We start from the raw sequence: 53895 nt of genomic DNA on the forward strand, positions 1-53895 counted from the left end.
CGGGTCACGCGCAGTGGGGTCGCCTTTCTTTGGTTACTTTCTTTGGCGAAGCAAAGAAAGTGACTCGCCCGCCGGGGCGAACTCCCGGCTCCTGCGCCACTCAACCAGCAAGGGAAAAACAAAGGTCCAAGGGTGTCCGCACCACCCCCCTCCGGAGACGGAGGAAGCACACCCACGGCAAGGCGCTCGCCCCATGAGCAGCATCGAGCCCAACGAGGCCGGCGGTTCCCAGGCCGTCAAGGCCCAACTGCGCCTGCGCGAGATGGTGCTGGCCGGCGAGCTGCCGGGTGGCACGCGCCTGGCGGAGGTCGCGATCTCCGAGCAGCTGGGTATCTCGCGCACGCCGGTGCGCAGCGCGCTGATGCGCCTGGAGCAGGAGGGCCTGCTGGAGTCCCTGCCCAACGGCGGCTATGCGGTGCGCACCTTCTCCGAGCGCGACGTGGCCGATGCCATCGAGCTGCGCGGCACGCTGGAAGGCCTCTCGGCCCGGCTGGCGGCCGAGCGCGGCGCGGCGCCCGTGGTGCTGCGCGAGGCGCGCGCCTGCCTGCGCCGCATCGACGAGCTGCTGAGGCAGCCGGCGCTGGACGACGCGGCCTTCTCGCGCTATGTGGAATTCAACGGCCAGTTCCATCGGCTGCTGTCGGAGATGGCGGGCAGCACGCTGGTCGCGCAGCAGCTGACGCGCGTGCTCAACCTGCCGTTCGCATCGCCCTCGGCGTTCGTGGTGGTGCAGGCCAACTCACCGGCCGCGCGCGACATGCTGGTGATCGCGCAGGACCAGCACGAGCAGGTGCTGGATGCGATCGAGAACCGTGAGGGCGCGCGCGCCGAGGCCCTGATGCGCGAGCACAGCCGGCTCGCGCAGCGCAACCTGCGCGAGGCGCTGCATGGCGCGCACGACCATCCCTTGCCCGGCGTCCAGCTCATCCGGCGGCGCGCCTGACCCACGACGACCCTTCCCATGACAAGCGACATTCACTGGATGCCCGCGCGCATCGCGGCCTGCCGCGACCTGACGCCGACGGTGCGCGAGTTCGAGATCGTGCCCGAGTCGGGTGTGGCGAGCGGCTACGAGCCCGGCTCGCATCTGCAGGTGCAGGTTCTGATCGGTGAACCCGGCGCAGGCCGGGTCCAGACCCGCCACTACTCCCTGATCGGAGAGCCGGACCCGCGCGCCTGGCGCATCGCGGTCAAGCGGATGGACGACGGCCGCGGCGGCTCGCGCGCAATGTGGCGGCTGGCGCCCGGCGAGCGTCTGCTCGTGGCGCAGCCGCAGAACCATTTCGGTCTGGATACCGCAGCGCCCGGCTACCTGCTGGTGGCCGGCGGCATCGGCATCACGCCGCTGGTCTGCATGGCGCAGCGCCTGGGTGCGCTGGCCGCGCGGCGCGGCGTGCCGGTGCGCATGCTCTATGGCGCGCGCAGCGAAGAGGAACTGGCCTACCTGCCGCAGCTGCGACAGGCCTTGGGGGAGGGCGTGGAGGCGTACGTGGGCAGCGCGCCCATCGACTTCGCCGCCGCGATCGCAGCCCTGCCGCCCGGCGGCCAGCTCTACACCTGCGGGCCGGTGCCGATGCTGGAGGCTGTCCGGCGCGCCTGGGTGGCGGCGGGGCGGCCGCCGGCCGACCTGCGTTTCGAGACCTTCGGCAGCAGCGGCCGGCTGCCCGCGCAGGCCTTCGAGGTGCGCATTCCGCGCCACGACCTGCGCATCACCGTGCCGGCCGACGGCAGCCTGCTGGAGGCGCTGGAAGCCGCGGGCGTGCAGGCGCTGTGGGACTGCCGGCGCGGCGAATGCGGCCTGTGCACGATGGACGTGCTGGCCGTCGACGGCGAGATCGACCACCGCGACGTGTTCCTGGCGGAGCACGAGAAGCGCGAGGGCCGGCGCATCTGCGCCTGCGTGTCGCGCGCGGTCGGCACGCTCACCATCGATTCCGCATGGCGTCCAGATGCACCGTGAGCAAGGCCACGGTCGTTGCGCGATGATCGCGCAAGACTTCGGTTTATCGCGCAGAAAACGCGGCCGCCGGGCCAGGCGCTAGGTGTTTGCCTCGGGCGCGGGCCTTGTTTCGCTTGTTCACAATAACCGTCGATCCGCGTCTCGCATCCCAACGAAAAAAGGAGATCTCATGCAACGTCGCCATCTCATTCAGGCTGCAGGCCTCGCGGCCATCGCACTGGCCATGCCCCTGGCGCAGGCCCAGGGCAACACCTTCAAGATCGGCCTCGTGCTGCCGATGACGGGCCAGCAGGCCACCACCGGCCGGCAGATCGAGGCGGCAGCCCGCCTCTACATGGCGCAGAACGGCGACACCGTCGCCGGCAAGAAGGTCGAGCTGATCGTCAAGGACGACACCAGCCTGCCCGACGTGACCAAGCGCCTGGCGCAGGAGCTGGTGGTGAACGACAAGGTCAACGTGCTGGCCGGCTTCGGCATCACGCCCTCGGCCATGGCCACGGCGCCGATCGCCACCCAGTCGAAGACGCCGATGGTGGTGATGGCCGCTGCCACCTCCAGCATCACCGAGGCCTCGCCCTACGTCGTGCGCACCAGCTTCACGCTGCCGCAGGTGTCGGTGGCGATGGGCGACTGGGCGCCGAAGAACGGCATCAAGTCGGTGGTGACGCTGGTCACCGACTACGGGCCGGGCAACGATGCCGAGAAGTTCTTCGCCGAGCGCTTCCAGCTCAACGGCGGCAAGGTGCTCGACAAGCTGCGCGTGCCTCTGCGCAACCCCGACTTCGCACCCTTCCTGCAGAAGGTGCGCGATGCCAAGCCCGATGCGCTGTTCGTTTTCGTGCCCTCGGGCGCCGGCGCGGCGGTGATGAAGCAGTTCCTCGAGCGCGGCATGGACAAGGCCGGCATCCGGCTGATCGCCACCGGTGACGTGACGGATGACGACCAGCTCAACGACATGGGCGACGGCGCGCTGGGCGTGGTCACCACGCACCACTACTCGGCGGCGCATCCGTCGGCGGCCAACAAGAAGTTCGTCGAGGCCTTCGAGAAGGCCAACAAGAACATGCGGCCCAACTTCATGGCGATGGGCGGCTACGACGGCATGCGCGTGATCTACGAGGCGCTCAAGGCCACCAAGGGGCAGGGCGGCGGCGACGCGCTGCTGGCCGCGATGAAGGGCCAGATCTTCGAGAGCCCACGCGGCCAGGTGCTGATCGACGCGCAGACGCGCGACATCGTGCAGGACGTGTACCTGCGCAAGGTGGAGAAGAAGGACGGGCAGCTCTACAACGTCGAATTCGACGTGATCAAGGCCGTCAAGGATCCGGGCAAAGCAAAACAATGACGCTCTCCCCAGGCGATGCTGACTATTCTTTTTGACGGCATCGCCTACGGCATGCTGCTGTTCGTGCTCGCCGTCGGCCTGGCCGTGACGCTGGGGCTGATGAACTTCATCAACCTCGCGCACGGCGCCTTCGCGATGGCGGGCGGCTACCTCACCGTGTTCGCGATGCAGAAGGCCGGGGTGCCCTTCCTCGCCTGCCTGCCGCTGGCCTTCGTGGGCGTGGGGCTGCTGGGCGCGCTGCTGGAGCGCACGCTCTACCGGCCGATGTACGGCAAGCCGCACCTGGACCAAGTGCTGTTCTCCATCGGCCTGGCCTTCATGGCCGTGGCAGCGGTGGACTTCTTCGTCGGCTCCTCGCAGCAGAACATCCACCTGCCCGACTGGCTGCGCGGCCGCACCGAGATCGGCGACGGCCCGCTGCTGCTGGGCATGGGCCACTACCGCATCTTCATCATCGTGCTGTGCGCGCTGCTGACGGTGGTGCTGCAGTTGATCCTGTCGAAGACGCGCTTCGGCAGCCGCCTGCGCGCGGCGGTGGACGACCCGCGCGTGGCGGCGGGGCTGGGCATCAACGTCAACCTGGTGTTCCTGCTGACCTTCGCGGTGGGCTCGGGGCTGGCCGGGCTGGGCGGCGCGCTGGGCGCGGAGATTCTGGGCATGGACCCGACCTTCCCGCTCAAGTACATGATCTATTTCCTGATCGTGGTCTCGGTCGGCGGCACCTCGTCGATCACCGGGCCGCTGCTGGCCGCGCTGCTCCTGGGCATCGCGGACGTGGCGGGCAAGTACTTCATCCCGAAGATGGGGGCCTTCACGGTCTACCTGCTGATGATCCTGATCCTGATGTGGCGGCCGCAAGGGCTCTTCACGCGCCGGGGAGGAGGCTAGGGCATGGATTCGCGTGACACGCTGCTGCGCCACGCGCGCTGGCGGCCCCTGGAGTTCGTGTTCTGGCCGCTGGTCTTCGTGCTGCCGGCGCTGCTGCCCTCGAAGGCGCTGATGATCAACGAGATCGCGATCATCGCGCTGTTCGCGCTGTCGCTGGACCTGATCCTCGGCTACACCGGAATCGTTTCGCTGGGGCACGCGGCCTTCTTCGGCTTCGGTGCCTACACGGCGGCGCTCTTCGCCAAGCATGTGATGCCCGATCCGACGGTGGGCCTGGTGGTCGCGGTGCTGGCCTCGGGCGTGCTCGGCGCCGTGGCCAGCATCACCATCCTGCGCGGCACCGACCTGACGCGGCTGATGGTCACGCTGGGCACCGCGCTGCTGCTGCTGGAGCTGGCCAACAAGCTGGACTGGCTGACCGGCGGCGCCGACGGGCTGCAGGGCGTGGTGATGGGGCCGGTGCTGGGGCTGTTCGAGTTCGACCTCTACGGGCGCACGGCAGCCTGGTATTCGATGGCGGTGCTGTTGCTGGTCTTCATCGTGATGAGGCGCGTGGTGCACTCGTCCTTCGGCGCGACGCTCAAGGCGATCCGCGACAACCGGCTGCGCGCGATGGCGATCGGCATCCCGGTGGTCTCGCGCATCGCGGTGATCTACACGGTGGCTGCTGCCGTGGCCGGCGCGGCGGGTGCGCTGCTGGCGCAGACCACCGGCTTCGCCTCGCTGGACGTGCTGGCCTTCGACCGCTCGGCCGATGTGCTGCTGATGCTGGTGATCGGCGGCGTGGGCTGGCTCTACGGCGGCATCGCCGGCGCGATCGTCTTCAAGCTGCTGCAGGACACGCTCTCCACCGTCACGCCGCAGTACTGGATGTTCTGGATCGGGCTGATCCTGGTGCTGCTGGTGCTGGTCGGGCGCGACCGGCTGCTGAAGCCCTGGACCTGGTTCGGTGGCAGGGGGAGAAGCGGCGCATGAACGACGTCGTGCTTTCGGCCACGGGCCTGGTGAAGCGCTTCGGCGGCATCATCGCCACCGACAACGTGACGCTGAACCTGCGCCGCGGCGCGCGCCATGCGCTGATCGGGCCCAACGGCGCGGGCAAGACCACACTGGTCAACCTGCTGACCGGCGTGCTCGCGCCCACGGCCGGGCGCATTGCGCTGGAGGGCGAGGACATCACCGGCCTGCCACCCCATGCGCGGGTGGCGCGCGGCATGGTGCGGACCTTCCAGATCAACCAGCTCTTCGATTCGATGACGCCGCTGGAGACGCTGGCATTGGTGGTCTCGCAGCAGTCCGGGCTGGGCGCGCAATGGTGGCGGCCGCTGGGTTCGTCGGCGCGCGTGTCGGAGCGGGCCGCGCAGTTGCTGGAGCAGTTCCACCTGGCCGACGTGGCCCGGCAGCCCACGCGGCAGCTGGCCTACGGCAAGCGCCGCCTGCTGGAGATCGCGATCGCGCTGGCCTGCGAGCCGCGCGTGCTGCTGCTGGACGAGCCGGTGGCCGGCGTGCCGGCGGGCGAGCGCGAGGAGCTGCTGCAGACGGTGGCGGCACTGCCGGCGGATGTGTCGGTGTTGCTGATCGAGCACGACATGGACCTGGTGTTCAGCTTTGCCGACCGGATGACGGTGCTGGTCAACGGTGCTTTGCTGATGGAGGGCGACCCGGATTCGATCGCCAACGATCCCAAGGTCAAGGAGGTCTACCTGGGCCATGGAGCCGAGCATGTCTGAGCTCCTGCGCATCGAGAAGCTCAGCGCCGGCTACGGTGAGGCAGTGGTGCTGCACGATGTGTCGCTGGCACTGGGCGAGGGCCAGACGCTGGCCCTGCTGGGCCGCAACGGCACCGGCAAGACCACGCTGATCAACACCCTGGCCGGGGCGACGCGCCAGCACGGCGGCAGCATCGCGCTGGGCGGCGCGGCGCTGCACAGGTTGTCCGCGCACCAGCGCGCGGCGGCCGGCATCGGCTGGGTGCCGCAGGAGCGCAACATCTTCAAATCGCTCAGCGTGCACGAGAACCTGACGGCGGTGGAGCGGCCCGGCCGGTGGACTCCGCAGCGCGTCTACGAGATGTTCCCGCGCCTGGCCGAGCGCAAGCGCAACCTCGGCACGCAGCTGTCGGGTGGCGAGCAGCAGATGCTGGCGGTGGGCCGGGCGCTGGTGCTCAACCCGCGGCTGCTGCTGCTCGACGAGCCGCTGGAAGGGCTGGCGCCCATCATCGTGGAGGAACTGCTGCGCGCGATCCGCCGCATCACGCAGGACGAGGGGCTGGCGGCGATCATCGTGGAGCAGCACCCGCAGGCCATCCTCGCGATCTCGGACGAGGCGGTCGTGCTGGACCACGGCACGGTGGTGCACGCGGATCGGGCGGCCGCGCTGCGGGCGCAGCCCGAGGTGCTGGAGCGGTTGCTGGGCGTCTCGCGCTGAGGCACGGCCGGGCCTACACTGGCTGGGCCATGATGCGATCCACCGCGCTGCACGAAGGCCCGGTCGCGGTCTACGACTACCGCTGCGATGCGGGCCCGTCCGACCCGGCCCTTCCCGAGGTCCACCTCGCGGATTCGCTGTCCTATGTGCGCCGCGGCAGCTTCGGCTACCGCTGTGGCGGGCGGCTGTTCGACATGGTCGCGGGCTCGGTGCTGGTGGGCCGCGCGGGCGACGAGTTCGTCTGCACGCACGAACACCATGGCTGCGGCGACGAGTGCCTGTCCTTTCGCCTGTCGGCGGAACTGCTGGACGAGATCGGCCCGGCTGCCGCCCGCTGGCGCAGCACGGGCCTGCCGCCGCTGCCCGAGCTGATGGTGCTGGGCGAACTCGCCCAGGCGGCGGCCGAAGGGGAGAGCGATCTGGGCCTCGACGAACTCGGACTGCTCTTCGGTGCGCGCTTTGCCACGCTGGCCGGCGGGCGCGAGGCGGGGGGCTTCCGCGTCACGCAGCGCGACCGGCGCCGCGCCGTCGAGTCGGCGCTGTGGCTGGAGGCGAACGCGCAGCAGCCGGTCGATCTGGCCGCGGGTGCGCAGCGGGCCGGCCTCAGCGCCTTCCACTTTCTGCGCCTCTTCGCGCGCGTCGTCGGCGTCACGCCCCACCAGTACCTGGTGCGCACGCGGCTGCGGCACGCGGCGCGGCTGCTGGCGGCCGGCGAGCAGCCGGTCACGGAGGTGGCGCTGGACGCGGGCTTTGCCGACCTCTCGAATTTCGTTCGCAGCTTCCACCGCGCGGCCGGCGTGTCGCCGCGGCGCTTCCGGCAGGCGGCGCGTGGTGACCGCAAGATTCTCCAAGACCGCCTGGCTGGGCTTGCCTAGGATCAGGCCGTTGCTTCAGCAGGAGAACAGCACATGGCCACCATTCGACGCGAAATGCAGGTTGACGCCGCCGCGGACAGGATCTGGGAGGTGGTGCGCGACATCGGCGCCATTCATCGCCGCTTGGTGCCCGGCTTCGTGACCGACTGCCGCCTGGAGGGCGAGGCACGCATCGTCACCTTCGGCAACGGCGTCGTGGCGCGGGAGGTGATCGTCGATCTCGACGATGCCGCGCGCCGCCTCGTGTGGTCGGCCAGCGGCGGGCGGCTGACGCATCACAACGCCTCGCTGCAGGTTTTCGACGAAGGCGAGGGGTGCAGCCGGCTGGTGTGGATCGCCGACCTGCTGCCGCACGAGATGGCGGGGCCCATCGCCGGGATGATCGACGAGGGCATGCGCGCGATGAAGAAGACGCTCGAGGCGTCTTCCGCGGCCGTTCAATAGCCCACGGTGAAGCGCTGGCGCGGGTGCTCGGGGCGCTCGATCTCGTCGGCCATCGCGATCGCGTAGTCCTCCATGGAGATCCAGCTCTTGCCCTGGGCATCGGCCAACAACTGATTGCCGCCGAGGCGGTAGCTCCCGGTGCGGGGGCCGGGCTCGAACAGGGCGGAGGGCGAGATGAACGTCCAGTCCAGTTCCTTCTCGGCGCGCAACGCCTCGAGGAAGGCGCGGCCGGCCAGGGCTTCGGCCTTGTAGGCCTCGGGGAACTCGGGCGTGTCGACCAGCGCGCGGCCCGGCGCGATCTCGAGGCTGCCGGCGCCACCCACCACCAGCAGGCGCGGCACGTCGGCCCGCTTCGCGGCGGCGATGGCGGTGGCGGCGTCGATGCCGCCGGCGAAGTGGGTGGCGCTGATCACGGCGTCGTGGCCGCGCAGCAGCGGCACCAGCGCATCGAGCTGCGTGGCGTCGGCCTGCTTCAGGCTCAGGCCCGGCCGGGCTCCCGCCTTGGCGGTGTTGCGCGCGATGCCGGTGAGGGTGTGGCCGCGCTGCAGCAATTCGGTCGCGATGCGGGAGCCGGCGCGGCCGGTGATGCCGAGGATGGCGATGTGGCTCATGAGGTGATGACTCCTGGTTGAAAAAAGAAGGATGGAAGGCGCTCAGGCGGTTTGCCGAATCTGTTGCCCCAACTGCTGCTGCCACGCCTCGGGCCGGCCCAGCCAGGCGCTGGCATCGAGCCGTTCGAGGCGGCCGTCGCCACGGTCCAGTGCGAAGGTGGGAAAGCCGCTGCCCCCGGCGCGTGCCAGCAGCGTGCGGCTTGCCGCGATGTGTTGCCAGGTGGTTTCGGCGGTCTGCCGTGCATATTCGGCGTCGAAGCGGTCACCGTCGAGCCCGATGCCGGTCGCCAACTCGCGCAGCACCACCGCGTCCGCGATGCGGCGGCCTTCGACGTAGTGGGCGCGCTGCAGGCGGTGAAGCAGGTCGAGCCCGCGGCTGGCCAGCGCCTCGGCCGTCAGGATGGCGGTGGTCGGGGGCTCGGAATCCATCACAGCGGCCGAGTCGCGCAACAGGCCGTCGAAGTAGGCCTCGCCGAAGGGCTGGCCGGTGAGCTGCGCGATCCGGCGGTCATGCGGGATCACGTAGTTGCGCCACTGGGCCGTGATGGGCCGCCGGTTCGGGCCGGTCATCATCCCGCCGCCATGCAGCGCGATGGCGAGGCCGGGCACCCTGCGCGCCGCTTCGACCAGCGGGGCGGCCGCGTAGCACCAGCCGCACAGCGGATCGAACACGTAGTGGATGGTGGTGGATGGCATGGCACGGATCTTATGTTTCTCTATCCGAGCAAAAAACCGCATACCATGCAATGGTTTGTTGCTTCAATCGATCAGATTGCCATGGACCGCATCACCGCCTCGCAGGTCTTCGTCAACGTCGCCGAGCGCGGCAGCATGACGGCCACGGCCGAGGCGCTGGACATGTCCCGCGCCATGGTCACGCGCTACCTGACGCACATGGAAGCCTGGGCCGGCGCCCGGCTGCTGCACCGGACCACCCGGCGCATCAGCCTCACGCCGGCGGGCGAGGAGACGCTGGCGCGCTGCCGCCAGATGCTGGAGATCGCAGGGCATATGCCAGTCGCCGCCGATGCGGCGGAAGACCTGCCGCGCGGCCTGCTGCGCCTGAGCTGCGCGCAATCGCTGGCCCACGACATCCTGGCCCCGGCCGTGGCGGCCTTCCTGCGCCTGCATCCGCAGACAGCGGTGGACCTGCAGATCAGCGACCGCATGGTCAACCTGGTGGAGGAGCGCATCGACCTCGCGATCCGCATCACCAACGACCTGGATCCGAATCTCATCGCGCGGCCGCTGGGCAGCTGCGGCTCGCTGGTGTGCGCCACGCCGGCCTACCTGGCGGCGCACGGCACGCCGCGCCTGCCGGAGGAGCTCGCGCTGCACAACTGCCTGACGCATTCCTACTTCGGCAAGAGCCTCTGGCAGTTCGAGCGGCAGGGCCACCAGGTCGCGGTGCCGGTGGGGGGCAATTTCAGCGCCAACGAATCGCAGGTGGTGCTGGCGGCCGCGCTCGAAGGCGCCGGCATCGCGATGCAGCCGGTGTACTCGGCCGCACCGCTGGTGGCGAGCGGGCGGCTGGTGGCGCTGCTGCCCGAGTGGCAGCCGCAGGCGCTGGGGGTCTATGGCGTCTACAGCTCGCGGCGCCAGATGCCGGCCGCGCTGCGCGCGATGCTCGATTTCCTGGTGGAACGCTTCAGCGACCCGCGCCACTGGCCGCCGTCGGGGCCTCCGGCCCGACGGCCCGGTACAGCGCGCGCACGAAGTCGGACTGCGTGATCATGCCGATCAGGCGCCGTTCGGCGTCGATGATGGGGATGTGGTGGTGGCCGCCCTCGGAGAACAGCGGCACCAGCTCGACGATGGGCCGGTCCTCGCTGGCCACGCGCACCTGCCGCGTCATGATCTGGCCCACCACCTCGGGCTTGCTGGACATCACGGTGCGCGTGGCGCGGATGAAGTCGCGCAGCCGCCCGCCCAGGCCCTCGTGGTGCTCCAGGTCGATCTGGCGAAAGAAGTCGGCCTGCGTCACGATGCCCACCACGCGGCGGGTGCGGTCGGTCACCGGCAGCGCCTTGATGCGGCGCGCGTGCATCAGGGTCCAGGCCTCCTGCAGCGGCGTGCCGAACTCGGCCACCACCGGCTCGCGCGTCATGACGTCGGCGCAGCGCACGGTGCCGAGCCGGCGGCGGTAGGACTCCAGCTCGGTCTCGCGGATCAGGGCCTCCAGGTCGTCGCGGCTGATGTCCAGCACCTGGTTGTAGCGGGCCAGCACGGCATCGACGTCGGCCGAGCTGAAGCGCGCATCGGCGGCCGGCGTGCGCGGGGCCAGCTGCACGTGGGGGTAGCGGCGCCCCGTCAGGCTGTTGTAGAGCACGCCGGCCAGCACGAGCAGGACGGAATCTGCCAGCACCGGCTGGAGCGCGAAGGGGAAGTGGGTCGTGTGGTTCAGCGCCACCAGCAGCGCCACCGCGCCGCCGGGCGGATGCAGGCAGCGCAGCGCGAACATGAGCGCGATCGCGAGGGCCGTCGCGACGGGGCCGACCCAGAACGCGTCGGGCATCCACCGCGCGCAGGCCACGCCGACCAGCGCCGAGAACATGTTGCCCGCGACCACCGGCCAGGGCTGCGCGAGCGGGCTCGCCGGCAGGGCGAAGACAAGCACGGCGCTGGCACCCAGGGGGGCGATCAGCCAGTGGCCATCGATGCCTGAGCCGGAGAGCTGCACCATCAGGGCGGTGATCAGCAGACCCAGCCCGGCGCCCGTCACGGCGCGCAGGCGTTCGCGTGCGTTGACGGCGGTGCGCGCAGGCAGCCAGGAGCGGGCAAAGGTCCGCAACGCCTCTCGACGACTGCTCATGCAAGCTCGCCGGCGACCCTGCGCCCTATTTCGGGCCAGCGGCCGTGCAGCCAGACCCAGGCCACGAGGCCCACGCTCATCATCCCGATGGAGGTCAGCGCCAGGGCCAGCGTGGAGTGCATCACCAGCGGCGCCACCACCCCGGCCACGATGCCGTTGGCGGTGGAGCCGATCACGGCCTGCAGCGAGGAGGCCATTCCGCGGCGCTCGGGGTGCAGGTCGAGCACCAGCAGCGTGACCACGGGCACCATCAGCGCCCAGCCGAAGGCGAAGACCGCCAGCGGCCACAGCGCCCAGGCCGGGTGCGGCGTGAAGAGGGCGTTGGCGATCACGTTGACGACGGAGGTCAAGAGCATGATCAGGAAGCCGTCGCGGATCTGCCGCTTGGGCGCCACCTTGCCTGCCATGCGGCCGCTGGCCCATGCGCCGGCCATGATGCCGCCGATGGTCAGCAGGAAGAACCAGAAGAACTGGGTGGGCGCGAGTGCGAGGTGGTCGCCGAGGAAGGCGGGCGCGGCCAGCACGTAGAGGAACATGCCATTGAAGGGCACGCCGCTGGCGAGCGCGAGCAGCAGGAATCGTGGATCGGAGCACAGATTCCAGTAGCCGCGCATCAGGTGCCGAACTTCGAAGGGCTGGCGCTGGCTCTGGTGCAGCGTCTCCGGCAGCAGCTTGTAGTTGGCGGCGAACAGCACGACGCCCACCGCCACCAGGAACCAGAACACGCTGTGCCAGCCCAGGTGCACGAACAGGAAGCCGCCGATGATGGGCGCGATCGCCGGCGCGACGCCGAAGTAGATCGTGACCTGGCTCATCACCCGCTGCGCCTCGGCCGGCGGAAACATGTCGCGGATCACGGCACGCGAGACCACGATGCCGGCGCCGGTCGACAGGCCCTGCAGCGCGCGGAAGAACACCAGCTGGCCGATGCTCTGCGACAGCGCGCAGCCCAGCGAGGCGAGGGTGAACACGGCCAGTCCCCACAGCACCACCGGCCGGCGGCCGAAGCTGTCGGACAGCGCGCCGTGGAACAGGTTCATGAACGCGAAGCCGAACAGGTAGGCCGAGAGCGTCTGCTGCATCTGGGCCGGTGTCGCGCCGATGGAGGCGGCGATGCCCGAGAAGGCCGGGATGTAGGTGTCGATGGAGAAGGGGCCGAGCATGCCCAGCACCGCCAACAGCACGGCCAGCGCCCAGCGTGGGGCGTGCCAGAGTTTGTCGGCATCGGGGTTCATGCGGTGTGTCTCCGTTCTTCGAGGATGCGCGAGGCAAAAGAGAACGCCCGCTGCCGTGAGGCCAAGCGGGCGTTCCGGGGATCCGCTAGGGATCAGAGCGTATCAATAAAGCTGCGCAGCTTGTCGGAACGCGAAGGATGCTTGAGCTTGCGCAAGGCCTTTGCCTCGATCTGGCGGATGCGCTCGCGCGTCACGTCGAACTGCTTGCCCACCTCTTCCAGCGTGTGGTCGGTCGACATCTCGATACCGAAGCGCATGCGCAGCACCTTGGCCTCGCGCGGTGTCAGGCTGTCGAGGATGTCCTTGACCACGTCGCGCAGGCCGGCCTGCATCGCAGCCTCGATCGGGGCTGTGTTGCTGCTGTCCTCGATGAAGTCACCCAGGTGCGAATCGTCGTCGTCGCCGATGGGGGTTTCCATCGAGATCGGCTCCTTGGCAATCTTCATGATCTTGCGGATCTTGTCCTCCGGGATCTCCATCTTCGCGGCCAGGATGCCGGCATCGGGCTCGAAGCCGAACTCCTGCAGATGCTGGCGGCTGATGCGGTTCATCTTGTTGATGGTCTCGATCATGTGCACCGGGATGCGGATGGTGCGCGCCTGGTCGGCGATCGAACGCGTGATCGCCTGGCGGATCCACCACGTCGCGTAGGTCGAGAACTTGTAGCCGCGGCGGTATTCGAACTTGTCGACCGCCTTCATCAGGCCGATGTTGCCTTCCTGGATCAGGTCCAGGAACTGCAGGCCGCGGTTGGTGTACTTCTTGGCGATGGAGATCACGAGGCGCAGGTTGGCCTCGATCATTTCCTTCTTGGCATCGCGCGAGGAGGACTCGCCCTCGTTCATGCGCTTGTTGATGTCCTTGAGCTCGGCCAGCGGCACGACCACGCGTGACTGGATGTCGGCCAGCTTCTGCTGCAGTTCCTGCACCGGCGGGATGTTGCGCGCGAGCACGGCGCTCCAGGGCTTGCCGGCGGCGGCCTGCTTCTCGACCCACTTGAGGTTGAGCAGGTTGGAGGGCACGCGGTGGCCGTTCCTGTCGTAGCCGCTGAAGTCGCGGATGAACTCGTCCTGTGGGAAGCCGCACTTGTCCACGATGATGCGGCGCAGCTCGCGCTCCTTCTTGCGCACGTCGTCGACCTGGGTGCGCACCAGGTCGCACAGGCGTTCGATGGTGCGGGCCGTGAAGCGGATGGTCATCAGCTCCTCGGACAGGGAATGCTGCGCCTTCTGGTAGGCCGGCGTGCCGTAGCCCTCCTTGTCATAGATCTTGTGGACCTTCTCGAACATCTCGGCGATGCGGTCGAAGCGGGTGAGGGCCTCGTTTTTGAGTTCCTCGAGCTTCTTGGTCAGGGCCTTGGAGCCGCCCTTGCCGTCGTCGTCGTCTTCCTCGTCGAATTCGTCGAAGTCTTCCTCGGCCACGTAGTCGTCGGCCTCGTTCGGGTTCGAGAACCCGTCGACGATGGTGGAGATGACCACTTTGCCCTCGCGGATCTCCTGGCTCAGACGCAGGATCTCGGCGATGGTGGCGGGCGAGGCCGAGATGGCCTCCATCATGGCCATCAGGCCGCCCTCGATGCGCTTGGCGATCTCGATTTCGCCTTCACGCGTCAGCAGCTCGACCGTACCCATCTCGCGCATGTACATGCGCACCGGGTCGGTGGTGCGGCCGAATTCGCTGTCGACGGTGGACAGCGCTGCCTCGGCCTCTTCTTCGGCTTCTTCCACCGTGGTGGCGGTGGGGGCCGTGTTGTTCAGCAGCAGGGTCTCGGCATCGGGAGTCTGCTCGTAGACGGCCACTCCCATGTCGTTGAGCATGGTGACCACGACTTCCATGGTCTCGGCGTCGACCAGCTTGTCGGGCAGATGGTCGGAGATTTCACCGTGCGTCAGGTAGCCGCGGGTCTTGCCCAGGGTGATCAGGGTCTTGAGGCGGGAACGGCGCTTGGCCAGGTCTTCCTCGGACAGCACGGTCTCGTCGAGGCCGAATTCCTTCATCAAGGCGCGTTCTTTCGCCTTGCTGATCTTCATGCGCAGCGGCTTGACCTTTTCCTCGGTCGCAGCGGGCTCGTCGCCGGCCAGATCGTCCTCGATGTCGGACAGATCGACGTCGCTCGCGGGGGCGGCCTCGTTGCCGGCCTTGGGCTTGCGGCCGCGCTTGGCGCCGCCGGCGGCAGGTGCGTTACCGGCCGCGGCCTTGGGCGGCCGGCCGACCTTGCGGGTGGTGGTGGCGGGCGCAGCGGCAACCGCTGCTGCGGTCTTCTTGGTTTCGGCGGTAGGGGACGATTTGGTGGGCACGGTTTTCACTTTCGTTGCGGCTGTCGCCTTGGACGCGGCGGCACCCGTCTTAGTTGCCGGCAATGCCGCAGCTTTCAACGGTTTTTCTGCCGGCTTCTTGGCGGTGGATACGGCAGGCTTCTTTGAACTGGGCATACGACCTCGTGCAACAAGATGAACCAAACGCAAATCACAGGCGCCAACAACCCGGCGCGGGGCGGAGCACAAAAAACAAGGGGCGAAGAGACGAAGAGGCGGCAGGTCCTCGAACGCTCTTCAAAAGACAAGATGTCGGGCGAACATTTGGTGTGCAGTCCTTGCGGATATTGACCCGTATTCCGATGTGGACTCATCGGAAAGTGCATTGCGCGTCGGATCGGCCCGGAGGTGCTGCTGTCGCTCTTGCCTTAATTTCGCCATTTGGCGAAGCCTTTAATTATAGCGTGTTGCGTATTTTTCAAGCAAGTTTCAACGCGGATGAAGCCGTGCGCGCAGCTCCAGTCGGCGGATTTCCAGCGCTTTGTACCGCTCCAGCGCATGCGGATCGCTGCCCACGGCGGCGATCGCCTCGCTCTGCTGGGCCTTGAGCTGGTCGTCCAGCATGAAATCGAGGACGTTGCGCAGTTCGCGCGCGGCTTCCGCTGCCTCGTCGCCCTCGGGATCGGCGATCGGGCCGCCGTCGGGGCCCGTCATGGCGCGTAGCGCCAGCGCCTCGAAGTCCTGGCCTCGCAGGCCTTCCCGCAGTGCCGCCCAGGGCAGGACGCCGTGTTCGTGCAACTGGCTGTCCAACCAGGCGAAGAGCTGCCCATGCTCGCCCGGCAGCTCGCACAGCAAGGCGTGCAACTCGTGCGACATGGCTTCCCATTCCGCCATGTTGGACAACAGGAGGCGCGCTGCCACGTCGGCCCGTCCCGGGGGCAGGGTGCGGCCGCGGGACGGCGGGCGCGGGGCGCCGCCGCGGCGGGGAGCGTAGCGGCCTTCCGGCGGGCGGGTGGGGCCGTCGCGCCGTTCGCGCGGCCCGGCGCTGGGGTGGCGGGCTGCGGCCGAAGGCTCCCAGAGCCCGGCCAGCTCCGGGCCGCTCAGCTGGACCATCTCGGCGATTTCCGAGAGCAATTGCCGCTTGAGTGCGCCCTCCGGCAGCGCCGTCCAGAGCGGCCGGGCGTTGCTGGCCATGTGGGCCCGCCCCTCGGCGGACCCCAGATCGCAGCCCTCGCGGGCGGCCTCGACCATGAAGCGGCTGAGTGGCGTGGCCTCGCCGACAAAGCGCGCGAAGGCCTCGGCGCCGAACTCGCGGATGAAGCTGTCGGGGTCGTGCTCGGCCGGCAGGAACAGGAACTTCACGCTGCGCACGTCGGTGGCGTAGGGGAGGGCGCCGTCCAGTGCCTTGCGCGCGGCGCGCCGCCCGGCGGCATCGCCGTCGAAGCTGAACACCACCGATTCGGTGAAGCGGAAAAGCTTCTGCACGTGTTCCGTGGTGCAGGCCGTGCCCAGCGTGGCCACCGCGTTGGGGAAGCCGAGCTGGGCCAGCGCCACCACGTCCATGTAGCCCTCGGTCACCAGCGCGTAGCCGCGCTCGCGGAAGGCGGCACGGGCCTCGTACAGGCCATAGAGTTCGCGGCCCTTGCTGAAGACCGGGGTCTCGGGCGAGTTCAGGTACTTGGGCTTCTCGTCGCCCAGCACCCGGCCGCCGAAGCCAATGCACTCGCCCTTGACGTTGCGGATCGGGAACATCACACGGTCCCGGAAGCGGTCGTAGCGCTTGCCTTCGCGGTTCTCCTCGGCCTCGCCGGCGATCACCAAACCGCTTTCGGTCAGGAGCGGATCGTCGTAGTCCGGGAACACGCTGGCCAGGGTGCGCCAGCCCGGCGGCGCATAGCCGATGCCGAAGCGGCGGGCAATCTCGCCCGACAGTCCGCGGCCCTTGAGGTAGTCGACCGCCGTCTTCGATTGGCGAAGCTGCCGGCGGTAGGCCTCGCCCGCCTTCTCGAGCACCTCGGACAGGGTCGCCTGCTTCTGCCGCTGCCCGGCGGCGCGGGCGCGTTCTTCGGGCGAGGCGTCGTCCTCGGGCACCTGCAGGCCGTACTGGCCGGCCAGGTCGTGCACCGCCTCGACGAAGCCCATGCCGGCATGCTCCATCAGGAAGCCGATCGCGTTGCCGTGCGCCCCGCAGCCGAAGCAGTGGTAGAACTGCTTGGTCGGGCTGACCGAAAACGAGGGGGACTTCTCGCCGTGAAAGGGGCACAGCCCCATGAAATTGGCGCCGGCCTTCTTCAGCTGGACGTAGCGCCCGACGATCTCGACCACGTCGGCGCGCGCGATCAGTTCCTGGATGAAAGAGGCGGGGATGGTCATGTAGGCGGAGAGCGGCAAATCATACGCAAGACCTCATGCCGGCACGGGCCGGCGGCATACTGGGTGCTTCGAATCCCGCGCCGCATTCGCATGATTCGCCACACCGCCCACCACACAGTGCCTTTGCTGCGCCATCCTCTCCCGTTCGCCTGGGAGGCGGTCAAGGCGTTCCGAGCCAACCAGGGGCTGCTGCTCGCGGGCGCGGTCGCGTACTACGCGCTGCTGTCGATCGTGCCGATCCTGATCCTGAGCGTCATTGCGATGTCGCACTTCCTCGACCAGGCGGAACTCCTGAGCTCGGTGGGCCGCTACTTGGAGTGGCTGCTGCCGGGCCAGTCACGGGCCATCGTTGCCGAGTTGTCGAACTTTCTGGACCATCGCGATGTGATGGGGCCGGTGTTGCTGGTGACGATGATCTTCTTCAGCTCGCTGGCCTTCACCGTGCTCGAAAGCGCGATGGCGGTGATCTTTCATCACCGCAAGGCCGACCATTCGCGGCACTTCCTGATTTCGGCGGTCATGCCCTACCTTTACATCCTCTGTCTGTGCGTCGGCTTGCTGCTGGTCACGTTGGTGGCGGGTGCGCTGCAGGTGATCGGGCAGGAAAGCGTCGAGCTGTTCGGCCGTCGCTGGTCCCTGTCGGGCGTTTCGGGGGTGCTGCTGTATCTGCTCGGGCTGAGTGGCGAGATCTTCATGCTGACCTCGCTCTACCTGGTGATGCCCGTGGGTCGGCTGCGGCTGCGTCACGCATTGCTGGGCGGTGTGACCGCAGCGCTGCTCTGGGAGGTCACGCGCCGCTTGCTGGTGCTGTATTTCGCCACGCTGTCGCAGGTCAACGTGGTGTACGGGTCTCTGACAACTGCGATCGTGGTGCTGCTGAGCCTGGAGATCGCCGCCACGCTGGTGCTCTTCGGTGCCCAGGTGATCGCGCAGTACGAGCGCCTCGAGCGCACAGGAAGCGCGAAACCGATCCCGGGCGAGATCGCGGCGGTCAGCGCGGCGCCAGGCGGATCGCCCCGTCGAGCCGGATCACCTCGCCGTTGAGCATGTCGTTCTCGATGATGTGCCTGGCCAGCCTGGCGTAGTCCTCGGGAGTGCCCAGGCGCGAGGGGAAGGGCACGCTGGCGGCCAGGGCGTCCTGCACCTCCTGGGGCATGCCGAACAGCATCGGCGTGCCGAAGATGCCGGGTGCGATCGTCATGTTGCGGATGCCGTTGCGCGCCAGGTCACGCGCGATCGGCAGCGTCATGCCGACCACGCCGCCCTTGGAGGCGCTGTAGGCGGCCTGGCCGATCTGGCCGTCGTACGCCGCGACGGACGCAGTGGAGATCAGCACGCCGCGCTCGCCGGTGGATTCGGGCTCGTTCTTCGCCATGGCATCGGCTGCCAGGCGAATCATGTTGAAGGTGCCGATCAGGTTGACGGTCACTGTCTTGCTGAACACCGCCAGAGCATGCGGCCCGTTCTTGCCTACCGTCTTCTCGGCTGGCGCGATGCCCGCGCAGTTCACCAGGCCGACCAGCTTGCCCAGCTTCAGCGCCGCGGCTACCGCGGCTTGCCCGTCGGCTTCCTGGCTCACGTCGCACTTCACGAAGACGCCGCCGATGTCCTTGGCGACCGCCGCGCCCTTGTCCGCCTGCATGTCGGCGATGACCACTTTGCCGCCGTTCGCGGCCAGCATGCGCGCCGTGCCCTCGCCCAGACCCGACGCGCCGCCGGTGACGATGAAAACCTTGCCTTCGATCTGCATGTGCTCAGCTCCTCAATGAATCCGTTCGTCCAGTGATCATAGAGCGCACAAAAAGAAGCCCCGTCCGAAGGCGGGGCTCTGAATTGGATCCCGAAGGACCCAAGGAGACAATCGTTGTCCGCGCGAAGCGCGGCTTTTTATGTTCAGGCGGCGCGCTTGCGGGCAGCGGTGGCGGTCTTGGCAGCGTTCACGGCCGTGTTCGAAACGGCCTGGAAGTTCGCTTCGGCGACGTCGCTGGCCTGCTTGACGGCCTTCTGGACCGATTCGAAAGCGTTGTTGGCGGCGGCCACGGCGCTCTTCATCACGGCGACGGCGGTTTCCGAGCCGGCGGGGGCGTTCTTGGCGGCGCTGTCGACCAGGCCGACGAAGGCTTGCTGGCTTTCAGCGACCTTGGCTTCGAAAGCCTTGGAGAACTCGGCGCCGGTGCCTTGGGCGATTTCATACAGGTGACGGCTGTAGGCGGCGGTCTTCTCGGCCAGGGGCTGGAACAGGCCGGCTTGCAGAGCCAGCAGTTCTTGCGCGTCCTTGACGCTCAGCAGGGCCTGGGCGGTGCCGGCGGCTTCGGACAGGGCAGCCTTGGAGGCGGTCACGTTCAGTTCGACCAGCTTTTCGACGCCTTCGAAAGCCTTGGTGGTGAGGCCGAACAGGGTTTCGACGTTGGCCTTGTGCGAGGCGATGATTTGGTCAGCGGTCAGTGCCATGTGGAAGCTCCAGTAGAAATGATGAGGAAGGGAATCACGTTGAGCTGCCCCTCTTCATTTATGTTGCGGCGCAGCATGACGCGAAGTATAGGGACGCACGCGGCGCTCTCCAAGTCATTTTTGTTGCTGTGCAGCAATTTAGAAGCGACTGTCTAAAACCGCTACGACAATGTTGCTCATGCGTGCGTTTTATTCGGGTCATTTCGTGCTGCCACTGCCGGCGGGGCACCGCTTCCCGATGGGGCGCTACGCCCTGCTCCGAGAGGGACTGGAAAGGCAACTGCCCGACGTCCGGATGGTCGAGGCGCCCCGCGCCAGCGACGGGGAACTCGCGTTGGCGCACATGCCCGCCTGGATCGCCGCCATCAGCGACGGCAGCGTCGATGCCCAGGCCATGCGGGAGATCGGCTTTCCCTGGAGCGAGGCGATGGTGGAGCGCTCGCGCCGCTCGGCCGGCGCGACCATCGCCGCCTGCCGGACCGCCCTGACCGAGGGCGTAGCCGCCAACATGGCCGGCGGCACCCATCACGCAGGCGCTGATCGGGGCGGGGGCTTCTGTGTCTTCAACGACGCAGCCGTGGCGGCGCGGCTCATGCAGGCCGAGCAGGGACGACGCGGGCGCGTGCCGCTGCAGGTGGCGGTGATCGATCTCGACGTGCACCAGGGCAACGGGACCGCCCGCATCTTCCGTGAGGACCCGAGCGTGTTCACGCTTTCCATGCACGGGCAGAAGAACTTCCCTTTTCGCAAGGAGGCGAGCGACCTCGACGTCGAACTGCCCGACGGCTGCGGCGACGCCGATTACCTCTCGGCACTCGAGCACGCGCTGGACGAACTCGACCGGCGCTTCTCGCCCGGCCTGGTGATCTACCTGGCCGGGGCAGATCCCTTCGAGCGTGACCGGCTCGGGCGCCTCAAGCTGAGTTTCGATGGCCTGGAAGCCCGCGACCGCCGGGTCTTCGATTTCGCCTGGCAGCGCCGCATCCCACTCGCCTTCGCGATGGCTGGCGGCTATGCCAGCGACATCGCCGAGACGGTGCAGGTGCAACTGGGCACCTTCCGCGTGGCCTTCGACTACTGGCGCCGATGGCAAAATGCCGCGGCCCGACCCAACACATGAGCGCCAAACCCACTCCACACCCCCGCAACGCGTTCCGCGTCTTCCGCAGCATCCCGACGCGCTGGGCGGACAACGACCTGTACGGGCATGTCAACAACGTCGTCTACTACAGCTGGTTCGACACTGCGGTCAACGCACTGCTGATCGAGCGGGGCGCGCTGGACATTCAAGAGGGCGACACGATCGGCTTCGTGGTGGAAACCCAGTGCAACTACTTCGCGCCCCTGGCCTTTCCGCAGACGGTGGAGGCGGGCGTCCGGGTTGCGCATGCGGGCAGTTCCAGCGTGCGCTACGAAATCGGCCTGTTCGCTCAAGGCGCCGAGACGGCCGCGGCCCAGGGCCATTTCGTCCATGTCTACGTCGATCGTGCCACCCAGAGGCCGGTGAAGCTGCCGCCGACCCTGCAGGCGGTCGTCGCCGAACTGCGCGGCTGAGCCAAGGCAAAAAAAAGCGGCGCCCTGAGGCGCCGCTTCGTGCCGAGAGGACGCGCTTATTGCGTCTTCGATGTGGGCTTCATCATGGCCCGGATGTCGGCCTTGCCCTTGGTCTCGTCGGCCTTGGCCTGCTTTTCGCAGGCACTCTTGGCATCACCCTTCTGGTCGTCGCACTTTTCCTTCGCGACTTCATAGGTGGCCTTCACCTTTTCTTCTTCGACCTTGCGGGCATTGCTGTCGCTAGGCTTGTATTGCTGCTCCAGTTCAGCCTTGGCCACGTTTTCCTTGCCCTTGGCTTCCTTGTTGCAGACGTCCTTCGCGTTGTCCTTCAGCGCGTCGCACTTCGCCTTGTCCACCTTGTAGGCGGCCTCGACCTTTTCCTTCGCGACCTTGTACTCGTCCTGCGTCATCGCGCCCGCTTGCGTGGCGACCAGGCAGGAAGAGGCAATTGCGAGCATGAGCAGATGCTTCTTCATGAGGTAACTCCTGTCAGTTTGCCGAGGTGTCGATCAGTATTTCTCGAACCAGAGCGCATCCGGCGTGCGGCCGTCGCGCGATTCCCAGTCCTTGACTTGCTTCTCGGCTTCGTCCCGGCTGATGCCGTGGCGTTCCTGGATGCGTCCGAGCAACTGGTCGCGCTTGCCGGCGATGACGTCGAAGTCGTCGTCGGTCAGCTTGCCCCATTGCTCTTTGACCTTGCCCTTGAGCTGTTTCCAGTTGCCTTCGATGGTGTCCTTGTTCATGGACCAATCTCCTTCTCAGATGATGGATTTGTCGCCGGTTCCACGCTGGGACTTCCGACGTGAGAAGACTCTCGCTTTGCCCCCTTGACGAACCGGTAGGACGCCCGGGGCAGGGGTCGTAGGCACATGCCGACGCACCCCGTGATAATCGGACGCACGCAGAACCCGGACAACCGCGCGCACGCCGCTCCATCATGATCATCCACAGCCTGCTCGACACCGACCTCTACAAGTTCACGATGATGCAGGTGGTGCTGCATCACTTTCCGGGCGCGCGCGTGGAGTACCGCTTCAAGTGTCGCAATCCCGGCATCGACCTGGCGCAGTTCGCCACCCAGATCCGCGAGGAGGTTCGCCACCTGTGCTCGCTCCAGTTCAAGGACGCGGAGCTGGCCTACCTGCGCTCGATGCGCTTCATCAAGAGCGATTTCGTCGATTTCCTGGGGCTGTTCCGCCTCAATGAGAAATACATCGCCATCACGCCGCTGCCTTCGGGCGAGCTCGACATCCGCATCGAGGGGCCTTGGCTGTACACCATCTTGTTCGAAATCCCGGTGCTGGCGATCGTCAACGAGGTCTACTTCCGCAACACGCAGCCCCGTCCCGACCTCGTCGAAGGGCGCCGCCGCCTTGAGGCCAAGATCGGGCAGTTGCAGGCCGACGGCCTGCGTGAGCTGAAGATCGCCGACTACGGCACCCGACGCCGCTTCTCCAAGGACTGGCACGAGGAGGTGCTGCGCACGCTGGCCGGCCGGCTCGGGCCGGTGACCTCGCCGCCGCAGCGGGCCATCGACAAGCCACCGCAGCTCGCCGGCACCAGCAACGTGCTCTACGCGATGAAGCTCGGCCTGATCCCGCTGGGCACCATGGCGCACGAGTACTTGCAGGCCTGCCAGGCGCTGGGCCCGCGTCTGCGCGACAGCCAGGTCTTCGGCTTCGAGTCTTGGGCGCGCGAGTACCGCGGCGACCTCGGCATCGCGCTGTCGGACGTCTACGGCATGAGCGCCTTCCTGCGCGATTTCGACCTCTACTTCTGCAAGCTGTTCGACGGCGCCCGCCACGACAGTGGCGACCCGTTCCAGTGGGGCGAGCGCATGCTGGCCCACTACATCGCCAACCGCGTCGATCCGCAGACCAAGACGCTGATCTTCAGCGACAGCCTGACCGTGCCGCGCACGATCGAGCTCTACCTGCAGTTCCGCGGGCGCTGCCAGTTGGCCTTCGGTATCGGCACCAACCTCACCAACGACCTCGGCTACGAGCCGCTGCAGATCGTGATCAAGATGGTCCGCTGCAACGACCAGCCGGTGGCCAAGCTCTCGGACACCCCCGCCAAGAACATGTGCGACGACGAACGCTATCTCGCCTACCTGCGCCAGGTCTTCGAGATTGCCCAGCCCTCTGCATGAGCGGTTCGTCCCACCTGGCACGCTCCCTCCGCCTGCTGGCTGCTGCCGCTCTGCCGACCCTGATTCCCGCCGGGGCCTTCGCTGCCGAGATCGACGGCGGCGCCCTGTCGCCCTGGTGGGGCCTTCCTTTTGCCGGCATCCTGCTGTCCATCGCGCTGCTGCCGCTCCTGGCGCCATCCTTCTGGCATCACCACGACGGCAAGGTATCGGCCGCCTGGGCGCTGGCCTTCCTGCTGCCTTTCGCCGCGATCCACGGCATCGGGCTGGCCGGGATGCAGTTGGTTCATGCGCTGCTGGCCGAGTACATCCCCTTCATCCTCCTGCTGACCGCGCTGTTCGTGGTGGCCGGCGGCATCCACATCCGCGGCAATCTGCATGGCTCCCCCGGGCTCAACACCGCGATCCTCGCGATCGGCGCGGCCCTGGCGAGCCTGATGGGCACGACCGGCGCGTCCATGCTGCTGATCCGGCCTCTGATCCGCGCCAACGACAACCGGCGGCACCGGGTGCACGTGATCGTGTTCTTCATCTTCATCGTGTCGAACGTGGGGGGCTCGCTCACGCCGCTGGGCGATCCGCCACTGTTCCTGGGCTTCCTCAAAGGCGTGGACTTCTTCTGGACGGCGCGGCACATCGCGCTCGATACGCTGTTCATCGTCGGCATCCTGCTGGCGCTGTTCTACGCGCTCGACCGCCGGTACTACCGCAAGGAAGGCGTGCTGCCCATCGACCCGACGCCCGATTCGCGCGGCCTTCGCTTCGAGGGCGCGGCGAACTTCTGGCTGCTGGGCGGCATCGTCGGGCTGGTGCTGATGAGCGGGATCTGGAAGTCGCCCATCCGCTTCGACATCCTCGGCACGGAGGTCGGCTTGCCGGGCCTCGTGCGCGACCTGGGCCTGGTCGGCATCACCCTGCTGTCGTTGAAGATCACGGCACCCCAGGTGCACGCGGACAACCAGTTCAGCTGGGCACCGATGGCAGAGGTGGCCAAGCTCTTCGCGGGCATCTTCCTCACCATCATCCCGGTGATCGCGATGCTCAGGGCGGGCGCGCAGGGGCCCTTCGGCGCGATCGTCTCGGCCGTGACGCGGCCCGACGGCCAGCCCGATCCGGCGATGTACTTCTGGGCCACCGGCGTGCTGAGCTCCTTCCTGGACAATGCACCCACCTACCTGGTCTTCTTCAACACCGCGGGCGGCGACGCGCAGGCCCTCATGGGGCCGCAGGCGGCCACGCTGGCCGCCATCTCGGCGGGCGCGGTGTTCATGGGGGCCAACACCTACATCGGCAATGCGCCCAACCTGATGGTCAAGGCCATCGCGGAAAGCCGGGGCGTGCGCATGCCGAGTTTCTTCGGCTACATGATGTGGTCGGGCGCCATCCTCGTGCCGCTGTTCATCCTCTCCACCTTCATCTTCTTCCGCTGACCATGAGCAAACCCAGAATCCTCGTCGCCCGTTCGGTCTTCCCTGAAACCATCGCGCGGCTGCAGCAGCATTTCGAAGTCGAATCCAACCAGGACGACCGTGGCTGGAGCAAAGCCGAGCTGATCGTCAGGCTCAAGGACAAGCAGGGCGCCTTCACCACCGGCAGCGAGCGCATCGATGCCGAGGTGCTGGCCGCCTGTCCCGAACTGAAGATCTGCGCCAACATGGCCGTGGGCTACAACAACTTCGATGTTGACGCGATGACCGCCCACGGCGTGCTGGCCACCAACGCGCCCGACGTGCTGACCGAGACCACCGCCGACTTCGGCTTCGCGCTGCTGATGGCGACCGCCCGCCGCATCACCGAGAGCGAGCATTTCCTGCGTGCGGGAAAGTGGGAGAAGTGGAGCTATGACATGTTCGCCGGTGCCGAGGTGTATGGCAGCACGCTCGGCATCATCGGCATGGGGCGCATCGGGCAGGGCATCGCCAGGCGCGGCGCGCTCGGCTTCGGCATGAAGGTGATCTACCACAACCGCTCCCGGCTCGACGCGGCCCTCGAGGCCGAATGCAAGGCCAGGTACGTGGGCAAGGAAGAACTGCTGAAGACCGCCGACCACATCGTGCTGGTGGTGCCTTACTCGCCAGCCTCGCACCACACCATCGGCGCCGCCGAATTGGCGCTGATGAAGCCGACCGCCACGCTGGTGAACATCGCGCGCGGCGGCATCGTGGACGATGCGGCGCTGGCCGCGGCGCTGCGCGACAGGCGCATTGCGGCAGCCGGGCTGGACGTCTTCGAGGGCGAGCCCAAGGTGCATCCGGACCTGCTGACGGTGCCGAACGTGGTGCTCACCCCGCACATCGCCAGCGCCACCATCCCGACGCGGCGCGCCATGGCCGACCTGGCGGCGGACAACCTGATCGGCTTCCTGGTGCACGGCAAGCCGCTCACGCCGCTGAACCCCGCGGTGCTGGGAGGCAAGTAGTCGGTCATGCCCTTGCCGGAAACCTGGATCCTCGCGGGCCTGGCGGCCCTCAACCTCCTGCTGCTGATCTGGCTGCTGCTGCGCCGCCCGCCCGCGCCCGACCACACGGCGCTGATCGCCACGCTAGGCTCCGCCAACGAGCGCATCGAGCGCGAACTGCGGCACGAGATCGGCGAATCCTCGCGCGGCGCGCGCCAGGAGACCAGCCAGGCCTTCGCCACCTTCCAGCAGGCGCTGGTTCAGCAGGGGGCCGAGGCGACGCGCACGCAGAACGCGCAGATCGACGCCTTTGCCCAGCAGCTGAACTTGCTGCAGAAGACCTTGGCCGACACCCTCAACACGCAGCTGCAGGGGCTGGCCGAATCGAATGCGCGTCGGCTCGCCGAGGTGCGCGCCACCATGGAGGCGCAGCTCGCGCAACTCCAGCAGAGCAACACCGCCAAGCTGGACGAAATGCGCCAGACGGTCGACGAGAAGCTGCAAAGCACCCTCGAAGCCCGCCTGGGGGAGAGCTTCAAGCAGGTGGCGGACCGGCTGGAGCAGGTGCACAAGGGCCTGGGCGAGATGCAGACGCTGGCGGTGGGCGTCGGCAACCTGCAGCGCGTGCTGACCAACGTGAAGACGCGCGGCGTGTTCGGCGAGGTGCAGCTCGAAGCCCTGCTCGAGCAGGTATTGACGCCCGAGCAGTACGCCCGCCAGGTCGAGACAAAGCCGCGCAGCGGCCAGCGGGTGGACTTCGCGATCCGCTTCCCGGGCCGCGGCAGCGAGGGCGCGCCGGTCTGGTTGCCGATCGACGCCAAATTCCCGCGCGACGACTACGAGCGCCTGCTGGATGCGCACGAACGGGTCGATGCCGGGGCTGCCGAGCTGGCGGCGCGGGCGCTGGAGACGCGCATCCGCACTGAGGCCAAGTCGATCGCCGAGAACTATCTCGCGGCGCCGCACACCACCGATTTCGCCATCCTGTTCCTGCCGGTCGAGAGCCTGTATGCCGAGGTGCTGCGGCGCCCCGGACTGATGGACGCGATCCAGCGCCAGCACCGCGTGACCCTGGCCGGGCCGACCACGCTGCTGGCCATGCTCAACAGCCTGCACATGGGCTTCCGCACGCTGGCGCTGGAGCAGCAGGCCTCGGAGGTGTGGAAGGTGCTGGGCGCGGTCAAGACCGAGTTCGAGCGCTACGGCGAGTGGGTGGCGCGCATCAAGGAGCAGGTGGCCAAGGCCTCCGACACGCTGGACAAGGCCGACACCCGCGCCAAACAGATGCGCCTGGCCCTGCGCAAGGTGGAGGCGCTGCCGGAGGCCCAGTCGCAGGCATTGCTGCCGGCGGCGGACGAGGGCGACCTCGTTCCGTGAGCCCCGCCCGGTCGTTCCGAAGGGGCTCGTACCGCAGCCGGAGGGGAGGGTAGGCCTATGTCTGCCGAGCTGCTTCGCCTCATCGCGGCCCAGATCTGCCTGCATGCCGCCATGGCCGGCATGCGCCTGGGTGCACCGCTGCTCGCGCTGCAGCAGGGTTACAGCGCGGCAGCGGTCGGCGTGCTGATCGCGCTGTTCGCGCTGACGCAGGTCTTCCTCGCGCTGCCGGCCGGGCGCTTCGCCGACCGGCACGGACTCAAGCGGCCGCTCGCGCTGTCAGTGGCCGCGGCATCGGCCGGGACGGCGCTGGCCGCGGCCTGGCCCGTGTTTCCGGTGATGTGCCTGGCGGCGCTGATGACCGGCGGCGCCACGGGCGCTGCCGTCATCGCGCTGCAGCGCCACGTCGGCCGTGCGGCGTCCAACCCGGTGCAGCTCAAGCAGGTGTTCAGCTGGCTGGCGATCGCGCCGGCCGCGGCGAACTTCCTCGGCCCTTTCGTCGCCGGCCTGCTGATCGACCATGCGGGCCGCAGTCCAGCCGATCTGCCGGGCTTTCGCATCTCCTTCGTCGTGCTGGCGCTGCTGCCGCTCGCCGGCTGGCTGTTCGCGCGCGCCACGCAGGAACTGCCGCGCGTGCCGCAGCCCGCCGACGGCAGCAGGCCGCGTGCCTGGGACCTGCTGCACCAGCCCATGTTCCGCCGCCTGCTGTTCGTGAACTGGCTGCAGTCCTCCAGCTGGGACGTGCACGCATTCCTGCTGCCCGTGCTGGGCCACGAGCGTGGCCTGGGCGCTTCGGTGATCGGCTCGATCCTCGGCGCCTTCGCGATCGCTGCTGCGCTGATCCGGATCGTGCTGCCGCTGGTGGCGGCACGCGCGTCGGAGCGCAGCGTGATCGCAACCTCGTCGGTGGTGACAGCGCTGGTGTTCGCGGTCTATCCGTTTCTGTCCTCGGCGCTGACGATGGGCGTCTGCTCGGTGGTGCTCGGCTTCGCGCTCGGCGCGGTCCAGCCGATGGTCATGAGCATGCTGCACCAGATCACGCCCCATGCGCGGCACGGCGAGGCGCTCGGGCTGCGGCTGATGACCATCAACGCGTCCAGCGTCGCGATGCCGATGCTGTTCGGCTCGATCGGCGCGCTGGTCGGGATCTCAGGTGTGTTCTGGCTGGTCGGCGGTATGGTGGCGCTGGGAACGCGCGTCGTGTGGGGACTGAAGGTCCCCGCCCACGATCAGAGCTTGTAGAAGCGCCGGATCGCGTCCCAGGCGTCCTGGGGCGCATCCACGTACTCGATCAGCTTCACGTCCTCGGGCGAGATCACGCCTTCCTCCGCCAGGAAGTCGAAGTTGATCAACTGCTTCCAGTAGTCCGAGCCGAACAGCACGATCGGCACTGGCCGCGCCTTGCGGGTTTGCACCAGGGTGATGACCTCGAACAGCTCATCCAGTGTGCCGAAGCCGCCCGGGAAGGCCACCAGCGCTTTCGCCCGCATCATGAAATGCATCTTGCGGATGGCGAAGTAGTGGAACTTGAAGCTCAGGGCAGGTGTGACGTAGGGGTTGGCTTCCTCTTCCATCGGCAGTGCGATGGCGAGGCCGACCGAGAGGCCGCCGCCCTCGTAGGCGCCGCGGTTGGCGGCCTGCATGATGCCGGGACCGCCGCCGGTGCAGACGAAGAGCTTGTCCTCCGGCTCCTTGTCGTTGCTGTACTGGGCGACCAGCTTGCCGAAGGCGCGCGCCTTCTCGTAGTAGTGCGAGCTGCGTGCCAGGCGGCGCCAGCGGGCGGCGGCGACGGTGTCGCCGGCCGCGTCGGCCTGGGCGATGAGGGCGCCGGATTCCTCTTCGCTGCGGAAGCGCGCGCTGCCGAACACCACCACCGTGTTCTCGATGCCGTGGGCGCGCATCTCGAGGTCGGGTTTCATCAGCTCGAGCTGCATGCGCAGGCCGCGGGTTTCGCGCCGCAACAGGAACTCGGGGTCGGCGAAGGCCAGGCGTGAGGGGTCGGCGTGGAGAGGGAGACCCTTGTCGGCATGGGCCTGCAGGGTGGCCCAGGCGTCGGCCAGGCGCTTGTTGTGGAGGTCGTGTGTCTGGTTGGGCATGATCTGTCGGGGAGACGGGTATCGGATTGTGCTCGTTGCAGAATCCGGGCCCGGTTCAAAAACGGCCGTGGCGTCCGGTACCTCCGGTGAAGCGGGCTGCGCCGGCGGCGCCTTCGGCTGCGACGATGGGCACGCCGTGCCGCCCTTCCTGCCGCAGGGCCTCGGCCAGCGGGAGCGCCCACTGGGCGTAGGCGGAGGCGCGGTCGGCCAGCATGCATTGCTGCGGGAAGGCGGCGAGCTCGCGCGCCAGAGCCTCCGCGGCCTGGCGCGACGTGCCCTCGGGTACCACGCGGTTGACCAGGCCCATGGCCACGGCCTCGTCGGCGGCCACCGGGCGGCCGGTGAGGATCAGGTCCAGCGCGCGGCCCATGCCGACCAGGCGTGGCAGGCGCACGGTGCCGCCGTCGATCAGCGGGACGCCGAAGCGCCGACAGAACACGCCGAGCACCGCGCCCGACTCGGCCACCCGCAGGTCGGCCAGCAGTGCGAGCTCCAGGCCGCCGGCCACCGCGTGGCCGGCGATGGCGGCAATCAGCGGCTTGGACAGCGCCATCCGGGTGGGGCCCATGGGACCGGCGCCGCCGCCGTCGGGATCGAGCTCGTTGCGGCGCGCCGGGTCGTTCACCGCGCCCAGGTCGGCGCCGGCACAGAACACGCCGTGATCGCCCCAGAGCACGGCGATGCGCTGGCTCTCGTCGGTCTCGAAGCGCTCGAAGGCCTGGCGCAGCTGGGTCGCCATCTCGCGGTCGACGGCATTGCGCCGCTCGGGGCGGCTCATCACGATGGTGCTGACCGGACCTTCGATCTCGGTGCGTACGGGGGCGGTGCTCATACCCGCAGCGTACGCAAAAAAAGGCTCCCGAAGGAGCCTTTTGGTGCAGTGCAGGGTCGCCGCTCAGACGCGTTTGCGGTATTCGCCGGTGCGCGTGTCGATTTCGATGCGGTCGCCTTGCGAGACGAACAGTGGCACGGGGATCTCGAAGCCGGTGGCGATCTTGGCGGGCTTCAGGACCTTGCCCGAGGTATCGCCCTTGACGGCCGGCTCGGTCCAGGTGATCTCGCGCTCGACGCTGGTGGGAAGTTCGACCGAGATGGCCTTGCCGTCGTAGAACACCACCTCGACCGGCATGTTGTCTTCGAGGTAGTTGAGCGCGTCGCCCATGTTCTCGGCCTCGACCTCGTACTGGTTGTACTCGCTGTCCATGCAGACGTACATCGGGTCGGCGAAGTAGGAGTAGGTGCACTCCTTCTTTTCGAGCACGATCTGCTCCATCTTGTCGTCGGCCTTGAACACGACTTCGGTGTTGAAGTTGGCGATCAGGCTCTTGAGCTTCATGCGCACGGTGGCGGAATTGCGGCCGCCGCGGCTGTATTCGGTCTTGAGGACCACCATCGGGTCCTTGCCATGCATGATGACGTTGCCGGCGCGGATTTCTTGAGCGATTTTCATAGTCAGGGTCTCTGGATGTGGGCCGCTCGGCGTGCCTGCGGGCGGGAGGCCCTCGACACGTTCACCGCGGCGGGTTCGGCGGATGGTGCGGCGCGGGCTTCGAAAGCCCTGGCCGGAAATCCGCAAAGCCCACAATTCTAACTTTTTTGGGCGACGAACTGCCGCAAGCGGCTCAGAAGGCCATCTTGCGCGAGCAGACGATCGCGCGCGGCAGTCGCGGCGGCCCGCCAGGGCGCGAGGGCCTGGAAGTGCAGGTCCGGCAGGTCTCCCTCGGCCATTCCGTTCCACAGGTGATGCAGGCGGCGCAGCGTGGGTGGTGCCGCCAGCCAGTCCAGGAAGGCTTCGAGCTTTTCGTGGTGGGCATCGTCGTCCTGGGGATAGATCTGCCAGACGAAGGGTGCGCCGGCCCAGACGGCGCGCACCAGCGAGTCCTCGCCCCGGACGAAGTTGAGGTCGCAGGCCCACAGCAGATGGTCGAACTCGGTCTGGGCCAGGTGAGGCAGCCAGTGGATGGCGAGCGCACCGCGCTGCGGCGGCCCCGGCGGCAGGGCACGCGCGGCGCGGCCTGCCGTGACCAGCAGCCGCGTGGGCTCGCCTGCCTGCTCGAAGCGGGCCAGCAGGGCGTCGAGCGCGGACGGTTCGTAGCAGAACAGGCAGACCAGGCGCTCCCCGTTCCAGGCGATGCCCTGCCGGGCGAGCCAGTCGGCGCGATCGAAGCCGGCGCGGCGCGCCATCAGGTCCGCCTCGCGCAGCAACCCGCCGGTCGCATCCGTGAAGCCAGGGTAGAAGAAATACTTGGTCAGGCCCGCGCCCGGTCCCCGGAACACGGGGGAAGGCAGTCCGTGCAGGCGCTCTACATACGGTTCGGCCGAAAGGTATTCGAAATTGAGCCAGACGCGGCGCGGCGCACCCGGCGCCACCGGCTGCGCGAAGCGCGCGATCAGCTCGGGTGCGGGATCGCAGCCGAAGGCTTCGATCAGCACATCCGGGGGCGCACAGGCGGCGGCCTCCTGCCCGGCAGCGTCCTGCGTCCAGGTGACGATACGGACGCCCGGATGGCCACCGGGCGCCATCCAGGCCAGCGCCGACGGGTCGTCGATCCACAGTCGCACCGCATCACCCCCCGCCGCCAGCCCGCAGGCAAGGCGCCAGCACACGCCGGCGTCGCCGTGGTTGTCGATGACCTTGCAGAAAATGTCCCAGCGCATCGCGGGATACTCTACAGCCCGGCCATGGCGTCCCCGCCGCGCTGCCTCGGCACAATAGCGCCCCCATGTCAGACACGCATTCCGATCAATTGCTCAGCGAGGTGGCGGCGCTGCCGCAACTGCCGGGCGTCTACCGTTACTTCGATGCCGCGGGCGCGGTGCTGTACGTGGGCAAGGCGCGCAACCTGAAGAAGCGGGTCGCCAATTACTTCCAGAAGAACCACGGCGGCACGCGCATCGGCCACATGATCTCGAAGATCGCCCGCATGGAGACCACCGTGGTGCGCTCCGAGGCGGAGGCGCTCCTGCTTGAGAACAACCTGATCAAGGCGCTCAAGCCCCGCTACAACATCCTGTTCCGGGACGACAAGAGTTACCCCTACCTCAAGATCGCCTCGCACACCTTTCCGCGCCTGGCGTATTACCGCGGTGCGGTGGATCGCAAGCATCGCTACTTCGGCCCCTATCCGAGCGCCTGGGCGGTGAAGGAATCGATCCAACTGCTGCAGAAGGTCTTCAAGCTGCGCACCTGCGAGGACACGGTGTACGCCAACCGCACGCGGCCGTGCCTGCTCTACCAGATCAAGCGCTGCACCGGCCCCTGCGTCGGCTACATCACGCCCGAGGCCTATGCGCAGGACGTGGCCAATGCCGAAGCCTTCCTGCTTGGCGACACCCAGGCGGTGCTGTCCCAGCTGGAGGCCCGCATGATGGCCCATTCGGAGAGGCTGGAATTCGAGCAGGCCGCCGAGCTGCGCAACCAGATGTCGGCGCTGTCGCGCGTGCTGCACCAGCAGTCGGTCGAGATCGCCTCCGACAAGGACGTGGACATCCTCGCGGTCAAGGTGCAGGGCGGCAAGGCCTGCGTCAACCTGGCGATGGTGCGCGGCGGCCGGCACCTGGGCGACCGCGCCTACTTCCCGGTTCACGTGGAGGATGCAACGCAGATACGCAGCGGCGCGGAGGCGGAGGGCGAGGGCGAGGGCGAGGGCGAGGATGCTCCCGAGGCCTTCGGGTCGATCGAGACCCAGGTTCTGGAGGCTTTCATCGCGCAGCACTACATCGACGTGCCGGTGCCGCCCACGCTGGTTTTGGGCGAGCAGGTGAGCCGCGAGCTGATCGAGGCCATCGCGCAGCAGGCCGCCACGCGCGTGACGGCGGTGTTCCAGCCGCGCGAGCAGCGCCGCCACTGGCTGGAGATGGCCCAGACCAACGCTGACCTGCAGCTGGCGCGCCTGCTGGCCGAGGAGGGATCGCAGCAGGCACGCACGCGCGCGCTGGTCGACGCGCTGGAGCTCGCGCCGGACGATCTCGACAACTTCCGCGTCGAGTGCTTCGACATCTCCCACACCGCGGGCGAGGCGACGCAGGCTTCCTGCGTCGTGTTCGAGCATCACACGATGCAGAACCGCGAGTACCGCCGCTACAACATCGACGGCATCACGCCGGGCGACGACTACGCCGCGATGCGCCAGGTGCTGCACCGCCGCTACGGCAAGCTGGCCGAGGCGATGGCGGCGGAGGCCGATGCGCCGCCCGCGGGCGACGCGGCCGGCGCGGGCACCGATGCCCGGCCCGGGACGCTCGGCGCGCGCATGCCCGACCTGGTGCTGGTCGACGGCGGCAAGGGCCAAGTGTCGATGGCACGCGAGGTGTTCGGCGAGCTGGGCCTGCCGCTGTCTCTGATTGTCGGCGTAGAGAAGGGCGAGGGCCGCAAGGTCGGGCTGGAGGAACTGGTCTTCGCCGACGGCCGCGAGAAGGTCTACCTCGGCCGCGACTCGGCCGCCCTGATGCTGGTGGCCCAGATCCGCGATGAGGCGCACCGCTTCGCCATCACCGGCATGCGCGCGAAGCGGGCCAAGGTGCGGGTGGGTGGCAGCCAGCTGGAGGACATCCCTGGCATCGGGCCCAAGCGCCGGGCGCGGCTGCTGCAGCGCTTCGGGGGGATCCGCGGCGTGGCGGCCGCGAGCGTGGAGGACATCGCGTCGGTCGACGGCATCGCGCTCGAGCTGGCCGAGGAGATCTATCGCGCGCTGCATTGACCCGCGGCACGGGCGGCTGCCGGCCGCATGACACAATCACCTTCATGTTCTGGACGCTGCCCACCATCATGACCTGGACGCGCATCGTCGCGATCCCGTTGATCGTGGGGGTTTTCTATCTGCCCCTTGAAGAGCCGATGCGCAACCTCGTGGCCACGGTGATGTTCATCGTGTTCGCCGCCACCGACTGGCTCGACGGCTTTCTCGCGCGCCGCCTCAACCAGACTTCGGCCTTCGGTGCCTTCCTCGATCCGGTGGCCGACAAGTTCCTGGTGTGCGCCTCGCTGCTGGTGCTGGTGCATCTGAATCGCGCCGACGTGTTCGTGGCCCTGATCATCATCGGCCGCGAGATCGCCATCTCGGCCCTGCGCGAATGGATGGCGCAGATCGGGGCCGGCAAGAGCGTGGCGGTGCACATGATCGGCAAGGTCAAGACCGTGGTGCAGATGGTCGCGATCCCCTTCCTGCTCTTCAACGGCACCCTGTTCGGCGTGATCGAGACCGGCGTCTGGGGGCAATGGCTGATCTGGATCTCGGCCGTGCTCACGGTGTGGTCGATGATCTACTACCTGCAGAAGGCCATTCCCGAGATCCGGGCCCGAGCCAAATGACGGGGGCCGCCGCCCCGGCTTCGGGATGGGTGCGGGCCATGCCCGCAGTCTTCGTGCTGATCTGGAGTACCGGCTTCATCGTGGCGCGCTACGGCATGCCCTACGCGCCGCCGCTCAAGTTCCTGGCCGTGCGCTATGCGCTGTCGGTGCTGTGCTTCCTGGTCTGGGTGCGGCTCGCGCGCGTGTCCTGGCCGCGTGAGCGCGCACAGTGGGGGCATCTGGCGATCACGGGCATCCTGATGCAGGCCGGTTACCTGGGCGGGGTCTGGGCGGCGGTCCGAGCCGGCATGGGCTCGGGCCTGATCGCCCTGCTGGTGGGTGTCCAGCCGGTGTTGACGGCGGTCTGGCTGTCGATGCGCGGCGGCGCGATCTCGGGTCGCCAGTGGACCGGCCTGGCGCTCGGCTTCGCCGGACTGGTGCTGGTGGTGCTGCGCAAGCTGGGGCAGGGCGGCGAGGTAAGTGCGCTGACCATGGGACTGGCGGTGATGGCGCTGCTCTCCATCACGGCGGGGACGCTCTACCAGAAGCGCTTCGTCGCGCCCTGCGACGTGCGCATTGCCGGCGCGATCCAGCTGGCCGCGGCGCTGCTGGCCACGCTGCCCTTCGCGGCCCTGGAGGCCGACCCCATTCAATGGAACTTGTATTCGGGCGGTGCCATGGCCTGGTCGGTGCTGGCGCTGTCCTTGGGTGGCAGCTCGCTGCTCTACATGCTGATCCAGCGCGGGACCGCCACTGCCGTCACGAGCCTGCTCTACCTGGTGCCGCCCTGCACGGCGCTGATGGCCTGGGTTCTTTTTGCCGAGCCCATCACCGTGCCGACACTGGTGGGCATCGCGATGACGGCGGTGGGCGTCAGCCTGGTTGTGCGCGGCGAGCGCTGAACCGGTCTCGCGGGGCAGCTTGCCTTTCAGGTCGGCTTGGTGGCGCGGCGTCGTCGCGCCGGCTGCTCCGACCGCCACGGCTCGTGGCGGAATTGCTCGGCCAGGAAGTCGACCAGCAGGCGAACGCGGCGCGGCGTCTTGGGGTGCCAGGGTGCGATCCACTGGATGTCGGCTTCGGGCATCGACAGGCGGGGCAGCACATGGACGAGTTCGCCGGACGCTAATTGCGGCGCGATGTCCCAGAGGCTGCGCAGCACGATGCCCTGGCCGGCCAGGCACCAGTCGCGCGCCATCTCGCCGGAGTTGCTGCACAAAGGGCCGTTGACCTGGATGCGCACCGGCTGACGGCTCTGCGCATCGTTCAGGGTCCAGACGTCGAAGCGTCGTATGGTTGCGCTGTCGTTCTCCTGGACGACGAGGCATTCGTGCTCCGCCAGTGCGGCCGCGTCGGCCGGCAGGCCGCGCCGCTGCAGGTACGCGGGCGACGCGGCCAGGACGCGCTGATTGCGCGCCAGCCGGCGCGTGACCCAGTCGGCCGCATGCCGCGCCGGCGCGGACCACAGCCATACTGCGCCGTCATAGCCCTCCGCCGCGAGGTCAGGCAGGCGCTCCGTGAGGCGCAGTTCGATCTGCAGCGCGGGGTATTGCTGACGGAAGCGGGCGATCGCGGGACCGACCCAGTGCCGCCCAAAGCCGAAGGTGGCCGCGATGCGCAGCGCGCCGCTCGGCTCGTTCTGCCGTTCGCTCAACTCCGCCTCGAGCGCCGCGAAGCCCTCCAGCAGGCGCTCGGCATGCGTGCAGACGGCTTCGCCCTCGGCGGTGAGGCTCAGGCGGCGGGTGGTGCGCTCGAACAGGCGATGCCCCAACTTCTGCTCGAGAGCGGCCAGTCGCTTGGTGATGACCGAAGGCACTACGCCCAGGGCCTGCGCGGCGCCGGCCAGGCTGCCAGTGCCGCGTACGGACAGGACCAGTTCAAGGTCGCCGCGGTCCATTCATTCCTCCATGGAAAGAGTTGATTCTCCGATTGTTTCTTGATGGGCCGGGGAACGCAACGCACAATCGCGCTATGCAATCAGGCTTCATCTCCTTCCATGTGTCGCGCGACGGGGTCCGGCTGCATGGCCGCATCGGCGGACAGGGCGCACCCTTGCTGCTGCTGCACGGCCATCCGCAAACGCTGGCAATCTGGCATCGCGTGGCCCCCGTGCTGGCCGCACGCTTCACGCTGGTGATGATGGACCTGCGCGGCTACGGCGATTCGGACCGGCCGGCACCCGATGCCGAGCATCTCGCCTACAGCAAGCGTGAGATGGCCAGCGATGCGATGGCGGTGATGGCGCATCATGGCTTCGAGCGCTTCCAGGTGCTGGCGCACGATCGCGGCGCACGCGTGGCGCACCGGCTCGCCGCGGACCATCCCCAGGCCGTCGAGCGGCTCATGCTGCTGGACATCGCGCCCACGCTCGCCATGTACGAGCGAACCTCGGAGGCCTTCGCCCGTGCCTACTGGCACTGGTTCTTCCTGATCCAGCCGCCGCCGCTGCCCGAGGCTCTGATCGAATCCGACCCCGCACGCTATGTGCGCAGCCTCATGGGCAGCCGACATGCCGGGCTGGCACCGTTCGCGCCCGAGGCGCTGGCGGAGTACGAGCGCTGCGCGGCCATCCCGGGCTTTGCGCGCGGCATCTGCGAGGACTATCGCGCCTCGGCCACCATCGACCTGGAGCATGATCGCGCCGACATCGCCGCGGGGCTGCGGCTCGCGCAGCCGCTGCGCGTGCTGTGGGGCCAGCATGGCGCGGTGGGGCGTTGCTTCGACGTGCTCTCGCTGTGGCGTGAGCGCGCGGACCAAGTGTCCGGCGCCGCGCTGCCCTGCGGCCACTACATTCCCGAGGAGGCGTCCGAGGTATTGACCGAGGAAGCCCTCCGATTTTTCATCTGACAGAAAACAAGGATGACACCATGAGCGGCAAGAAGCGTATCGCCGTGATCGCTGGCGACGGCATCGGCAAGGAAACCATGCCCGAGGGGCTGCGGGTGCTGGATGCCGCGGCCCGCAAGTTCGGCATCGACCTGCATTTCGATCACTTCGATTTCTCGAGCTGGGACTACTACGAGAAGCACGGCAAGATGCTGCCGGACAACTGGAAGGATCAGATCGGCGGCCACGATGCGATCTACTTCGGCGCGGTCGGTTGGCCCGAGAAAATTCCCGACCACGTCTCCCTCTGGGGCTCGCTGCTCCTGTTCCGCCGCGAGTTCGACCAGTACATCAACCTGCGGCCGGCGCGCCTGATGCCGGGCATCGTCGCACCGGTGGTGCGGCGCGACGGCACGCCGCGGCAGCCCGGCGAGATCGACATGTACATCGTGCGCGAGAACACCGAAGGCGAGTACTCGAGCATCGGCGGGCGCATGTACGAGGGCACTTCGCGCGAGATCGTGATCCAGGAAACGGTGATGTCGCGCACGGGCGTGGACCGCGTGCTCAAGTTCGCCTTCGAGCTGGCGCAATCGCGGCCGAAGAAGCACCTGACCAGCGCCACCAAGTCCAATGGCATCTCGATCACCATGCCCTACTGGGATGAACGGGTGGCTGAGATGGGCAGAAACTATCCAGGTGTCAAGCTTGACAAGTTTCACATCGACATCCTGACGGCGCACTTCGTGCAGCGTCCCGACTTCTTCGACGTGGTGGTGGCGAGCAACCTGTTCGGCGACATCCTGTCCGACCTGGGACCGGCCTGCACGGGCACGATCGGCATCGCACCGAGCGCCAACCTCAATCCGGAGCGCGGCACGCCTTCGCTGTTCGAGCCGGTGCACGGGTCTGCCCCGGACATCGCGGGCAAGGGCATCGCCAACCCGATCGGGCAGATCTGGTGCGGCGCGATGATGCTGGAGTTCCTCGGCCACAAGGATGCGCACGATGCGATCCTGGCTGCGATCGAGAAGACATTGGCGCCGGCGAGCGCAGCGCCACGCACGCCGGACCTCGGCGGCAGCGCCGGCACGGCCGATCTGGGACGTGCGATCGCCGAAGCACTCTGAGATCGCCCGGGAAGAGGCCCCGCGGAACACCACTAGAATCGCGGATCCTCGCTGGAGTTCACAGGAGAGCGTCTTATTGACACCCTGTGGACCAGTGGTTGTAATCCTTGTCGGCAGTGCGCTGCCGGCGCGTCAGAACTGCCATCCTTCACCTCAAAGCACCCCGCGGCATTCGTCGCGGGGCCGGCATTGTTTCTGACGCTACCCGATCAACTATTTCCTGAACAAGGGGTCCTTGTGAACAAAACCGAACTGATTGAGCACATCGCCAAAAACGCCGATATCTCCAAGGCTGCTGCCACGCGCGCCCTCGAATCGACCATCGGCGCCATCCGCACCACGCTCAAAAAAGGCGGCTCTGTCTCGCTCGTCGGTTTCGGTACTTTCGCTGTGGGCAAACGCGCTGCGCGCACGGGTCGCAATCCGCGCACCGGCGACGCGATTAAAATCAAGGCCGCCAAGATCCCGAAGTTCCGCCCCGGCAAGGCGCTGAAAGACGCGCTGAACTGAAAGACGGTTTCCGGTGGGGTGCTTAGCTCAGCTGGTAGAGCGGCGCCCTTACAAGGCGTAGGTCGGGGGTTCGAACCCCTCAGCACCCACCAACCGATGCAAAGGCGAACAATCAGTTCGCCTTTTTTGTTTTCGCTAGAGAGACTTCCATCCATGTTCGACTTCATCCGAAAGCACAACAAGATCCTCATGGGCGTGCTATTCCTGTTGATCGTGCCTTCTTTCGTGGTCGTCGGCGTACTGGATCGCTACAGCGGCACCAGCGACAAGGGCGAAACGGTCGCCAGCGTCGCGGGCAGCAGCATCCGGCGGCCGGAATGGGATCAGCAGCATCGCAGTGACATCGATCGCATCCGCCAGCAAAGGCCGGACGTGAGCCCCGCGATGTTCGATACCGACACGGAACGCTACGCCACGCTGGAGCGGATGGTGCGCGAGCGGGTGCTCGCGGCCGCCGCGGCGGAGGATCACTTCGTCGTGACGGAGCCGCGGCAGATGGAGATCTTCCGCAATGACCCGGCGCTGGCGAGCTTCGTGACCACCAAGAACGGCAAACCGGAGTTCGACCGCGAACTGTTCTATCGCGCGACCGGCATGACGCCCCAGCAGCACCAGGATGCGTTGGTGGCGCAGATGGTGCGCCAGCAGGTGCTCAAGGGCATCGCCGACACTGGATTCGCGACACTGGCACAGGCCGCGCCCACGCTCAACGCGTTCTATGACCGGCGCGAGATCCAGGTGGCACGTTTCGCGCCTGGCGATTTCACAGGGAAGGTGAACGTCAGCGACGCAGACCTTGAGGCGTATTACAAGCAGCACGTCGCACAGTTCCAGGTGCCGGAGCAAGCGAGCATCGAGTACCTGGTGCTGGACCTCGAGGCCGCCAAGAAGAACATCACGGTGAACGAGGCGGACCTGCGCAGCTACTACGACCAGAACACCGCGCGATTTGGCACGAAGGAGGAGCGGCGTGCCAGCCATATCCTGATCACGGTGCCCTCGGGCGCGCCCGCTGCCGATCGCGACAAGGCGCGTGCGAAAGCGCAGCAACTGCTTGCCGAGCTTCGAAAGTCGCCAGGCAGCTTTGCGGAACTGGCGCGCAAGAACTCTCAGGATCCAGGCTCCGCGGAGAAGGGCGGCGATCTCGACTTCGTCACGCGTGGCGCGATGGTCAAGCCTTTCGAGGACGCGATGTTTGCGCTCAAGAAGGGCGAGATCAGCGACGTCGTCGAGTCCGAATTCGGCTACCACATCATCCAGCTCAATGACGTCAAGCCGGGCGTCGTGCCGCCCTTCGAGCAGGTGCGCGCGAAGATCGAGAACGAAGTGCGCAGCCAGCAGGCGACGCAGGAGTTCGCGAAGGCCGCCGAAAGCTTTACCGACGCCGTCTATCAGCAACCCGACAGCCTGAAGCCGGCGGCGGACAAGCTGAAGCTCACGATCCGCACCGCCGACAAGGTCGCCCGCACGCCTGTGCCCGGTGCGACAGGTGCGCTGGCCAGTGCCAGTTTCCTGAACGCGCTGTTCGCACCCGATTCGCTCGAGCGCAAGCACAACACGGAAGCGATCGAAATCGGTCCCAACCAGCTCGCATCGGGACGCGTGACGCAATACACGGCGGCACGTGCGCAGCCTCTGGACGAAGTCAAGGACAAGGTTCGCACACAGCTGGTCGCCGAGCGCGCTGCAGCACTCGCCAAGACCGAGGGCGAAGCCAAGCTGGCGGCCTGGCAGTCCAATGCGGCCGGCGCAAGCTTTGGCGCCGCGGTTACGGTGTCGCGGCTCGAAGCGCAGTCCCAGCCGACGCCGGTCATCGAGGGCGCCTTGCGCGCCGATCCGGCCAAGTTGCCCATGTTGGTGGGCGTGGACCTGGGCGCGCAGGGCTATGCCGTCGTCCGCGTCAACAAGGAGGTGCCGCGCACGTCGCCAGCGCCGGAGGTCGCGCAGCAGGAAGCGCAGCAGTACGCCATGGCGATGGCTGCTGCGGAGACCGCCGCCTACTACGAGCTCATGAAAAAGCGCTTCAAAGCCGAGATCCTGGTGCCCAAGCCGCTGAATGCGGGCCTTGTCGTGGGGCGGTAGCTTTTCACGCTACAATTGCGGGCTCTACGGTGGCTGTAGCTCAGTTGGTAGAGTCCCAGATTGTGATTCTGGTCGTCGTGGGTTCGAGTCCCATCAGCCACCCCAAACACTCCTGAGAAAAGCGCCGGTCAATCGACCGGCGCTTTTTTTTTGGAAGTGAACAGCTCTTGCGGCAATTCGGACTTGAATTAGAATTCGGGCTTCCTAATTCGGAGGAACTGCACCGATGGCCTCAACCCTTGCCGACATCAATTCCCAGATCAAGAAGCATGATGAGCAGATTGCCCAATTGCGCAAGCAAGCGGAGGAACTGCGCAATCAGGAACGCGCTGGCGTGATCGAGGAACTGCGCAAGAAAATCGCGGAATACGGGCTGACCGCCGCGGATCTGAAACTCGCGACGCGCTCAGGCAAGAAGGCGACGACTTCCATCGTCGCGGTAAAGTCGGCGGCAAAGTATCGCAGCCCGACCGGCGAGACCTGGTCCGGTGGACGGGGGCGCAAGCCGCGCTGGATCACCGAAGCGCTTGCAGCGGGCAAGTCTCTGTCGGACTTCGAGATTCGCTAGGCATTTGCGCCTCCCCCAATAAAAAGCCCGCCAGAAGCGGGCTTTTTATTGGCCTCACTCCGGCTCAGTTCACGAGCACCAGTTTGCCCTTGACCGCTCGCGAACCCATGTGGGCATACGCGTCCTTCAGCTCGGCCATGGGCATGGTGCAGTCAATCACGGGCTTGATCTTGCCTTGACCATACCACTTCGCCAATTCCGCCATCATCTGCGCGTTGGCCTTGGGTTCACGTTTGGCGAAATCGCCCCAGAACACACCGACCAGCGAGGCGCCTTTGAGCAGCATCAAATTCAGCGGCAGCGATGGAATCGGCCCTGAAGCGAAACCGACCACCAGATAGCGCCCGCGCCAGCCGATGGAACGAAACGCAGGTTCGGCGAATTCGCCGCCCACCGGGTCGTAAATCACGTCCGGCCCCTTGCCGTCGGTCGCGGCCTTGATGGCATCGCGAAAGCCGTTGGGAAGCGCGTGCGCGGTGTAGTTGATCGTGAGATCGGCGCCAATGGATTTGCACAGCGCGCATTTCTCGTCGGTCGATGCCGCGGCAATCACCTTGGCGCCAGCCGCCTTGGCGATCTGGATCGCCGCAGTGCCGACCCCGCCGGCGGCCCCGAGGACCAGGACGGTTTCACCGGCCTGCAATTGCGCGCGGTCCATCAACGCATGCCACGAGGTCGCATAGATCATGATGAAGGCCGCCGCATCGACGTATCCGAAGCCGTCGGGCAGCGTCATGCACAGCGCTGCAGGCGCCAGCGCATGGGTGCCAAAGCCCCCCGTTCCTGACAGGCAGGCGACGTTCTGCCCCAGGCGCAAGTGCGTGACGCCTTCGCCGACGGCCGCCACCACGCCGGCATATTCGGATCCTGGAACGAAAGGCACCGGTGGCTTGATCTGGTATTTGTTCTGGACGATCAGCAGGTCGGGAAAGTTCAGGCTGGCCGCCTTGATCTCGATCAGCACCTGGCCCGGGCCCGGCGTTGGCGTTGGCAGTTCTTTCCAGGTCAGCGCATCGACGCCGGTCGGGTTTTCACAGAGCCATGCGTGCATGCTCGGGTCTCCTTGGGATGAGTCTGGGGGCGATGAATCGAGGCCATGATAGGCCGGAGCGCAGGCGGGCATTGTCCCTGCCGTGACGCAGCCGCCGCCTACAATCCTGCGCACAACCAATGCCATGAAGATACTGATCTCGAACGACGATGGCTTCCAGGCTCCCGGCATCGTGGCCTTGCACGATGCGCTGAAGGAGGTGGCGGAAGTCGAAGTGGTCGCGCCGGAGCACAACAACAGTGCCAAGTCGAATGCGCTGACCCTCGCGGCGCCGCTCTATGTGCACAAGGCGCACAACGGTTTTCGCTATGTGACCGGGACGCCGGCCGACTGCGTGCATATCGCGCTCAAGGGCCTGCTCGACTATCGGCCCGACCTCGTGGTGTCCGGCATCAACAATGGCGCCAACATGGGCGACGACACCATCTATTCGGGTACGGTCGGCGCCGCCATGGAAGCCTATCTTTTCGGCATTCCGGCGATTGCCTTTTCCCAGATCGAGAAAGGCTGGGCCCACGTCGACGCGGCCGCACGTGCAGCGCGGCGGCTGGTGGAGCAGATCGAGCGCGAGCGCATGCTGGACGGCCCCACTTTCCTGCTGAACGTCAACGTGCCGAATCTTCCGTTCGAGGAACTCAAACCGATCAAGGTCTGCCGCCTCGGACGGCGCCACGCCGCCGAGAAGGTCATCACGCAGGACAGTCCGCGCGGTGAGACCATGTACTGGATCGCCGGTGCCGGCAGCGCCAAGGACAGCGGCGAGGGCACCGATTTCCACGCGACGGCTGCAGGCCACATTGCGTTGACGCCTTTGCAGATCGACTTGACGGACCACGCCCACTTGGCTCAGTGGCGCGATACGGTGGCGCGGCTCGTGGAGCGTTCCTGACCATGGCGAGCCAACGGCCCGGGTTCCCCGTGCGGCTCACACCCACGGCGTCGGCCGCGACACGCGGGCGGGCTTCGGCGGTGCCTGCCAAACCACTCGTCGTGAACCAGACGCCATCCATGGCCTCGGATGCGGTGCGGGCGCGCATGGTCCAGCGGCTTGCCGCGCAGGGGATTGCCGATGCGCGCGTGCTGCGGGCGATGAGCGCAGTCGAGCGGCATCGCTTCGTCGACAGCGCGTTGGTCAACCAGGCCTATGAGGACACCAGCCTGCCGATCGGGCTCGGTCAGACGATCTCCAAGCCCAACGTGGTCGCGCGCATGATCGAGTTGTTGCTGGGCGCCCCGGCGCTGGCGAGCAAGCCTGGCGACCGGCTTGGACGCGTGCTCGAGATCGGCACAGGCTGCGGATACCAGGCCGCGGTGCTGAGCCATGTCGCAACCGAGGTCTACAGCATCGAGCGCCTGCGGGGCTTGCATGAGCGCGCACGCTCCAACCTGCGCCCATTCCGACTGGCCACTGTGCACCTGCTGCTGGGTGACGGCATGGTGGGTTATGCGAAGGGTGCTCCCTATGCCGGCATCATCGCGGCCGCAGGCGGCGACGCGTTGCCGGAAGCCTGGCTCGCGCAACTCGCGGTCGGCGGCCGCATCGTCGCGCCGACCCAGTCGCCCGCAGGCGGACAAGCGCTCGTGGTCGTCGACAAGACGGCACGCGGACTCGAGCGGCGCGTTCTTGAGGCGGTTCACTTTGTCCCCCTAAAATCTGGAATTGCTTGAAGGAAGAACACATGCAGGGTATTGGCAATCGGGGCTGGCTTGCCGGCGTGACGCTGCTGGCCGCACTCTTGATTGCGGGGTGTGCCGCCAAACGCGGTCCTGTTCCAGTCGAGGACCGCGGCACGATGGTGGGTGCGCCGACAGCCGCGGCGCCTGCAGCCCCTGGCGCTCCTCTCATCACCACGGACCCATCGGGCAAGCCGCTGCCGGGCATCGAGAACTACGGCAAGCCGGGCTATTACGCCGTGCGGCCTGGAGACACCATTCGTCGCATCGGCACGGAAACCGGCCAGAACTGGCGTGACATCGCGCGCTGGAACAACCTTGACAATCCGGACCTGATCGAAGTCGGGCAGGTGCTTCGCGTGATCCCGCCGGTTGGCACGGCGGCGCCGGCGACGCCTCCCGTCACGGATTCGAAGGCAGCCACCCCGGCGCCGAGTACACCGGCGCCCGGTGCCGCAGTCGCGCCGGCTCCGGCGACGGCCGCGAGCGCAGCAGCCAAGCCGACGCCTTCCATCGTCACTGCTTCGCCTGCAACGCCGGCGGCGACGGCTTCGGGCGACGAAGACGTGGGCTGGATCTGGCCTGCGCAGGGCTCGTTGATCGCCGGCTTCGACGAAGCCAAGAACAAGGGCCTCGACATCGGCGGCAAGGCCGGCGACTCGGTGCTTGCCGCTGCCGATGGGCGCGTCGTCTATGCCGGTGCAGGCCTGCGCGGCTATGGCAACTTGATCATCCTCAAGCACAACAACACCTACCTCACCGCCTATGCCCACAACCGGACGCTGCTGGTGAAGGAAGACCAGTCGGTGCAGAAGGGCCAGAAGATTGCCGAGATGGGCAGCAGCGACGCGGATCGCGTGAAGCTGCATTTCGAAATCCGTCGGCAGGGCAAGCCTGTCGATCCGGCGCGCTACCTGCCCGCCCGTTAGGACCATGCATGACCGCTTCTCGCCCGCGCCATGCCTTGGTCGTGCGGCGCGCGGCGGGCAAGACCGGCGGTGTTCCGGCCTTTGAATCGCGGGGACATCCGGTCTCGGCGGACGAGGCGGCAGAACAGATCGATCACGAAGCCGGGCAGGGACTCGTCAAGGGCAGTGTGCCCCTCGAGTACGGAGGCGAGGGCGGCGACTCGCTGACGCTCTACCTGCGCGAGATCCGGCGTACCGAGCTGTTCACACCCGACGAGGAGTACCGCACGGCCTGTGCGGCCCGCAGCGGCGACTTTGCGGCGCGCCAGTCGATGATCGAGCACAACCTGCGGCTGGTGGTGAACATCGCCAAGGGCTATCTGGGACGTGGCGTGCCGTTGGCCGATCTGATCGAGGAAGGCAACCTGGGCCTGATGCATGCGATCAACAAGTTCGAGCCCGAGCGGGGATTTCGCTTCTCGACTTACGCAACCTGGTGGATTCGACAGTCGATCGAGCGCGCCGCAATGATGCAGGCGCGCGCGATTCGCCTGCCGGTCCACGTGGTGCGGGAACTGCATCAGGTGATGCGTGCGCGGCGTACGTTGGAGGGCGATGCCGATTTCGTCGCCCGCCGCCCCGATGGTGTGCGGGTGGAGGACGTGGCAGCCTTGCTGGGCCGCGAGGTCCAGGCAGTGGCGGAACTGATGGCGCTGGCTGAGGCGCCGCGCTCCCTGGATGCCGGCAGCGATCGAGGCGAAGACAGCTTCAGCCTGGCCGACACGGTCGCATCCGAGGACGAGCACAGCGACCCGACGGGCATCACCCAGACGCATGAGGTCGAGAAGCTGCTCGACCAATGGATCCTCGCGCTGAGCGAGCGTGAGCGGGAAGTGCTGGAGGGGCGTTATGGCCTGCATGACCGCGACCCGGAGACGCTCGAAGTGCTGAGCGTGCGCCTTGGCCTCACGCGAGAGCGTGTGCGGCAGATCCAGAACGAGGCCTTGGCCAAGATGAGGCGGCAACTGGCCCGCGCGGGTGTTCACCGCGACGCGCTGCTGTAGTGATCTGCGCGAGCAGGGCTTTCGGCCTGAGACAATTCGTGCATGACGGATTCGACAGCAAAGAAAGAGGCCCGGCAGGACCCCCACGACGAGGAATGGCTGCAGGTCGAGTCGCTGGACCTGGACGCACAGGGCGTTGCGCACAAGGCCAGCGGCATGGTGGTGTTCATCGAGGGCGCGCTGCCCTTCGAGGAGGTGCAGCTCAAGGTGCATCGCCGGAAGAACAATTGGGAGCAGGGCACGGTGATTGCGATCCGCAAGGAATCGTCGCAGCGCGTGCGTCCGGGGTGTCCGCATTTCGGATTGCATGCCGGTGCGTGCGGCGGCTGCAAGATGCAGCACCTCGATGCAGCAGCGCAGGTGGCCGTGAAGCAGCGCGCGCTCGAAGACAACCTGTGGCATCTGGGCAAGGTGAGGGCGGAGAACATGCTGCGGCCGCTCGAGGGGCCTGCCTGGCACTACCGGTATCGCGCTCGTCTTTCGGTGCGCCATGTCGTCAAGAAGGGCACGGTCCTGATCGGCTTCCACGAGCGCAAGAGCCGCTATCTCGCGGACATGCAAGTGTGCCCCGTCCTACCGGCGCGCGTCAGTGCGATGCTGATGCCGCTGCGTGCGCTCATCGGGTCCATGGACGCGCGCGACACATGCCCGCAGATCGAACTGGCTTGTGGCGACGCGCCGGACGGCAGTGAGCTCGGCACGATTGCCCTGGTTCTGAGGCATCTGGAGCCGTTGTCCGCTGCGGACTTGGCGCGTCTCACGGCCTTTGCGGCCGGGAATGAAGGCGTGCAATGGTGGCTGCAGCCAAAGGGCCCGGAGACGGTGCAGCTGCTGGACGCCGGCGGTTCGGCGCTGGCGTATCAATTGCCCGAGTTCGGCATCACCATGCCCTTCAAGCCAACCGATTTCACGCAGGTCAATGCACACATCAATCGCGTGCTGGTCAGTCGTGCCTTGCGCCTGCTCGATGTGCAGCCGGAGGAGCGCGTCATCGACTGGTTCTGCGGGCTGGGCAACTTCACGCTCCCGCTCGCGACCCGCGCGCGCGAGGTGCTGGGCATCGAGGGCAGCGATACGCTGGTGGCGCGGGCCACGGAGAACTTCGAGCGCAATCGCCCTGCGATGCCCGGGAGAGATGCATTGGCTCCAGCCAGCTTTGTGGCGCGCAACCTGTTCGAGATGTCACCTGCGATGCTCGTGGCCGACGGCGCAGCGGACCGATGGCTGGTCGACCCACCGCGCGAAGGTGCCTTCGCGCTGGCCAAGGCCCTGGCCGATCTTCACCAACAGGGCGACCTGCCAAGAGATGGCTGGGCGCCGCCCAAGCGGATCGTCTATGTGAGCTGCAATCCGTCGACCCTGGCGCGCGACGCCGGCCTGCTGGTGCACCAGGCGGGGTACCGCTGCACGTTAGCTGGCGTGGTCAACATGTTCCCGCACACGGCGCACGTGGAATCGATCGCGGTGTTCGATCGGGCATGAAAAAGGGGCCCGTAGGCCCCGTTTTCAATGCAGATGCAACCCCGCTCAGTCGCGCTCGCCGCCGAAGATGCCCAGCAGCGCCAGCAGGCTCTGGAACACGTTGAACATGTCCAGGTACAGCGCGAGGGTGGCGCTGATATAGTTGGTTTCGCCGCCGTCCATGATCTGCTTGAGGTCATAGAGCATGTAGGCCGAGAAGATGCCGATTGCGGCGACCGAGATTGCGAGCATGCCGGCGCTGGAGCCGACGAACACGTTGATGATCGCGCCGACCATCAGGACCAGTGCACCGACGAACAGCCACTTGCCCATGCCCGACAGGTCGCGCTTGATCACCGTGGCCAGCGAGGCCATCACGAAGAACACGCCGGCGGTGCCGCCGAAGGCGGTCATGATCAGCTCGGAGCCGTTCTTGAAGCCCAGTACCATCGCGATCAGCCGCGACAGCATCAGGCCCATGAAGAAGGTGAAACCGAGCAACACAGGCACGCCAGCGGCCGAGTTCTTGGTCTTCTCGATGGCGAACATGAAGGCGAAGGCGCCGCCCAGGAAGACCATGAGGCCAATGCCGCCGCTGAGCGAGCGGGTGATGCCGGTGGCGACGCCCAGCCAGGCGCCCAGCACGGTGGGCAGCAAGCTCAGGGCGAGCAGCCAGTAGGTGTTGCGCAGTACGCGCTGACGTTCTGCTTGTGGCAGCGCCTGGCCGTAGCCGACGGAAGTGGCAAGGGTGTTGACGCGGTCGTTCATTGCTGAAGCTCCTGATAATGGCTGCGAGGTCGCAGTTGAGGCCATTCTAGGAGGCTGCAAGTGCGGTCCCGGGCAAAGACCCGCCGGATCATGGCTTTAAAGGCCAAGCCGCTTCAAAGGCGGCTGGGGCAGGGCGTGGCGCTATGCTTGATGTTTTGCTCACTCTTCGAAAGACCATGAAGACCAAGTCCTTTCTCGAACTTGCTGATGTCAAGGCGATCGCCGCAGCGGCAGAAGCCGAAGCACTCAAGAACAATTGGGCCGTGACCATCGCCATCGCCGACGACGCTGGCAACCTGCTGTGGCTGCAGCGGCTGGACGGCGCGGCGGCGATCTCGTCGCACATCGCCCCCGCCAAGGCCCATACGGCAGCCATGGGGCGGCGCGAGAGCAAGATTTATGAAGACATGGTCAATGGCGGCCGTACGTCCTTCCTGAGCGCGCCCGGCATCGAGGGCCTGCTCGAGGGCGGGGTGCCGATCGTCAAGGATGGCCAGGTGATCGGCGCCGTGGGCGTCAGCGGCGTCAAGTCGAACGAGGATGCGCAGATTGCCAGGGCAGGCATTGCCGCTCTCGGTCTCTGAGTCAGGCCTCTCCAATAAAAAACGCCGACCGTCCGGTCGGCGTTTTTTATCTGGCGTTCGGTTCAGCGTGAAAAAAAGCTTGGCTAGTCGGCACGAAGCCGATGGCTAGCAAAAAACGACCCTTCGGAGATTTGCATCTCCTCGAGTCGCCCCACGATGAAACTTGCACGAGGGCGAGCTGACTGCTATTTGGTGAGGATCAGCTTGCCGAGTTTGGTGGCCTGCAGCCGATAACGGGAGCCGTTATGCATGATGTAGACGATCTTGCCGTCCCCGAAAAGCGCCGTGCTTTCGAGCAGCGCGATGGGCGAGGGGGATTCCCGGTTGACACGGCCGCCGCCCGAATGATCGAGCGAGGGATGGCTCAGGACATCGAAGGCATTGGGCGCGGCTGGCATGGAGATTTTCCCTTTATCGAAACGACAAGCGAATGATAATGATTCTCAATAAAAAGTCAATTGGCGCGATCCAATTTTTCAACTCGACACACCGGTTCGACGCTCACTTGGGTTCAGGTTCGGTGATGAAGCCGATCTTGCGGACGCCCGCCTCGCGCGCCGCAGACATGGCTTGCGCGACTCGTTCATAGCGCACCGCCTTGTCACCGCGGATGTGCAACTCCGGCTGGGGCTCCTTGGCGGCTTCGGTCGCCAGCCGCGTCCTCAACTCGCCGTCGTCGATCTTCTGTTCGTTCCAGAAATAGCTGCCATCGGCCGCCACGGTGAACAGGATGTTCTGCGGCTTCGTCTGCTCCGGCTCGCTGCTGGCACGGGGCAGGTCGATGTTCACGGCGTGCTTCATCACCGGCACGGTGATGATGAAGATGATCAGGAGCACCAGCATGACGTCGACCAGCGGCGTCATGTTGATCTCGTTCATCACCTCGTCCGGTTCGTCCTGGGTTCCGAAGGCCATGGCGTTCCTCAGCCTTTCTTGAGCGCGACGACGGTGGCTTCGCCGCCGCTCTGGACGCGCGCGCCGGTCACGAAGTAGGCGTGGAGGTCGTGCGCGAAACTGTTGAGCTTGGTCAGCACGAACTTGTTGCCGCGCACCAGGGCGTTGTAGCCGAGCACGGCAGGAATGGCGACGGCCAAGCCGAGCGCCGTCATGATCAGCGCCTCGCCGATCGGTCCGGCCACCTTGTCGATGGTGGCTTGACCGGCCGAGCCGATGCTCATTAGGGCATGGTAGATGCCCCACACCGTGCCGAACAGGCCGATGAACGGTGCCGTCGAGCCCACGGACGCGAGGATGGCAAGGCCCGTCTGTAGCCGCGCGGTGAATTCGTCGATGCCGTTGCGTAGCGCGCGGGTGATCCAGTCGCTCACGTCAAGCGCGTCATGTAGATGAGCCTTGGTGTTGCGGTGATGTGCCGCAGCTTCACGGCCCTCCAGTGCAAGCGCGCGAAAGGGATTGCTGTCGTCCTTGCCGAGCTTGTTGAGCGCCGTGGCGAAGTCTTCGCTATGCCAGAAGTCCTGTGAGTGTTTGGCAAGGCGCTTGTACCGGATGATGTCGAGTGCCTTGACCAGGATCACGATCCACGATGCGAGCGACATGCCGATCAGAAGAACGGCCACGGCCCGGGTGACGAAATCGCCCTGATTCCAGACGTTCATCAGGCCAAAGTGGGAATCCATACGAAGCTACTCCAGAGAATTAATTGAGAACCCAGTTGATCGGGACGTTGAAATCCATTTCTTCGACGACCCCGTTTCGCTTGCCGGGCACGTAGCGCCAGCGCATGACAGCAGCGATCGCCGCTTCGTCGAGGCGTTCGTACCCGCTGGAAGAGCGGACGCTGGCGCGCTTGGGCAGTCCGTCGACGCCGATGGTGACGCGAACGACCGTCTTGCCCTGTTCGCCAAGACGCCTGCTCATGGCCGGGTAGGCTGGCTTGGGGTTCTGCAGGTAGTCGGCGTCGCTGGACGGCAACTGGATGGAAGGCGGAGCAGGTGGCGCGGGAGGAGGCGCAGGTGGTGCCGGGGGTGCGGGCGGCGCGATGGGCGCAGGAGGTGGAGGAGGCTCGACCGTTCCGTCGGGCGCGTTCGGCGCCGGCACCGGCTTGGGCTCTCGGATGGCCTGCGGCCGTGGCGGAGGCGGTGCCTTGGTGACCTGCGGCTTCGGCGGAGGCGGCGGTGGCGGGGGAGGGGGCTCCTTCGGCTTGGGCGGCTCGATGAACTCGCTCAGGATCTCGACGGGGATGACCACCTCGGCTGCCCGCCGAAGGAGACCGCTCTGCAGTGCCCACAGCGCCGCAACGTGGAAGAGCACGACACCGCTCGCGATGAGCGCATTGCGCGACACGCCCAGGACGGTCGGAGGGGGCGAATAGAAGCGGTCAGACACGATCAAACATTCGAGTGCCGGACACCACTGATGGTGCCGGATGCAGAGAACCGCTGGCTGTTACTTACGAAAGATCCACAAAGCCGAGCCGGTGACGACGATCAGGCTGATGCCGAGTGCCGAGAAGAGTTCCATGCCCTGCTTTCCGTGATGGCGCTGGCAAGCTGGATCGAACTCGGCTCCGTTTCACGGCAAAGTGCCGCGACCGGATGGGAAGCGCTGCACTGCGCGACCACGTCGCGCGCGCAGCTCTCGCACTGGCCGCACTGGGTGGCGACCCCGAGTTCGAACTGAACTTCGTCGAACGTCATCCCGGCACGCACATGACGCGCGATTTCGCGATCGGACACTCGGCGACATACGCAAACGATCATGGCGGTGGAACGGCGGGCAGGCTGGCTGTTTGTAGAGGGCTTGATTATAAATAAGAATCCATCGCATTTGCAATAACCATCGCAAGCGGACGCACTCGCTGGCTATGGAAGCCGTTTACGCCTTCGATGACCCCAAAAAAAGCGGGGCACGAGGCCCCGCATGTGTGACGGCGTGAATCCCCTATTCGATCTCGCCCATCTGCGACTGCAGATAGTTCTGCAGTCCGACCTTGTTCACCAGCTCGATCTGGGTCTCAAGGAAGTCGATGTGCTCTTCGGTGTCGTCCAGGATACCCTGCAGCAGGTCGCGTGAGACGTAATCGCGGACCGCCTCGCAGTGGGCGATGCCGTCCTTGATGGTTGCCTGGGCGCCGACCTCGGACGCCAGGTCGCATTGCAGGATCTCGGGTACGTCCTCACCCACGCGGAGCTTGGCCAAGTCCTGCAGGTTCGGCAGGCCGTCGAGCATGAAGATCCGATCCATGAGCTTGTCGGCATGCTTCATCTCGCCGATGGATTCTTCGTACTCCTTCTTGGCCAGCTTGTCCAAGCCCCAGTGTTTGAGCATTCGGTAGTGCAGGAAGTACTGGTTGATCGCGGTGAGCTCGTTCTTGAGCTGCGCTTGCAGATGGTCGATGACTTGAGGGTCGCCCTTCATGGTTGTTCCTTGTTCTTGAAATCACCGATTGTGGGATTGCCTCATGACCACAGCAAGAGAACCCACGCTCCCGCGGTCTGCATGCGTTTGATGGTGATAGGCGTTCGTATTCGTCCGTGGTCGGACAGCGGCCGATAGTGCACTGCAATATTTTTCATAGTGCATTACTATTAATGGGTGAGGATTGGTAGTTATACTAAACACTCGCTTTTTCATCCGTCACCTAGGAACCAGTACATGTCCCTGATCAATACCGAAATCGTCCCGTTCAAGGCCACCGCGTACCACAACGGCAAGTTCGTGCCCGTCAGCAACGAGAGCTTCAAGGGCAAGTGGTCGGTCGTCGTCTTCTACCCGGCCGACTTCACGTTCGTGTGCCCTACCGAACTCGGTGACTTGGCTGATCACTACGCCGAGTTCCAGAAGCTGGGCGTCGAAATCTATGGCGTTTCGACCGACACGCACTTCACCCACAAGGCGTGGCACGACACCTCCGACACCATCGCGAAGGTCAAGTACCCGCTGATCGGCGACCCGAGCCACCAACTGGCGCGCGCCTTCCAGGTCCTGATCGAGGAAGGCGAAGACGCCGGCCTCGCCTACCGCGGCACCTTCGTGATCGATCCCGAAGGCAAGATCAAGACCATCGAAGTGCACGACAACGGCATCGGCCGCGACGCCAACGAACTGCTGCGCCGCGTGAAGGCTGCCCAGTACGTGGCTGCTCACCCGGGCGAAGTCTGCCCGGCCAAGTGGACCGAGGGCGCTGACACGCTCAAGCCGTCCCTCGACCTGGTCGGCAAGATCTAAGCCGCCCCGTTCGCGCCAGGCCCGGGCGTGTTTGCTCCCGGGCCTTTCTATTTCTGTCTGTTCTCGCATCTCCAAGGAACTGGGTTCACCATGCTCGACGCCGGCACCAAAGCACAACTGAAAAGCTATCTCGACCGCATCACGCAGCCGGTCGAAATCGTCGCTTCGCTCGATGACAGCAAGGCGTCGACCGACCTGCAATCGCTGCTGAAGGACGTGGCTGACTCCTCCCCGCTGATGAAGATCAGCGAGAGCCGCGACGACAACCATCGCAAGCCTTCGTTCTCGATCAACCGGCCCAGCCAGAACAACGGCCCACGCTTCGCCGGCCTGCCGATGGGCCACGAGTTCACCTCGCTTGTGCTGGCGCTGCTGCAGGTTGGTGGCTACCCGCCCAAGGTAGACGAGGCCGTGCTCCAGCAGATCCGTTCGCTCGAGGGCGATTTCGAATTCGAGATCTATATCTCGCTGACCTGCCACAACTGCCCGGACGTCGTCCAGGCCCTCAACCTGATGGCAGTGCAGAACCCGCGCATCAAGGCCACGA

At 66.7% G+C, this 53895-nt stretch carries 57 protein-coding genes and 2 tRNA genes (1 of these 59 only partly in view); 36 read left to right on the forward strand and 23 right to left on the reverse strand.

What is annotated here, in order from left to right; translation table 11 throughout:
• Window positions 1–193 precede the first annotated feature (193 nt).
• The 9 genes from A8M77_RS23975 to A8M77_RS24015 all read left to right on the forward strand — a co-directional run bounded on the left by A8M77_RS23975 (window position 194) and on the right by A8M77_RS24015 (window position 7939).
• Window positions 194–943, forward strand: coding sequence for a GntR family transcriptional regulator (locus tag A8M77_RS23975; RefSeq protein WP_086924024.1), 750 nt, complete (start codon window positions 194–196; stop codon window positions 941–943).
• Window positions 944–961: 18 nt separating this feature from the next.
• Window positions 962–1960 carry a PDR/VanB family oxidoreductase gene (locus tag A8M77_RS23980; RefSeq protein WP_086924025.1) on the forward strand — a complete coding sequence of 333 codons (999 nt, stop codon included), beginning with the start codon at window positions 962–964 and terminating at the stop codon, window positions 1958–1960.
• Between the two features lie 169 nt (window positions 1961–2129).
• Window positions 2130–3305: an ABC transporter substrate-binding protein gene (locus A8M77_RS23985; RefSeq protein WP_086924026.1), complete on the forward strand. Its 1176-nt coding sequence runs from the start codon at window positions 2130–2132 to the stop codon at window positions 3303–3305.
• 15 nt (window positions 3306–3320) lie between these two features.
• The gene (locus tag A8M77_RS23990) at window positions 3321–4193 is read left to right on the forward strand and encodes a branched-chain amino acid ABC transporter permease (RefSeq protein ID WP_086924027.1); all 873 of its coding nucleotides are present in this window, start codon (window positions 3321–3323) and stop codon (window positions 4191–4193) included.
• 3 nt (window positions 4194–4196) lie between these two features.
• Window positions 4197–5168, forward strand: a complete 972-nt coding sequence (locus A8M77_RS23995; protein ID WP_086924028.1) for a branched-chain amino acid ABC transporter permease — start codon at window positions 4197–4199, stop codon at window positions 5166–5168.
• Entirely contained in the window at window positions 5165–5923 is a 759-nt protein-coding gene (locus A8M77_RS24000; protein WP_086924029.1) for an ABC transporter ATP-binding protein, read from the forward strand. Before A8M77_RS23995 ends, A8M77_RS24000 begins: the two co-directional genes overlap by 4 nt.
• Entirely contained in the window at window positions 5916–6620 is a 705-nt protein-coding gene (locus tag A8M77_RS24005; protein WP_086924030.1) for an ABC transporter ATP-binding protein, read from the forward strand. Before A8M77_RS24000 ends, A8M77_RS24005 begins: the two co-directional genes overlap by 8 nt.
• Window positions 6621–6649: 29 nt before the next feature.
• The gene (locus A8M77_RS24010) at window positions 6650–7495 is read left to right on the forward strand and encodes a helix-turn-helix transcriptional regulator (RefSeq protein ID WP_192871672.1); all 846 of its coding nucleotides are present in this window, start codon (window positions 6650–6652) and stop codon (window positions 7493–7495) included.
• A 33-nt stretch (window positions 7496–7528) separates the two neighbouring features.
• The gene (locus A8M77_RS24015; RefSeq protein ID WP_086924031.1) at window positions 7529–7939 is read left to right on the forward strand and encodes an SRPBCC family protein; all 411 of its coding nucleotides are present in this window, start codon (window positions 7529–7531) and stop codon (window positions 7937–7939) included.
• Here the strand turns inward: A8M77_RS24015 and A8M77_RS24020 are convergent.
• Both A8M77_RS24020 and A8M77_RS24025 read right to left on the reverse strand, forming a co-directional pair.
• A complete protein-coding gene (locus tag A8M77_RS24020; RefSeq protein WP_086924032.1) occupies window positions 7933–8550 on the reverse strand; it encodes an NAD(P)-dependent oxidoreductase in 618 nt (205 codons plus the stop codon). The two genes, A8M77_RS24015 and A8M77_RS24020, sit on opposite strands and share 7 nt — an antisense overlap.
• Window positions 8551–8592: 42 nt before the next feature.
• Complete coding sequence (locus tag A8M77_RS24025) at window positions 8593–9246, reverse strand: DsbA family protein (RefSeq protein WP_086924033.1); 654 nt, start codon at window positions 9244–9246, stop codon at window positions 8593–8595.
• Window positions 9247–9327: 81 nt separating this feature from the next.
• Here A8M77_RS24025 and A8M77_RS24030 point away from each other — a divergent pair, with 81 nt between their 5' ends.
• Window positions 9328–10281 carry a LysR family transcriptional regulator gene (locus tag A8M77_RS24030; RefSeq protein ID WP_086924034.1) on the forward strand — a complete coding sequence of 318 codons (954 nt, stop codon included), beginning with the start codon at window positions 9328–9330 and terminating at the stop codon, window positions 10279–10281.
• Here A8M77_RS24030 and A8M77_RS24035 read toward each other — a convergent pair.
• From A8M77_RS24035 to dnaG, 4 genes are all read right to left on the reverse strand, one after another.
• Entirely contained in the window at window positions 10199–11362 is a 1164-nt protein-coding gene (locus A8M77_RS24035) for an HPP family protein (RefSeq protein ID WP_086924035.1), read from the reverse strand. The genes A8M77_RS24030 and A8M77_RS24035 overlap by 83 nt on opposite strands.
• Window positions 11359–12597: a multidrug effflux MFS transporter gene (locus tag A8M77_RS24040; RefSeq protein ID WP_086924036.1), complete on the reverse strand. Its 1239-nt coding sequence runs from the start codon at window positions 12595–12597 to the stop codon at window positions 11359–11361. The genes A8M77_RS24035 and A8M77_RS24040 overlap by 4 nt, the downstream gene beginning before the upstream one ends.
• A 92-nt stretch (window positions 12598–12689) precedes the next feature.
• Window positions 12690–15029 carry an RNA polymerase sigma factor RpoD gene (gene rpoD / locus A8M77_RS24045; RefSeq protein WP_086924037.1) on the reverse strand — a complete coding sequence of 780 codons (2340 nt, stop codon included), beginning with the start codon at window positions 15027–15029 and terminating at the stop codon, window positions 12690–12692.
• Between the two features lie 312 nt (window positions 15030–15341).
• Complete coding sequence (gene dnaG, locus A8M77_RS24050; RefSeq protein ID WP_086924038.1) at window positions 15342–17225, reverse strand: DNA primase; 1884 nt, start codon at window positions 17223–17225, stop codon at window positions 15342–15344.
• A gap of 90 nt (window positions 17226–17315) precedes the next feature.
• Between dnaG and A8M77_RS24055 the strand changes: the two genes are divergently transcribed.
• Window positions 17316–18269, forward strand: a complete 954-nt coding sequence (locus tag A8M77_RS24055; protein WP_086924039.1) for a YihY/virulence factor BrkB family protein — start codon at window positions 17316–17318, stop codon at window positions 18267–18269.
• Here the strand turns inward: A8M77_RS24055 and A8M77_RS24060 are convergent.
• Window positions 18217–18975 (reverse strand): 3-hydroxyacyl-CoA dehydrogenase, encoded by a 759-nt coding sequence (locus A8M77_RS24060; protein ID WP_086924040.1) that lies wholly within the window; start codon window positions 18973–18975, stop codon window positions 18217–18219. The two genes, A8M77_RS24055 and A8M77_RS24060, sit on opposite strands and share 53 nt — an antisense overlap.
• A gap of 143 nt (window positions 18976–19118) precedes the next feature.
• The gene (locus A8M77_RS24065; protein WP_086924041.1) at window positions 19119–19676 is read right to left on the reverse strand and encodes a phasin family protein; all 558 of its coding nucleotides are present in this window, start codon (window positions 19674–19676) and stop codon (window positions 19119–19121) included.
• A 178-nt stretch (window positions 19677–19854) separates the two neighbouring features.
• On the opposite strand from A8M77_RS24065, the gene A8M77_RS24070 reads away from it, so the two are divergent.
• Complete coding sequence (locus A8M77_RS24070) at window positions 19855–20796, forward strand: histone deacetylase family protein (RefSeq protein WP_238136946.1); 942 nt, start codon at window positions 19855–19857, stop codon at window positions 20794–20796.
• The gene (locus tag A8M77_RS24075) at window positions 20793–21230 is read left to right on the forward strand and encodes an acyl-CoA thioesterase (RefSeq protein WP_086924043.1); all 438 of its coding nucleotides are present in this window, start codon (window positions 20793–20795) and stop codon (window positions 21228–21230) included. Before A8M77_RS24070 ends, A8M77_RS24075 begins: the two co-directional genes overlap by 4 nt.
• Window positions 21231–21286: 56 nt before the next feature.
• Here A8M77_RS24075 and A8M77_RS24080 read toward each other — a convergent pair whose 3' ends face one another.
• Window positions 21287–21706, reverse strand: a complete 420-nt coding sequence (locus A8M77_RS24080) for a hypothetical protein (protein ID WP_086924044.1) — start codon at window positions 21704–21706, stop codon at window positions 21287–21289.
• Window positions 21707–21739: 33 nt separating this feature from the next.
• The gene (locus tag A8M77_RS24085) at window positions 21740–21973 is read right to left on the reverse strand and encodes a CsbD family protein (protein ID WP_086924045.1); all 234 of its coding nucleotides are present in this window, start codon (window positions 21971–21973) and stop codon (window positions 21740–21742) included.
• Between the two features lie 194 nt (window positions 21974–22167).
• Here A8M77_RS24085 and pncB point away from each other — a divergent pair, with 194 nt between their 5' ends.
• Genes pncB through A8M77_RS24110 form a run of 5 tightly spaced genes read left to right on the forward strand, consistent with a single transcriptional unit; the run spans window position 22168 to window position 28393 of the window.
• Entirely contained in the window at window positions 22168–23382 is a 1215-nt protein-coding gene (gene pncB / locus A8M77_RS24090; RefSeq protein WP_086924046.1) for a nicotinate phosphoribosyltransferase, read from the forward strand.
• Complete coding sequence (locus tag A8M77_RS24095; protein ID WP_192871673.1) at window positions 23379–24809, forward strand: sodium:proton antiporter; 1431 nt, start codon at window positions 23379–23381, stop codon at window positions 24807–24809. The genes pncB and A8M77_RS24095 overlap by 4 nt, the downstream gene beginning before the upstream one ends.
• 2 nt (window positions 24810–24811) lie before the next feature.
• A complete protein-coding gene (locus A8M77_RS24100) occupies window positions 24812–25798 on the forward strand; it encodes a 2-hydroxyacid dehydrogenase (RefSeq protein ID WP_086924047.1) in 987 nt (328 codons plus the stop codon).
• Between the two features lie 6 nt (window positions 25799–25804).
• A complete protein-coding gene (rmuC, locus tag A8M77_RS24105) occupies window positions 25805–27154 on the forward strand; it encodes a DNA recombination protein RmuC (RefSeq protein WP_086924048.1) in 1350 nt (449 codons plus the stop codon).
• Between the two features lie 57 nt (window positions 27155–27211).
• Window positions 27212–28393 (forward strand): MFS transporter, encoded by a 1182-nt coding sequence (locus tag A8M77_RS24110; protein WP_086924049.1) that lies wholly within the window; start codon window positions 27212–27214, stop codon window positions 28391–28393.
• Here the strand turns inward: A8M77_RS24110 and A8M77_RS24115 are convergent.
• The 4 genes from A8M77_RS24115 to earP all read right to left on the reverse strand — a co-directional run bounded on the left by A8M77_RS24115 (window position 28381) and on the right by earP (window position 31905).
• Entirely contained in the window at window positions 28381–29247 is an 867-nt protein-coding gene (locus tag A8M77_RS24115) for a TIGR00730 family Rossman fold protein (protein ID WP_086924050.1), read from the reverse strand. The two genes, A8M77_RS24110 and A8M77_RS24115, sit on opposite strands and share 13 nt — an antisense overlap.
• Before the next feature lie 55 nt (window positions 29248–29302).
• On the reverse strand, window positions 29303–30079 hold the full coding sequence (locus tag A8M77_RS24120; protein WP_086924051.1) for a crotonase/enoyl-CoA hydratase family protein: 777 nt from the start codon (window positions 30077–30079) through the stop codon (window positions 29303–29305).
• A gap of 63 nt (window positions 30080–30142) precedes the next feature.
• On the reverse strand, window positions 30143–30697 hold the full coding sequence (gene efp / locus A8M77_RS24125; RefSeq protein WP_086924052.1) for an elongation factor P: 555 nt from the start codon (window positions 30695–30697) through the stop codon (window positions 30143–30145).
• A 137-nt stretch (window positions 30698–30834) separates the two neighbouring features.
• Window positions 30835–31905, reverse strand: a complete 1071-nt coding sequence (earP, locus tag A8M77_RS24130) for an elongation factor P maturation arginine rhamnosyltransferase EarP (protein WP_086924053.1) — start codon at window positions 31903–31905, stop codon at window positions 30835–30837.
• Between the two features lie 65 nt (window positions 31906–31970).
• Here earP and uvrC point away from each other — a divergent pair, with 65 nt between their 5' ends.
• Genes uvrC through A8M77_RS24145 form a run of 3 tightly spaced genes read left to right on the forward strand, consistent with a single transcriptional unit; the run spans window position 31971 to window position 35439 of the window.
• The gene (uvrC, locus tag A8M77_RS24135; protein WP_086924054.1) at window positions 31971–33947 is read left to right on the forward strand and encodes an excinuclease ABC subunit UvrC; all 1977 of its coding nucleotides are present in this window, start codon (window positions 31971–31973) and stop codon (window positions 33945–33947) included.
• A 44-nt stretch (window positions 33948–33991) separates the two neighbouring features.
• On the forward strand, window positions 33992–34558 hold the full coding sequence (gene pgsA, locus A8M77_RS24140) for a CDP-diacylglycerol--glycerol-3-phosphate 3-phosphatidyltransferase (protein WP_086924102.1): 567 nt from the start codon (window positions 33992–33994) through the stop codon (window positions 34556–34558).
• Entirely contained in the window at window positions 34555–35439 is an 885-nt protein-coding gene (locus A8M77_RS24145; RefSeq protein WP_086924055.1) for a DMT family transporter, read from the forward strand. The genes pgsA and A8M77_RS24145 overlap by 4 nt, the downstream gene beginning before the upstream one ends.
• Before the next feature lie 26 nt (window positions 35440–35465).
• Here A8M77_RS24145 and A8M77_RS24150 read toward each other — a convergent pair whose 3' ends face one another.
• Window positions 35466–36431, reverse strand: coding sequence for a LysR family transcriptional regulator (locus A8M77_RS24150; protein WP_086924056.1), 966 nt, complete (start codon window positions 36429–36431; stop codon window positions 35466–35468).
• Window positions 36432–36505: 74 nt separating this feature from the next.
• Between A8M77_RS24150 and A8M77_RS24155 the strand changes: the two genes are divergently transcribed.
• From A8M77_RS24155 to A8M77_RS24185, 7 genes are all read left to right on the forward strand, one after another.
• A complete protein-coding gene (locus tag A8M77_RS24155) occupies window positions 36506–37381 on the forward strand; it encodes an alpha/beta fold hydrolase (RefSeq protein WP_086924057.1) in 876 nt (291 codons plus the stop codon).
• Window positions 37382–37401: 20 nt separating this feature from the next.
• Window positions 37402–38490 (forward strand): tartrate dehydrogenase, encoded by a 1089-nt coding sequence (locus tag A8M77_RS24160; RefSeq protein WP_086924058.1) that lies wholly within the window; start codon window positions 37402–37404, stop codon window positions 38488–38490.
• Between the two features lie 237 nt (window positions 38491–38727).
• Window positions 38728–39000, forward strand: coding sequence for an HU family DNA-binding protein (locus A8M77_RS24165; protein WP_007830705.1), 273 nt, complete (start codon window positions 38728–38730; stop codon window positions 38998–39000).
• 16 nt (window positions 39001–39016) lie between these two features.
• Window positions 39017–39092, forward strand: a tRNA-Val gene (locus A8M77_RS24170).
• A gap of 61 nt (window positions 39093–39153) precedes the next feature.
• Window positions 39154–41082, forward strand: coding sequence for a peptidylprolyl isomerase (locus A8M77_RS24175; RefSeq protein WP_086924059.1), 1929 nt, complete (start codon window positions 39154–39156; stop codon window positions 41080–41082).
• A gap of 29 nt (window positions 41083–41111) precedes the next feature.
• Window positions 41112–41187 (forward strand) — tRNA-His (locus A8M77_RS24180).
• 121 nt (window positions 41188–41308) lie between these two features.
• Window positions 41309–41650: an H-NS histone family protein gene (locus A8M77_RS24185; protein ID WP_086924060.1), complete on the forward strand. Its 342-nt coding sequence runs from the start codon at window positions 41309–41311 to the stop codon at window positions 41648–41650.
• Window positions 41651–41714: 64 nt separating this feature from the next.
• Here A8M77_RS24185 and A8M77_RS24190 read toward each other — a convergent pair whose 3' ends face one another.
• On the reverse strand, window positions 41715–42701 hold the full coding sequence (locus A8M77_RS24190; RefSeq protein ID WP_086924061.1) for an NADPH:quinone oxidoreductase family protein: 987 nt from the start codon (window positions 42699–42701) through the stop codon (window positions 41715–41717).
• Between the two features lie 124 nt (window positions 42702–42825).
• On the opposite strand from A8M77_RS24190, the gene surE reads away from it, so the two are divergent.
• From surE to rlmD, 5 genes are read left to right on the forward strand one after another with little or no spacing between them, the layout of a single operon-like run.
• Entirely contained in the window at window positions 42826–43590 is a 765-nt protein-coding gene (gene surE / locus A8M77_RS24195; RefSeq protein WP_086924062.1) for a 5'/3'-nucleotidase SurE, read from the forward strand.
• A 2-nt stretch (window positions 43591–43592) separates the two neighbouring features.
• Window positions 43593–44369 carry a protein-L-isoaspartate(D-aspartate) O-methyltransferase gene (locus A8M77_RS24200; protein WP_086924063.1) on the forward strand — a complete coding sequence of 259 codons (777 nt, stop codon included), beginning with the start codon at window positions 43593–43595 and terminating at the stop codon, window positions 44367–44369.
• 11 nt (window positions 44370–44380) lie between these two features.
• Window positions 44381–45304, forward strand: a complete 924-nt coding sequence (locus A8M77_RS24205; protein ID WP_086924064.1) for a peptidoglycan DD-metalloendopeptidase family protein — start codon at window positions 44381–44383, stop codon at window positions 45302–45304.
• A gap of 8 nt (window positions 45305–45312) precedes the next feature.
• The gene (locus A8M77_RS24210; RefSeq protein WP_086924065.1) at window positions 45313–46347 is read left to right on the forward strand and encodes a sigma-70 family RNA polymerase sigma factor; all 1035 of its coding nucleotides are present in this window, start codon (window positions 45313–45315) and stop codon (window positions 46345–46347) included.
• Between the two features lie 42 nt (window positions 46348–46389).
• Window positions 46390–47829 (forward strand): 23S rRNA (uracil(1939)-C(5))-methyltransferase RlmD, encoded by a 1440-nt coding sequence (gene rlmD / locus A8M77_RS24215; RefSeq protein WP_086924066.1) that lies wholly within the window; start codon window positions 46390–46392, stop codon window positions 47827–47829.
• Window positions 47830–47874: 45 nt separating this feature from the next.
• On the opposite strand, the gene A8M77_RS24220 is transcribed toward rlmD, so the two are convergent.
• Entirely contained in the window at window positions 47875–48576 is a 702-nt protein-coding gene (locus A8M77_RS24220) for a Bax inhibitor-1/YccA family protein (RefSeq protein ID WP_086924067.1), read from the reverse strand.
• Window positions 48577–48752: 176 nt separating this feature from the next.
• Here A8M77_RS24220 and A8M77_RS24225 point away from each other — a divergent pair, with 176 nt between their 5' ends.
• Complete coding sequence (locus tag A8M77_RS24225; RefSeq protein WP_086924068.1) at window positions 48753–49160, forward strand: GlcG/HbpS family heme-binding protein; 408 nt, start codon at window positions 48753–48755, stop codon at window positions 49158–49160.
• Window positions 49161–49345: 185 nt separating this feature from the next.
• Here A8M77_RS24225 and hemP read toward each other — a convergent pair whose 3' ends face one another.
• From hemP to bfr, 6 genes are all read right to left on the reverse strand, one after another.
• Window positions 49346–49558, reverse strand: coding sequence for a hemin uptake protein HemP (hemP, locus tag A8M77_RS24230; protein ID WP_086924069.1), 213 nt, complete (start codon window positions 49556–49558; stop codon window positions 49346–49348).
• A gap of 103 nt (window positions 49559–49661) precedes the next feature.
• The gene (locus A8M77_RS24235; RefSeq protein ID WP_086924070.1) at window positions 49662–50075 is read right to left on the reverse strand and encodes an ExbD/TolR family protein; all 414 of its coding nucleotides are present in this window, start codon (window positions 50073–50075) and stop codon (window positions 49662–49664) included.
• Between the two features lie 8 nt (window positions 50076–50083).
• Window positions 50084–50797, reverse strand: coding sequence for a MotA/TolQ/ExbB proton channel family protein (locus A8M77_RS24240; protein WP_086924071.1), 714 nt, complete (start codon window positions 50795–50797; stop codon window positions 50084–50086).
• Between the two features lie 19 nt (window positions 50798–50816).
• Window positions 50817–51509: an energy transducer TonB gene (locus A8M77_RS24245; RefSeq protein ID WP_086924103.1), complete on the reverse strand. Its 693-nt coding sequence runs from the start codon at window positions 51507–51509 to the stop codon at window positions 50817–50819.
• Between the two features lie 98 nt (window positions 51510–51607).
• Window positions 51608–51880 (reverse strand): (2Fe-2S)-binding protein, encoded by a 273-nt coding sequence (locus A8M77_RS24250; protein WP_086924072.1) that lies wholly within the window; start codon window positions 51878–51880, stop codon window positions 51608–51610.
• A gap of 181 nt (window positions 51881–52061) precedes the next feature.
• Entirely contained in the window at window positions 52062–52538 is a 477-nt protein-coding gene (gene bfr, locus A8M77_RS24255; RefSeq protein ID WP_086924073.1) for a bacterioferritin, read from the reverse strand.
• 237 nt (window positions 52539–52775) lie between these two features.
• On the opposite strand from bfr, the gene ahpC reads away from it, so the two are divergent.
• Both ahpC and ahpF read left to right on the forward strand, forming a co-directional pair.
• Window positions 52776–53348 carry an alkyl hydroperoxide reductase subunit C gene (gene ahpC / locus A8M77_RS24260; RefSeq protein WP_086924074.1) on the forward strand — a complete coding sequence of 191 codons (573 nt, stop codon included), beginning with the start codon at window positions 52776–52778 and terminating at the stop codon, window positions 53346–53348.
• A gap of 90 nt (window positions 53349–53438) precedes the next feature.
• On the forward strand, window positions 53439–53895 hold the 5' portion of the coding sequence (gene ahpF / locus A8M77_RS24265) for an alkyl hydroperoxide reductase subunit F (RefSeq protein ID WP_086924075.1). It continues 1133 nt past the right edge of the window; 457 of the gene's 1590 nt are visible here — the first part of the coding sequence; its start codon is at window positions 53439–53441; the stop codon falls past the right edge of the window.

The organism is Variovorax sp. JS1663, from assembly GCF_002157355.1.
Lineage (GTDB): Bacteria > Pseudomonadota > Gammaproteobacteria > Burkholderiales > Burkholderiaceae_C > Variovorax.

Bases quoted from the DNA above. Each gene is read 5' to 3' on its own strand.
- A8M77_RS23975 (WP_086924024.1), top strand. From the start codon at position 194: ATGAGCAGCATCGAGCCCAACGAGGCCGGCGGTTCCCAGGCCGTCAAG.
- A8M77_RS23980 (WP_086924025.1), top strand. From the start codon at position 962: ATGACAAGCGACATTCACTGGATGCCCGCGCGCATCGCGGCCTGCCGC.
- A8M77_RS23985 (WP_086924026.1), top strand. From the start codon at position 2,130: ATGCAACGTCGCCATCTCATTCAGGCTGCAGGCCTCGCGGCCATCGCA.
- A8M77_RS23990 (WP_086924027.1), top strand. From the start codon at position 3,321: ATGCTGACTATTCTTTTTGACGGCATCGCCTACGGCATGCTGCTGTTC.
- A8M77_RS23995 (WP_086924028.1), top strand. From the start codon at position 4,197: ATGGATTCGCGTGACACGCTGCTGCGCCACGCGCGCTGGCGGCCCCTG.
- A8M77_RS24000 (WP_086924029.1), top strand. From the start codon at position 5,165: ATGAACGACGTCGTGCTTTCGGCCACGGGCCTGGTGAAGCGCTTCGGC.
- A8M77_RS24005 (WP_086924030.1), top strand. From the start codon at position 5,916: ATGTCTGAGCTCCTGCGCATCGAGAAGCTCAGCGCCGGCTACGGTGAG.
- A8M77_RS24010 (WP_192871672.1), top strand. From the start codon at position 6,650: ATGATGCGATCCACCGCGCTGCACGAAGGCCCGGTCGCGGTCTACGAC.
- A8M77_RS24015 (WP_086924031.1), top strand. From the start codon at position 7,529: ATGGCCACCATTCGACGCGAAATGCAGGTTGACGCCGCCGCGGACAGG.
- A8M77_RS24020 (WP_086924032.1), bottom strand. From the start codon at position 8,550: ATGAGCCACATCGCCATCCTCGGCATCACCGGCCGCGCCGGCTCCCGC.
- A8M77_RS24025 (WP_086924033.1), bottom strand. From the start codon at position 9,246: ATGCCATCCACCACCATCCACTACGTGTTCGATCCGCTGTGCGGCTGG.
- A8M77_RS24030 (WP_086924034.1), top strand. From the start codon at position 9,328: ATGGACCGCATCACCGCCTCGCAGGTCTTCGTCAACGTCGCCGAGCGC.
- A8M77_RS24035 (WP_086924035.1), bottom strand. From the start codon at position 11,362: ATGAGCAGTCGTCGAGAGGCGTTGCGGACCTTTGCCCGCTCCTGGCTG.
- A8M77_RS24040 (WP_086924036.1), bottom strand. From the start codon at position 12,597: ATGAACCCCGATGCCGACAAACTCTGGCACGCCCCACGCTGGGCGCTG.
- rpoD (WP_086924037.1), bottom strand. From the start codon at position 15,029: ATGCCCAGTTCAAAGAAGCCTGCCGTATCCACCGCCAAGAAGCCGGCA.
- dnaG (WP_086924038.1), bottom strand. From the start codon at position 17,225: ATGACCATCCCCGCCTCTTTCATCCAGGAACTGATCGCGCGCGCCGAC.
- A8M77_RS24055 (WP_086924039.1), top strand. From the start codon at position 17,316: ATGATTCGCCACACCGCCCACCACACAGTGCCTTTGCTGCGCCATCCT.
- A8M77_RS24060 (WP_086924040.1), bottom strand. From the start codon at position 18,975: ATGCAGATCGAAGGCAAGGTTTTCATCGTCACCGGCGGCGCGTCGGGT.
- A8M77_RS24065 (WP_086924041.1), bottom strand. From the start codon at position 19,676: ATGGCACTGACCGCTGACCAAATCATCGCCTCGCACAAGGCCAACGTC.
- A8M77_RS24070 (WP_238136946.1), top strand. From the start codon at position 19,855: ATGCGTGCGTTTTATTCGGGTCATTTCGTGCTGCCACTGCCGGCGGGG.
- A8M77_RS24075 (WP_086924043.1), top strand. From the start codon at position 20,793: ATGAGCGCCAAACCCACTCCACACCCCCGCAACGCGTTCCGCGTCTTC.
- A8M77_RS24080 (WP_086924044.1), bottom strand. From the start codon at position 21,706: ATGAAGAAGCATCTGCTCATGCTCGCAATTGCCTCTTCCTGCCTGGTC.
- A8M77_RS24085 (WP_086924045.1), bottom strand. From the start codon at position 21,973: ATGAACAAGGACACCATCGAAGGCAACTGGAAACAGCTCAAGGGCAAG.
- pncB (WP_086924046.1), top strand. From the start codon at position 22,168: ATGATCATCCACAGCCTGCTCGACACCGACCTCTACAAGTTCACGATG.
- A8M77_RS24095 (WP_192871673.1), top strand. From the start codon at position 23,379: ATGAGCGGTTCGTCCCACCTGGCACGCTCCCTCCGCCTGCTGGCTGCT.
- A8M77_RS24100 (WP_086924047.1), top strand. From the start codon at position 24,812: ATGAGCAAACCCAGAATCCTCGTCGCCCGTTCGGTCTTCCCTGAAACC.
- rmuC (WP_086924048.1), top strand. From the start codon at position 25,805: ATGCCCTTGCCGGAAACCTGGATCCTCGCGGGCCTGGCGGCCCTCAAC.
- A8M77_RS24110 (WP_086924049.1), top strand. From the start codon at position 27,212: ATGTCTGCCGAGCTGCTTCGCCTCATCGCGGCCCAGATCTGCCTGCAT.
- A8M77_RS24115 (WP_086924050.1), bottom strand. From the start codon at position 29,247: ATGCCCAACCAGACACACGACCTCCACAACAAGCGCCTGGCCGACGCC.
- A8M77_RS24120 (WP_086924051.1), bottom strand. From the start codon at position 30,079: ATGAGCACCGCCCCCGTACGCACCGAGATCGAAGGTCCGGTCAGCACC.
- efp (WP_086924052.1), bottom strand. From the start codon at position 30,697: ATGAAAATCGCTCAAGAAATCCGCGCCGGCAACGTCATCATGCATGGC.
- earP (WP_086924053.1), bottom strand. From the start codon at position 31,905: ATGCGCTGGGACATTTTCTGCAAGGTCATCGACAACCACGGCGACGCC.
- uvrC (WP_086924054.1), top strand. From the start codon at position 31,971: ATGTCAGACACGCATTCCGATCAATTGCTCAGCGAGGTGGCGGCGCTG.
- pgsA (WP_086924102.1), top strand. From the start codon at position 33,992: ATGTTCTGGACGCTGCCCACCATCATGACCTGGACGCGCATCGTCGCG.
- A8M77_RS24145 (WP_086924055.1), top strand. From the start codon at position 34,555: ATGACGGGGGCCGCCGCCCCGGCTTCGGGATGGGTGCGGGCCATGCCC.
- A8M77_RS24150 (WP_086924056.1), bottom strand. From the start codon at position 36,431: ATGGACCGCGGCGACCTTGAACTGGTCCTGTCCGTACGCGGCACTGGC.
- A8M77_RS24155 (WP_086924057.1), top strand. From the start codon at position 36,506: ATGCAATCAGGCTTCATCTCCTTCCATGTGTCGCGCGACGGGGTCCGG.
- A8M77_RS24160 (WP_086924058.1), top strand. From the start codon at position 37,402: ATGAGCGGCAAGAAGCGTATCGCCGTGATCGCTGGCGACGGCATCGGC.
- A8M77_RS24175 (WP_086924059.1), top strand. From the start codon at position 39,154: ATGTTCGACTTCATCCGAAAGCACAACAAGATCCTCATGGGCGTGCTA.
- A8M77_RS24185 (WP_086924060.1), top strand. From the start codon at position 41,309: ATGGCCTCAACCCTTGCCGACATCAATTCCCAGATCAAGAAGCATGAT.
- A8M77_RS24190 (WP_086924061.1), bottom strand. From the start codon at position 42,701: ATGCACGCATGGCTCTGTGAAAACCCGACCGGCGTCGATGCGCTGACC.
- surE (WP_086924062.1), top strand. From the start codon at position 42,826: ATGAAGATACTGATCTCGAACGACGATGGCTTCCAGGCTCCCGGCATC.
- A8M77_RS24200 (WP_086924063.1), top strand. From the start codon at position 43,593: ATGGCGAGCCAACGGCCCGGGTTCCCCGTGCGGCTCACACCCACGGCG.
- A8M77_RS24205 (WP_086924064.1), top strand. From the start codon at position 44,381: ATGCAGGGTATTGGCAATCGGGGCTGGCTTGCCGGCGTGACGCTGCTG.
- A8M77_RS24210 (WP_086924065.1), top strand. From the start codon at position 45,313: ATGACCGCTTCTCGCCCGCGCCATGCCTTGGTCGTGCGGCGCGCGGCG.
- rlmD (WP_086924066.1), top strand. From the start codon at position 46,390: ATGACGGATTCGACAGCAAAGAAAGAGGCCCGGCAGGACCCCCACGAC.
- A8M77_RS24220 (WP_086924067.1), bottom strand. From the start codon at position 48,576: ATGAACGACCGCGTCAACACCCTTGCCACTTCCGTCGGCTACGGCCAG.
- A8M77_RS24225 (WP_086924068.1), top strand. From the start codon at position 48,753: ATGAAGACCAAGTCCTTTCTCGAACTTGCTGATGTCAAGGCGATCGCC.
- hemP (WP_086924069.1), bottom strand. From the start codon at position 49,558: ATGCCAGCCGCGCCCAATGCCTTCGATGTCCTGAGCCATCCCTCGCTC.
- A8M77_RS24235 (WP_086924070.1), bottom strand. From the start codon at position 50,075: ATGGCCTTCGGAACCCAGGACGAACCGGACGAGGTGATGAACGAGATC.
- A8M77_RS24240 (WP_086924071.1), bottom strand. From the start codon at position 50,797: ATGGATTCCCACTTTGGCCTGATGAACGTCTGGAATCAGGGCGATTTC.
- A8M77_RS24250 (WP_086924072.1), bottom strand. From the start codon at position 51,880: ATGATCGTTTGCGTATGTCGCCGAGTGTCCGATCGCGAAATCGCGCGT.
- bfr (WP_086924073.1), bottom strand. From the start codon at position 52,538: ATGAAGGGCGACCCTCAAGTCATCGACCATCTGCAAGCGCAGCTCAAG.
- ahpC (WP_086924074.1), top strand. From the start codon at position 52,776: ATGTCCCTGATCAATACCGAAATCGTCCCGTTCAAGGCCACCGCGTAC.